We start from the raw sequence: 55,113 nt of genomic DNA, 5'->3' as shown, positions 1-55,113 counted from the left end.
CTGTAGGTGCGCCGACCGTCACCATCACCGGCACCGGCGACACTCAGGCTGGCACTCCCCTGGCTGAGCAGACGCGCATCCAGCCCGGCGATACCTGTGAACGAGCTGTAGCTACCGACAGCGGGTGCTGCCAACTTCCAGAATGCACCGCGATCATAATTTGTGGTCACCCCTCCTGCGCGGTTATAGCCCGTAAGGGCAAGGCTTGGCTGGCGCCCGCTGGCGAAATCCATAGGCTGGCCTTGATAGCTGAAGGCACTGCCACAGCTCGGCGTGATACTGGCACTGCCCACTGCGCCTAAATACGCGGGGATAAACCGCCCCACCAGCGCACTGCTGCCGCCGCTGACCGTCTCGCCATCCAAATAAGCGCCCGCTGGTGGAGTGGCGATGATGTTGAATACGCCCACCTCTGAGATCGAGGTGGTTGCGGCGGTCTGCCCGCCCAGCGCGTGGGCATAATTGCTCGGCGACATCTGACCATTGGCACCACCCGCCGGGGCCTGTACGGCACTGCTAAGCAAAATGCCGGAATGGGCGAAGTTTGGCGTGGTGAGATTGCCTGTGCACAATTGCGCAGCGGTTAAGGCCTCGCCATCGACCTGCCAAGCGACAGCGCGAACGCGCAGCGGGAAGCTGTCACCGGCGCGCACACCGGGAAACAGGGTGCAGTTTTCGTCAGCACTGCTGCACGTGCTATCGGTTTGCAGGCATAACCCATAGGGCTTACTGACAAACAAATCAGCACCACTGAGGGTCAACCCTGGGTCGGCAGTGGCCGTACTGCCCGCGTAACTGGCATTAAGCGTCATCTGCCCGGCATCGTCGTAACGCACCAACAGCGGCGCGGTACCGGTTGCATCGAAGTTGAGCGCCAGACTAACCGCAGTGCCGCGCACATCACTGCCATTGACCACCACCGGCTGAGTGCCGCTGGCAGGGTTGCTGTATGCCGAGGTGAAGTTGACGTTTCGGCTTACGCTGGCGAACGCCGGCACACACTGCAATCCATTGTCTGACTTGCGCACAGCACTGATGGTGGCCCCAGTGGGCTTGGCCGCAAGCATGTTTGGCACTTGCAGCAGCAAGCCACTGTCGGCATAAGTAATCCGGCAGTTACTGCTAGAACAGACGGGCACGCTCAGCGCCTTGGTTGCCGGCGTCGAGGCTTGCACGCCAAGGGTTACCACGCTCGGCGTTGCCACGCTCAGCCGCACCTGGGCAGTGCCACCGCTGAAGTTGATAACATTGCCACCTCCCGTAGCGGGCGCCACGGCTGACCAATAGCTGGTTGGGCTCAAGGTTACGCTAACCGGCTCGGTGAACAGGCTGCTGCAACTGCTGTTGAGGCAAGCCCGAATGGTCACAGGTTGCGGGTTACAGGTCAGCGCCGTGTCGGCATAGGTGAACTCAAAATGGTCAATTTGCTGCGCTGTCGGCTTGATGGTGGTGGCACAGACCTGCAAATCATCCAACTCATGAATATTCGTCGAACCACCGGTGGAGCCCGTCAGGGACAAGTAAAAATCGGCCGGTAATGGCGCTTGGTTGTTGGCGGCCACCAGCACATTCACGGAATCCAGGTTGGGCAATACGACAAAACCACCGCCGGTATCACGCTCAACCGTGACCAGCGCCTGACTGCTAAAACGACCATCAATGGTGATGCGGTAAGTATGCCCGGGACCGGGCGTCGCACCGGCTATATCAACGCCTGGGTTGAGGTTAGCTGGGGTCCCAGCGATATAGCGGTAGCCCGAGGTATAGGGGCTTAGGCCAGAGCCGCGGATTGCCACCGAATCAAGGCGGCGGCCAGGCCCATTCGAGCCGCCTTCGGTGGAAAAGTTACCGTACTCATCAATGCCCACACCCAGCCAGCCACCGGCAAAACCGGGATTGGCCGCATTACCGCGAGTGCCGTACCCCAGAGGCCCGCCAAAGGCGCCAGGTTGTGGCGCCACCGCTGCATCGGAAAGCACCACAGCCATACCGTCGGCACCGCTGCCGCTGTAGGCGAAGTGCTTAAACTGCACTTGGATGTAGTTACCTGCGGCAGGAAACAAACGTTGCAGGGTCGAAGCCGTGGCCACGTTGCCCTGGTTGCTGGTCAGGCGCATCCGCTGATTAGTCACCGTCGGGGTAAAAGCCGTGGCACCCCGACTGGCAACGGCCCAGTTATCGCCCAGGGTTGGATTATTAAAATTGTCACTGAAACACTGCAGGCGCAGCGCGCATGCATGCCGTTCTTCATACTGCTGGGTAATCTGCGCCGGGCTAAGTGCGCTGGTGTAAATACGTAGTTCGTCTAGATCACCATCAAAGTAACGCCCTGCAAAATTCTGGTCAGACCCCAACTGCAACGGATCATTGTTGGCCACAGGGGTGCCATTGAAACTGGCCTGCCCCGCCAACACGCCATTAATGTAAATGCGCTGATCACCAGGAGCATAGCGCACCAGCACATGGCTCCATTGCCCAACGGGCACGGCAGTTGTGCTGTTGAATTGGCGGGTGTTGGAGGGCGCGGTTGTCTGCCACCACCAATTAACCGTGCCATTGGGGTTGAGATGGAACTCGTAGTTCTCATCCTTGGACACTAAGGTCATCAACCCAGAGCTGGGTAACCGGCGTGGCTTGACCCACAAACCGATTGAAAAACTGTCCTGTAGATCCAGCAGGTTGCTATCCGCGCGCTGTACATATTGATTGGACGAGGTTGTGAAGGTGCCGTAACCACAGGTTCCTTGCGCATTAACCTGAGGTCGCGCTGGCTCCGTACTCGCCGTACTGGCACCGTTACTGACAGTGCCATGCAGATCATTTCCAGAAGCATCCAACACTTCGCCGGCAGCGCCTGTCCAGCTAGCCTCGTCAAGCGACCAACTCAAGATCGGGGCAACGGTGTTGGTACATAGTCCAGCAAAGCCAGCTAGATCAATCGCCGCATTGTTATAGGTAAGCGAACTGCTACCACCCGGAGTGTTAGCGCTGCCCACCGAGGTGACTGCGCCGTTGAGGGTCAGGCCATTACCGAAGCTGATACTGCCGGTGACATACACAAAGCCATTAATCGTGACGTTGTTGCCCAGTGATAAGCTGCCGTTAACCACTAGGATCAGATCCTGCGGATTACCACCGGCATTCAGCTGACTATTGTTACCTAGCGACAGGCCACCGTTGACGAACACTCGTGTGGTGGGGCCGCCAGTGGTGGTTAGGCTCCAGCCGTTACTGGAAGTGCCTCCCCCAAAGTAGTGGTCGCCCGCACCCAAGCTGCGGTCACTGGCCCCAATAGCCGGTGAGTTCTGCCATGGCACGCCAGCCAGCGTCAGCTGATTGCTGGAGTTACCGGTGATGCTGCCAGGAAATACAGATGAGCAGGTGGCCGCCATAAGCCCAGGGCTGAGAACCGTGGACACAACTAACAACAGGCACCGAAATACGTTCATCTAACGCTCCACCGTGGCGATTAGCTGCCGATAGGCATAGTCAGAGCGCCCGCCTGGCGAGCCGTTTTGCGCGGTCGCCGTGAGACGGAATATCTGTACTGGACGACCCTCGTTATCGATGTAGCTATTGGCCGTACAGGCGACGCTTACTGAAAACTCGGCCAAAGCACTGCCCGCTTGGCTCGGGGTACCTGTTGCACAGCTGGCGGTTTTATAGGCGCGGCTAATGCCCCACTCCAATCCAGCGCGAGCAGCCTGATAAGCGCGCGCCTGCTGAATAGCCAGGCTGTTACTGCCGTGCTGAGTCGTCGACAAGCGCGACATGGCGATGACCACCATACTCATCACAATCATCACGAACATCGCCGCCACCAGCCCAAAACCCCTGACTTTGGCGGGCACGTTTTTTTCAGGGCGCATTATCGACATGTACCTGTTGCAGTAGTTGCAGGTTTTCCCCTGCCTGGCTGATGCTCAAGCTCAGATTGAGCAAGCCGGCCCGCTGAGTAGAGCCGGGGGCATATTCAAAACCGCTTTGGGCGCAATTTACGCTGCTGGCAACGGGTTGCGCGGCAGACCCTGAAGGCGGAGCCGCCGGGATTGCATTCAATAGTTGATTGTAGCTGTAGCGCACCAGCTGGCTGTTCTGGCAACGATAGCCAACAACCGTTTCCGCCAAATACAAGCGGCGCTGCGGCGAGGCAAACGCAAAGTCGAAGCTGCCTCCCGGCATACTGCCTAAGGCAATCAGACTTTCATTAGCAGGTGCTCCGCTAAGCAGGCTAAACGTGGTGCCCGTGAGCGTGATAACGCCAGGATTAAGCGGTGCCCATACATTGCCCCCGGGCACTGGATTACCCGCCGACTGGGCACCTGTGTTGTAAATCACCAGCCAACGTGCGCCCGCTGGGTTGAACGCAGGGTCCAGCACCTGCACAGTGTTACAACTCCCATCCACGTTACTGCTGCCGCAACTGCCCACGGCAGCGCTGGAAAATCGCAAGCCATCGCCGCCGATCCGGTTAGGTCGGTAACGCGCGGCACTGTGAATAAGCAGAAGCTCCATGGCCTGACCATCGGCCGACACACGCACGGAATTTGGAATGGCCAGCCGCACATCGCGAGTCATACGGCTCAACGCTCCGGCAGCCTGATCAACCAATACGGCACGCCGGCTCTGGTCAATAAAACTATTTAAGGGTCCCGACATCACCGTACTGACGAGCACTGCCACGGTGCCAGCCAAGGCAATCACAATCACCAACTCAACCAAGGTAAATGCATGGCTGCGCTTTAGGGACATTGATCGACTCCCGCCGCGTTCAGCTCGCCATAGCAGGTGCGATAACCGCTCAGCAACAGCGACTGATTACCCGGATCGGTGACCTGGACGTCAACCTGCATGGCCGCCACACCATTCCAGCTGGCCTGCGGTTGAACCGTGACATCAACCCGGTAATTTGCCAGCGCGGCAATCGCCACACCACGAGCATTGCGGGCACCGTTGTCACTTAGGCCACGGTAGTCACAGACATCATTAAACACATCACGGCTAGCCGGCACCGCTTGGCAAGCCGTCAGGGTGGCGGGGTCGAGATAGGGCAGGAGGAGGATTTCCTCCAGATAGGCTTCGGCAATCGTCAGGCTTTGTTGACGTAGCAGCGGATCGGCCGAACGCCCGGTAATAGAGGCCATAGCACTGTAAAGAGCGGCTGCAGCGATGCCAATAATCACAATGGTGAGCACCAGCTCAATCAGGGTCATGCCGCGCTGACGAGTCATTGCACCATTCCGGTTTCGCCCGCCACGTTGATGGTGAAGCTGCCAATAGCGGCACTGGCCGCACCGCCCAGCGGACGACCTTCGGAGTCGAATATTACGGGGAAATTAGTTGGCGAAACCGTTACGCCATTGGGTACTTGCAGGTTGGCGAAAGGGCTGGAGCCGTCGGGGCCAATCACCTCAAGGGTATAGGCACCCGAACTACAGTTAGCGGCCTGACGCAGGCGATAACCACCAGAGCTCAAGCTGACTTGGGTTAGGCAAGCGCTGGCCACGGCCAGCTTTTGCCCATAACGCACGGCGGCCAGACTTTCTTCGTAAAAAAGGCGCTCATCGAACACCTGCCGTTCGAAGAAGCGCGGCCCCACCACTGCCGCGAGGATGCCGGTGATCACAATCACCATAATCAACTCGACCAAGGTGAAGCCGCGCATTTTCATTGCTGCAATCAGCAGCCAGCGGTAGAGGCAGCTGTTGGCGCAACAATGACTGGAACCCCACCTGAAGCTGCAGCCGTGTAGGTAAAGGAGCATGTGGCTGGAGTTGGGGCACTGGCCACTCGAATGACCAGCGGGGCAGTATTGCCGCCACCCGTTGTATTGAACGATGCGGGGTCAAGCTGAGCGGCGGCGACAATGCCAGCAGTGGTCGCTGCGGGATAGAAGAAACGCATAGTTACATCCCCACCCTCTAGAGTAACCGAGGTATTTGCTGCAGTACCTTTAGCCAAGGCTACCGAATGCGCGATCGCAGAGGCGCTTCTAACCGAACCCAAAGCACCGTTAAGCGTGGCTATGCGAGCGTCTTGGCCTAAGTTGGCAAACCGTGGCAAGGCAAACGCCGCCAGGATACCCAGAATCACAATCACCATAATCAGTTCGATCAGGGTAAAACCGCTTTGTTGTTTTTTCATGGCTCTACTTCCTCACGGTATCAGTTGAAGACGTTAGCTACTTCGCCGGTGTTGGCGTTGTAGGTGATGGTGTCATCGGCACCATCCAACTGGTAGGTGTATGTACAAATAGTGGTGGCTGCGGTGGTGACATAGTCGACAGTGCCCGCAGCGGTACCCACGGACGGCGCCGAACCTTGCAGAATATTGGTAAACACCTCATTGCAGGTGGCCGGGCTCATGGCCGTAGTCGCCGCCGGGGTGCCCGCACTGTTGATACCAATCGGCCAGCCATTGGCATTGACGTCGACGTTGTTATTGCCGAAGCCTTGCAGGTCGATCTGGCAGTTACCGCCGGTGCACCCCTGAGTGCCACCATTACGGTTCAGCTCATACTGCGAGCGGACAAGCAGTACAGCAGAGGCGAGTGCCCCGGAGGTGCCACGAAGGGCAGCTTCATGCGCATCCTTGGTAGCATTCATAAAACGCGGCAGCGCCACGGCAGCGAGAACTCCAAGTATCACGATCACCACGATCAACTCGATCAGGGTAAAGCCTTTATTGTTCTTCATGCATTGTCCTCATTCACTTCAATAACCCGCCGCAGCCAACTCGTCGGCAGGAACTTCTGCAAGCTCCAAGGCAAAACCAGCACGCTGATAGTGTGACGCAGCTGGCAGGCTGCCGGGTACATCCACCAGCTGCCAAGCACGCAGCTCACGCTGCTCGTTTGCCCATTCATCGCTAAAGCGCTGGCGGTACAGCACCCAGGCGCGTTCGGGGAGCCAGTACCAACAACCGCGTTGCGGTTCTGCCGATGCGGCCAACTCGCCGCAGTAGTTGTCCTGCTGCCAGCGCAACAGCACAAATGGATTTGTGCTGCGCCACGCTTTATTCAACGCCTGATTCTTCGCCATCTGCTCGGCCACCAGATTGTTCAATCCAGTGACCAGGTGCTCATGGGTCGCATCCAGCGCTCGGCGCTCACTGACTTGGGCAATCTTCCAGCCAAGCGATATCACTAAGATAGACAATAAAAGCCATGTAAAAGCCCAACCTAGGCGCCGCGCTAAACGCACTCGGCCATCGATTTGATATTCACCTCTCACCCGCCCCCCTTAGCCGCTGAGGACAGCTCCCACATCGGCAGGAATACGCCAAGGGCAAGAATCAGTACCAGAATACCCATGGCCACGATCAGAATCGGCTCGATGGCGTCGGCCAATTGCTTGAGATCGTAATCCACTTCCTCTTCGTAAAAGTCCGCCACTTCGACAAACAGATCGTCGAGCGCGCCGGTCTCTTCGCCCACCGCGATCATCTGCAACACCAACGGGGTGAAAAGCCCACTGGCCGAGGCGGTGTTGGTTAACGCCTCACCCCGTTCCACCCCTTCGCGCATGCTCAGAATGGCCTGACCAATATAGCGGTTGCCCACCGTGGCGCTATTGATCGACAGGGTTTGCAGCAGCGGCACGCCAGCGCGGTACATCATCGCGAAGGTGCGGGTGAAACGGGCCAGCGCAATGCGCTCGAATACCCCGCCGACGATGGGCAGGCGCAGTTTGATCTGATCCCACTTGAGCGCACCTGCGTCGGTTTTTTTCCAGCGGAGAAAGCCGAAGATGGCGCCGACAAAGACAATCAGCATCAACCACCAGTAGTCCTGAAAGAACTGCGAGGTGCCAATCAAAATCCGCGTGGGCAATGGCAGTTCGGCGCGGAACTGCTCGAACACCTTGGAGAAGGCCGGGATCACAAACATGTTGATCACCACCAACGCCACCGCCATAGCTGACATCACGAACAATGGGTAACGGGTGGCCTGCTTGATGCGTTTGCGCGTCTCGCGCTCCATTTCTAGGTAGCCGGACAGCTGCTTGAACGCTTGGTCAAGCTGACCAGTGTTTTCGCCGACACTGACCATGCTGATAAACAGGGTGTTGAAGACTTTGGGGTGAGCATTGAGCGACACCGCCATGCTCATGCCGCTCTCCAGATCGGAGCGCACCTCGAACAACACTTCGCGGAAGAACTGATTGCGGTGCGACTCGGCCAAGCCGCCGATAGCACGAATGATCGGTACACCAGCCTTACTTAGGCTGTACATCTGCCGGCAGAAAATGATCAGCTCCTCCAGCTCGACCTTCTTACTGCGCAGCGCTTCTGTAATAAGCGCCATCACATCAACGCTTTCACCCTGAACCGCTTGTTCCTCGATCTGCAGCGGAATGATTTTTTCCGCCAGCAGTTCACTGGCCAGACTGTCGGCCGACGTGCTTTCGCGGCTGCCACTGACCTTGCCGCCTTGGGCGTCACGGCCGGTATAGCGGAACAGGCTCATGGCAATAACGCCCCACCAGCAACGTAGATTCTCGGCGACCTCGCAGGGTGGATCGGAGCGCGTAGCTGACGCTTCACCCATCCTTCAACTGTGATGGTGGATGAACAAGGCGTCATCCACCCTACACAGACTCTGTCGCTCGGATGTAATCCGGGGTGGCGGATTGCATCTGGGCTACGCAAAGGTGTCTGCATCAGACGGCCACCTCATCGGTCAGGGTGGCACAGACTTTCAGCACCTCCTCGATACTGGTCACTCCGGCTAATGCGTAGTCCAGGGCGCAGGCGGCCAAAGGTCGATAGCTGGCGCTGGCCTGGGCTGCTTCGGCAAAGCCTTGCGGGTCATTGCGGCGCAGCGCAGCAATCATGCCTTCATCCAACTCCAGCAGCTCATAGACGCCGAGGCGTCCTGAATAGCCGGTGTTATGGCAACGGTGGCAGCCGCGCCCGTGCTTGAAGGTACGCCCTGCCAGAGATTTACCGTAGAGCTGCTCCAGCCAAGCCAGCTGACGCGGCTCGGGGTGGTGTTCTTCCATGCAGTTCTCGCATACCCGGCGCACCAGCCGCTGGGCCAGCACGGCGTTGAGAGCCGTGGCCACGAGGAAGGGCTCGGCGCCCATGTCGACCAGGCGCATGGCTGAGCTTAGGGAGTCGTTGGTGTGCAGGGTCGACAGCACCAAGTGACCGGTGAGAGCAGCGCGCAAGCCAATCTCTGCGGTTTCCTGATCACGCATCTCACCGATCAGCACAATGTCCGGGTCTTGGCGCAGGGCAGCACGTAGCACGCGGGCGAAGCTCAGGTCGATCTTGGCGTTCACCTGAACCTGGTTGACGCGCGGCAGGCGGTATTCCACCGGGTCTTCCACGGTGATGATTTTCTTTTCTGGGCTGTTCAGCTCGGCTAGCCCGGCATACAGCGTGGTGGTCTTACCCGAACCGGTGGGGCCGGTGACCAGCACCAGGCCATATGGGCGCTGCAGTAAGCGGCGAAAACGCGCCAGCATGTCAGGCGGCATTCCGCTGGCGTCGAGGTTGGCAACGCCGCCGCTTTGATCAAGCAAACGCATCACCACTGACTCGCCAAATTGCACCGGCATGGTCGAGACCCGCACATCGATCGGGCGTCCCTTGACGCGAATATTGAACCGGCCGTCCTGAGGCAGGCGTTTTTCGGAAATATCCAGACCGGACATGATTTTCAAGCGCATCACTAACGCCGACGCGACCCGCGCCTCTTTCATCACCTGCTCGTTAAGCACGCCGTCGATACGCTGGCGAATACGCACCAGGCCTTCGTCGGGTTCAATGTGAATGTCCGAGGCTTTCATCTGCACCGCATCTTCAAACAAGGTTTGCAGCAGGCGCACCACCGGCGCTTCGGTGTTGCTGTCGGCTCCCAGCTTGGACAGGTCGAAGTCGCTGTCCTTAAGGTCGCCTTCAAGCTCACCGGCAATCGAGGCAATTTCGCTGGTGCGTCGATACACGGTTTCTAGGGTTTCCAGCAATTCCGCCTCACGCACCACCGCGGGCTGCACCCGCACTTTGAGAATGCGGTCCATCTCATCCAGCGCGAACAGGTCCAGCGGGTCAGACATACCGACCAACAAGCCGCCGCCTTCACGCGACAACACCAAGGCGCGAAAACGCCGGGCCATGGCTTCCGGGAGCAACTGAATCAGCTCCTGGTTGAATTTGAAGTGTTTGAGGTCGACGAATGGAATTTTCATCTGCTCGGACAACGCAGTCAGCAGGCGGCCTTCGTCGACAAAGCCCATGTCGACCACGGTGCGCCCCAGCTTGGAGCCCGTGCGCTTTTGATCCTGCAGCGCCAATTGCAGCTGGGCATCGCTGAGCAACCCGGCTTGAATCAGCAGATCACCGAGACGAACCTTGCGCTGGCGAACATCTTCCTGACTCATCACTGCCTCCCCAAAATGTTGCCGCGCTCACTGGCGAAACGCCTTGCGCTGTCATCCAGGCCCACCCCCTGCAAAGCCAGGCGGTAGTGCCGCCCGGCTTGAGCGGGCTGATCAAGTTGTTCTAAAGCAATGCCCAAACCCAGCTGCCACGTCGCTTGAGTGGGGCGCAGGGCAATCATTTGCCGGTATAAGTCAGCACTCATTTGCCACTGCTCGGTTTGCTGATAGGCAGCTGCAAGCAGCGCAAAGTAATTCGGTTCCTGCTCAAGACGGGGCGGGGACTGCTCAAGCGTCGCAACAGCGGCACGCGCATCACCGGCTTGGAGTTGCGAGCGCGCCAACAGCAAACGCAGCTCACTGTCATAAGGAAGCTGCACTAACTGCTCTGGCAGCCAACTGAGCAAGCGCTGCTGATCACCGGCGGCGAGATAGGCCCGCGCTAACCAACGCAGTACTTGCGGATCCCGGCTACGGGTTTTCTGTAAGGCTTCCAGCTCAGCAATGGCGCGAGCAGTATCGCCGCGCTGCAAGGCTTGCCGGGCCAGTTCCAAACCATCCGGACGATGCGCTTCGATCTTGACCTGAGGCGGGCCACTGGGCAGCGCCACAGCAGCCAGTTCAGCTGCCGGCTCTATTGGAACAGGGGATGCAACGTCACTCGCCAAGGGCGCACTCACCCAGGCTGGCAATGTCGGCTCAAGCATGCTGGGCGCATTTTCAGCAGCTGGCAGATCCTGCAATGCCTCAACAGGCGCTAAGGTGCTCGATGGCATGGTTAACGGCACCTCAATCCACAGCATCCAACGGTCACCGGCAACTTCCAAGCGGTCGCTTACTTCCAGACTGTCACCCAGCCCCACCAATAGAACCTGAACATCCGCACCTTTGTTCTCGACCCGCCAGGACATACTGCGACCATCACGCTGCACGCGACCCTGCTGCAGCTCGCCAGGTAGCTGCACAGCCTTCAGGCGTAAACTGACCGCACCACTTTCTTCACTGCGCTGATACGACACTGAGCGGTCGAGCAGAAGCTGCAAAACCAGGCCTCGTGAATCGTGCTGCGGTAAAACATCAAGAATTTTCGCATGCGGCACAACAGCAAGCGGTTGTTCGACGGGCTTAGCAACAGTGGCCAAGGTCGGCACGCCCTTGACCACCCAACCGATCATTAAAACGACCAGTAGGGCGATTACAATCACCGCTACAAACCAGATGGAACCACGGCGTAAGCGCTCGAAGCGGTCGCGACGGGCGGCGGCTATTTCATCTACGGAATAAAGGCCGTCAAGTTGCACGCGCTCAGTAGGGGCTGCACGGCGGGCTTCTAGGTCACGCAGCATATCGTTGACCAGGCTCACGGCAGTAACTCCCGCCAGCGTTCCAGCCAGGGCCAGGCACCGATAATCAACATGATGGACACAATACCTGCAGCCACTCCCCAACCCATGCGGTGCGAACGCAGCCGCAAAAAGGGAAACGCGCTTTCGGTGTCCCGCTGTGCACGCTTTACATGTCGACTACGGACTTGTCGCACGCCCTCACCGAACGCCACCATCAGTGCTTTGTTCGCCAAGATATTCAGCAGCCGCGGAATACCCCCACTACCCTGCACCAATTGCCGCACCGCCGCCGGCGCGAATAACGGCTCACCACGGTAGCCGGCGACGGCCAGACGCTCATTGAGGTAGCGAGTGGTATCACTCACATCCAGCGCGCGGAGCTGATAGGAAAAGGTAATTCGCTGCAGCAACTGGCGAAATTCGGGCCGTGTCAGCGTTGCATCCAGTTCCGGCTGACCAAATAAAACCACCTGTAAAAGTTTGCTCTGTTCGGTTTCCAGATTGGTCAGCAAGCGCAGCGACTCAAGCGTCTCAGCGGGCAGCGCCTGGGCCTCATCAATGAGTACCACGGTGCTTTTGCCGGCAGCGCCAAGCTCAATCAGCCGATGATGCAGTTTGTCCAAAACCCCCTGAGCATCCAGCAATTCAATCCCGGTAATGCTTAATTCGCGGGCCAATGCTTGGCGCAGACCCTCCGGACTCATGCACGGGTTAGGCAGGTAGGCCAGCTGGTAAGATGAATCGTCTAGTTGATTAAGCAAGGCGCGGCACAACAGGGTTTTACCGGTGCCGACCTCGCCGGTAACTTTAATGAAGCCTTCGCCCTCACCCAGCGCCACGCGCAGCAGATTAAGGCACGCCTGATACGGTGCCAGCTGCACCAAAAAGCCGGTATTGGGGGTCAGCGAGAAGGGCCTTTCGCGCAGACCGAAAAAAGCTTCATACATCGGCCTATCTCAACTCTTTGAATGTTTGCGCGCTCTTGCGCAGCTCATTCAACCACACCTCATCATTGACCACTTGCGGCCGCATCAGGATCACCAGCTCGCTTTGCTGCAGCGATTTGCGCTGCTGTTGGAACAAACTGCCAATGATCGGCAGACGGCTGGCCCAAGGTATGTTGGCATCGGTATTTTCGTTGTTGTTCTGCAGCAGACCACCAATCACCACCACCTGACCGCTACGCGCTCGCACAATCGAGTCAGACTGGCGCGTGGTAGACAGCGCCAGGGGCAAATTGAAGACATTGTCCTCTCCCAGGGTGATGACCTTGTTCTGGTCGCGCACTCGGCTAACCGTAGGCCTTACGTGAAGGGTGACGGTATCGTTCTGATCGATCTGCGGGGTGACATCCAGGGAAATCCCGGAGAAAAACGGCGTCAGGGTAATATCCTGAGTCGGCTCACTGACACCGCCTACGGCGCTGGTAGTGGAACTGGTAGAAGATACGTCGGTGACAAAGAATTCATCCGTACCGACCTTAATCACCGCTTTCTGATTATTGAGCGTTGATATTCGCGGGCTGGACAACACGCGGACCTCGCCCTGGGTTTCCAGTAGCTCAATCAGACCGGTGAAATCGCCTATGCTCAGAGCCATACCAAACACACCGTTGACACCGGTTGGCCCACTCAATGCCGCGCTGCCGAGTGAAGTACTCACGTCCCCACCCAACTGATCCCAACTGATACCCGCCTGGAAACCATCGGACAGCTGCACCTCCAGAATCTTGGTTTCCAGAATCACCTGACGCTGCAAATTGGCCTGCGCCTGCTCAAGAAACCGAGCAACGTCTTCCTGTGCGGCAGTGTTGGCACGTACCACCAACAAGCTGGCCTGAGGATTGATCATCACGCTGCTGTTGGTGTCACCCCCAACAATCATCTCAACAACCAAACGCACTTCACTCCAGAAGTCGACATTACTGGTGGTGCTGACCTGACTGGCATTTAGGGTCGACACCGAGTTCCCCGAGCTGCCAGCCGTGTTCGAGGCGCCCGAATTACTGTTGTTATTACTTTCCACCTGTCCCGAACTGACCCGCGTATCGGTTTGCCCCATACGCTGCAGGTTGAGGTAGTTAAGGTCATAACTGCGGGTGATTACCTTGTTGGGTAGTATCTGATAGCCATAACTGGTGCGGCGGTAGTCATAGCCATAACTGTCCCGAACCGCAGCCAGTACCTCGTCAAGCGTGACGCGGCGCAAGCTAAAGGTGATGTTGCCCGCAACTTCCGGGTGCACCACTAGGTTCTGCCCAGCGCCCTCCATCAGGCTGAGGAAAAAATCATGAGCGGGCATGTCCTTGGCCGCCACATCAAAACGCGGGCCACTGGCATAACTACTGGTAATAGGTGGCAGCAACGCCGCCTGCACAGCTTTTGGCGGTGCAACCTTACCCTCGACCTGAGCCTGCTTAAGGCTTTCATCAAGCAGCTTGTTGCTTTGCTCGTAGAGCTGCTTATCACCATCGGTAAAGGTCTGGCAGGCGCTCAGCAGGCAGGCCAGGCTCAGCAGGCAGGCGCTGGGCAGAAATCTGATCATGGGCATCATCGGCTCGGTTGCAAAACGGGTTCAGCCAGGCGCAGCAGCTGACGCTGGCCCTGACGCTCAATCAATACGGAATGGGCATGAATGACCAACACGCGAGCATCGGCATAGCGGTCGCCGACACGCAGGCTGCGCCCGGCAATCACCGCCCGACTGCCATTACCGCTGCGCACGATGGCTTGCAGCACTAAGGGTGCGCTGTCGCTTGCGGCAGCTGCGGCTGGCAACAAATTTTGTGGTGGCAGCGTTGGGTCGCGCCCAGGGTTAGCGGCCAACACCGTGCTGGTGCAGAGTAACGTGCCGAGTAAGAGAGCTTTAAACACCGACCCACCCCGCATGACGACTCAAGGTATAAAGTTTGAGCCGGATGGTGGCTTTACTCGGACCGCCCTCACCTACGTGGTAGTCAAGGCTCTCCCAGTTGAGCTGCCAACCGCTCGACTGCACAGCTTGTAAATAGCTGAGCAAGTCAAAGTATCCACCCTCCAGCTGTAGCTGTAGACCATGTCGATAGAGGGTTACCGCCGGCGCTACGGCGGGTTGCTCTGACTCAGGCATACTGGCAGGTTCAACGGTGGCCAGCTCAACCGGCTCGCTAAAGCTGGCCATGCCCACTACGCGTAATTGCGGCTGCTTGCGCAGCAGCTCTTCCAGCACCGTTTGCATTTTCTGCGGGGTGACCAGCTCGGCGGTGCGCTGATCGATCTGGCGCACGAGTTCTTCACGACTGGCCGATGCGGCCAACAAGGCGCTGCGGTATTGCATGTTGGGGTCAGCGGCCAGGCGCGCCTGCAACTCCAAAAGGCTATTTTCAGCGCTCAAGCGCCGCTCTTCAGCCAACTGCACGCTGCTGTTCTGCTTGGCCAACCGCAGGCTAAGCGGGTCTCCGATCAACAACACGTACAACACGGCAACCACACATAAGCCCACCCCATAGGCAAGCCAGCGCTCGCGCGGGGCCATGGCATACCAGCGTTGCCACCACTTATTCATCGATGGCCTCCTGCTCTTTCAGTTGCGAGGAGAGGTCGAAGCGCAGCAATTGGTCGTCACCGCGCTGCACATCGAAGCGCGCGAACTCGCGCCCGCTGAACACGGCACTCTGCCCCAGGCGCTGCAAGTACGCCGGCAACAATTCCTGATCCTGACTAAACCCCTGCAGGCGCATATGCCGACCGCCGTCTTGCAGGTTGATGTTGTTGAGCCACAAGCCACTCTCTGGATGCTGCTCAGTCAATGCCAGTAAGGGCGCCACAAAGCCGCCACTACGCTGACTGCTAAGCAGCTGCAAATATGCAATCAAACGCTGCAGCTCACGGTTATCGCGTTCTTTTACCGACAATTCCAGGGGTAACCGCTCATCCAGTAGCGGCTCGACAAAACTGCCAGTGGCAGCTTCCAAACGTGCTTCCTGCTCCTGCGCCGCCGCTTGTACCTGAGCCAAACGCAGAGCGCCCGCATGCAACTGCCACGCTTGCCAGCTGCCATGCACAACGCAGAGTAACAACACCACGCCCAGCCCTATGAGCATATGGCGAACACGCGGCCCGGAGCGCTGTTTGCGCTCAACCTGATAAAGGTTGAGGTTCTGCATTAAACAGCCTCCTGCCGCAGTGCCGCGCCGACGGCCGCAATGCAGTAAGCCTGTTCTTGCTCAGACACCTCCGCGCCCAACTGATCGGGAAACAGGTCGCGCAGGTCCAGGGCTTGCAACTTGACCGCGAGCCCACTGGACAAGGCCTGCAAGGCCACATCGCCATTGCGTTTCATCGGCAGCAGCAACAGGCGATTGATATAGCCTTTGCCGAGCTGGCTTTCGTAGTAATCCAGCGAGCGCTGGATCTCCAACGTAATGGCAGAGAAGTCTTGCTCGACATGGTCGAGGCCCTGCTCAATACGCCGCGCCATATACAGGTCTGTACCATGTTGCACCGCAATCAAACCTTCACTGGAGCGCAGGCGCAGCAGGGCCAGGCTCATCCCCTCACTACCGGCCAACAGGCCAAGGTTACGAAAGGCCATTTCAGTGACATCGATACTGCGCAACTGCAACCCGGCATGCATGCACATGCTCCGCCAGGCCAACATACGCGCCTTGTTCAGCACCGCGCAGTAGGCCATACGTGAGCGGCCCCGGTAGGCATCACTGGGCAAGGTGAAGGCGTCAACGACCACGTCGTCAAGGGGTTCAGCTATCAGTTCTTTGACACGCCAACGCAGCGCATCACGCAGTTCTTCGGCGGGCACATCAGGGCTGTCGAGCAAGTGCATCTGATAGGTGGCGGGATGCAGCAGCAGATTGACCGGCATACCAGCAAAGCCCAGGTCGTCGACCAAACGTTTGAGCAGGTCAGGCTGCTCATCAGGGCTGGCTTTGTGAAACTGACACTCGAGCAGATTCGCAGGCTGCCCAGCCTCACGCACGACGCGCGCCAAGGCAATACCCTCTGGGCTGGTCTCGATACCCAGTAAACCGTTGGCTGCCTTTATTTTTTTTCTAGCAAACCATGCCAACTCTAAACACCCCCACCCTTTGCTCTACAAACAACCTACGTCTGCCCAAGGCACATGTAAGTAGAATACTGCTATGCCCTAGCCTGAGCATGACCAAGGTTCCATGTCGCTCTATTCTCAACCGGAAATCCCCCGAACACCGGCAGCATTATTCGCCTGAGCACCAATACCGGCTGACATCTGCACCTGATCGAGCCGCTAGGCTTCGGCCGGATGACAAACACCTGCGCCGTGCAGGGCTGGATTACCACGAATTTGCGAGATTAAAACGCTATCAGTCATTGGCTGAATGTATAACACAAACCGCCTGTGACAGGATCTTGGCCTTTACCACCAAAGCCAGCAGCAAATACGCACAGATGTAATTTCGCAAAGGTGACATGCTGCTGTTCGGCCCGGAAATTCGTGGCCGGCCTCAAGACATCCTAGATCAGATTGCGTCTGCGCACGCCCAGGCAATCGCAGTCTGAATCTAGCCAATAAAAAAGCGCCCGTAGGCGCTTTTTTATTGGCTAGATGCGGCTCAGTGAGCCACTTCCGGTGTTGCGGCCTGCTGCATGCGCTGCAACTCTTGCGCGTACAGGGCATCAAAATTCACCGGTGCCAGCATCAGCGCCGGGAACGAGCCACGCACAACCAGGCTGTCGAGGGTTTCACGGGCATAGGGGAAGAGGATGTTCGGGCAGAACGCACCCAGGGTGTGGCTCATGGAAGCCGCATCCAGCCCCTTGATCAGAAAGATACCGGCCTGCTGCACTTCGGCGATAAAAGCGGTTTCTTCGCCGTTCTTCACGGTAACCGAGAGGGTCAGCACCACTTCGTGGAAGTCACCATCGAGGGACTTCTGACGGGTGTTGAGGTCCATGGCTACGCTCGGCGTCCACTCTTGGCGGAAAATTTCCGGGCTCTTCGGCGCTTCGAAGGACAGGTCACGCACGTAGATGCGTTGCAGGGAGAATTGTGGGTTCTGTTCGTCCTGAGCGGCGCCGTTGTTAGCTTGTTCTGTCATAGCAAAGCCTTCTTATCGTTAGGTGCTTAATAAACAGTGGAGTTAAGCCTTGAGCAGCGCATCAAGCTTGCCGGCGCGCTCTAGGGCATACAGATCATCACAGCCGCCCACGTGGGTGCTGCCAATCCAGATTTGTGGCACAGAGGTCTGGCGTGCTTTGCGGGTCATTTCCGCACGTACATCCGGCTTGCCATCGACCTTTATCTCCTCAAAGGCCACGCCTTTGTGAGTTAGGAGTTGCTTAGCGCGGATGCAGTAAGGGCACCAATCGCTGGAATAGATAACGACAGGCTGCATCTCACTTCACCAGCGGCAGGTTGTCGCCACGCCAGCTTGATACGCCACCGGACAGCTTGGCGGCGGTGAAACCGGCCTTTTTCAGGTCACGACAGACCGCACCGGCGTGCTGGCCCATGGCATCAACCACGATCAGGGTCTTGGCCTTGTGCTTCTCCAGCTCAGCCATACGCCCAGTGAGCTTTTCAAACGGAATGTTCAGCGCGCCGACGATATGCCCAGCTGAAAAGTCCTTTTGGCCGCGGATATCCAGCACCACGCCCTGCTCGCTGTTGACCAGCGCGGTCAGCTCACGAGTGCTAAGGCTCTGCCCGCCCTTACGCGCCTCGGTGAAAATCAGCAGCGCCAGCAACGTCGCGAACAATCCGCTCAGTACATAGTGGGTCGTGGCAAATTCAATCAAGTTAGCGAGCATTGTGCGGTTCCGGGGCGGTAAAATGTCGGCCAGTATACACAGCCGCACAGGTCGGCCAAACCCCGCCCGGCGGTGACCTTTGTGCTACTTGGCCGTAAAATGCCGAGCCTTTATTTGCCTTCCATGCAGAGCGAGCCAGCTTTATGAGCGTCACGCCCAAACCTTTGGTACTGATCATCCTCGATGGCTTCGGTCACAGTGACAGCCCTGAATCCAACGCCATCATGGCGGCCAACACGCCCGTGTATGACCATCTGCGGGCCACCCAGCCCCATGGCCTGATTTCGGGTTCGGGCATGGACGTAGGCCTGCCAGACGGCCAGATGGGCAACTCCGAGGTCGGCCATATGAACCTCGGCGCGGGGCGCGTGGTGTATCAGGACTTCACCCGGGTGACCAAAGCCATCCGTGACGGTGACTTTTTCGACAACTCAACCCTCACTGCCGCCGTGGATAAGGCGGTCAGCGCCGGTAAAGCCGTGCATATCCTTGGGCTGCTCTCCGAGGGCGGCGTGCACAGCCACCAGGATCATCTCGTGGCCATGGCCGAACTGGCCGCTCAACGCGGCGCGGAAAAAATCTACCTGCATGCCTTTCTCGATGGCCGCGACACGCCGCCGAAAAGCGCACAACCGTCTATCGAGTTGCTCGACGCCGCCTTCGCCAAAATAGGCAAAGGCCGAATTGCCAGTCTCATCGGCCGCTATTTCGCCATGGACCGCGATAATCGCTGGGACCGCGTTGAGCAGGCCTATCAGCTACTTGTCGAGGGGCAGGGACAGTTCAGCGCCACCACGGCCATGGAAGGCCTGAATGCCGCTTACGAACGTGGTGAAAGCGATGAATTCGTCAAAGCCACCCGCATTGGTGAAGCGGCGAAGATGGAAGACGGCGATGCCGTGGTGTTTATGAACTTCCGTGCCGACCGCGCCCGCGAGCTGACCCGCGCTTTTGTCGAGCCGGGCTTCGATGCCTTCGCGCGCCCCCGAGTGCCGCAGCTGGCCGAGTTCGTCATGCTTACCCAGTACGCCGCCAGCATCCCAACGCCCAGCGCTTACAAGCCAGAAGCGCTGACCAATGTGCTCGGCGAGTACCTGGCGAACAACGGTAAAACCCAGCTGCGTATCGCCGAGACCGAGAAGTACGCCCACGTCACCTTCTTCTTCTCCGGCGGCCGCGAAGAACCCTTTGCCGGCGAAGAACGCATCCTGATTCCGTCGCCGAACGTCGCCACCTATGACCTGCAACCGCAGATGAGCGCCCCGGAAGTCACCGACAAGATCGTCGACGCCATCGAAAACCAGCGGTTTGACGTGATCATCGTCAACTACGCCAACGGCGACATGGTCGGCCACACCGGCGTGTTCGCTGCCGCCGTAGCCGCCGTGGAGTGCCTGGATAGCTGCGTGGGGCGTATCGTCGCGGCACTGGACAAAGTCGGCGGCGAAGCGCTGATCACCGCCGACCATGGCAACGTCGAGCAAATGGCCGATGAAAGCACCGGGCAAGCGCACACCGCACACACCTGCGAGCCGGTGCCATTTATCTATGTAGGCAAGCGCCCGGCGACTATCCGCCCAGGCGGCGTGCTGGCCGACGTGGCCCCAACCCTGCTGACCCTAATGGGCCTGCCGGTACCGGCGGAAATGACCGGCAGCAGCATCGTCGAGCTGAGCTAAGCAACAGCCCGCAAGCCAGGTGCAATGCCTGGCCTGCGGGCCGTAGCAACGTGACGTTAAGCATGGCTCCAAGCCATTTTTTAGGCATACTAGGCAGGTTCTTAATCCAGGTACTGCCAGCCCCATGTTTCGTGCCCTTGCCCTTATTTTGCTGACTGTGTTGCTGACGCCTGCCTTCGCCGACGAGAAGAGTGATGCGCAGAAGCAATTGGACGCGGCACGCGCCGATATCAGTGAGCTGAAACAACTGCTCGATAAGCTGCAGCAGGAGAAATCCGGCGTACAGAAAGACCTGAAAAAAACCGAAAGCGAAATGGGTCAGCTGGAGAAGCAGGTTCAGGGCCTGCAACAGGACCTGAAAAAGAGCGAAGAGGAAATTCAGCGCCTCGATAGCGAGAAAAAAAAACTTGAGGGCGCACGCCTCGAACAACAACGCCTGATCGGTATCCAGGCTCGTGCCGCTTACCAGAGCGGCCGCCAGGAATACGTCAAGCTGCTGCTCAACCAGCAGAACCCGGAAAAATTCTCGCGCACCTTGACCTACTACGACTACCTCAGCGAAGCGCGCATGGAACAACTGGCCACCTTCAATGAAACCCTGCGCCAGTTGACCAACGTCGAGTTGGAAATCGTCAACCAACAAAGCCAACTGCTGGAACAGAAGAGCGCACTGGATGGCCGCCGCGAACAACTCGCCAGCGTGCGCAAAGAGCGCCAGCTGGCCCTGGCCAAGCTGAGCAAGGAATTCTCTGCCCGCGACCAGAAGCTCAAGGCTCGCCAGCAGGAACAAGCCAACCTGGCGCGGGTGCTGAAAACCATCGAAGAAACCCTCGCCCGCCAGGCCCGCGAAGCCGAGGCTGCACGCCAGCAGGCGCTGCTGGCCGAGCGCGAGCAGCAATCTGTGGGTAGCAGCGCCAAGCCTACCAATAACGGCCCCCTGGTCAGCGCCGGAGCCAGCTTCGGCGGTCCATTTGCCAAAGCACGCGGCAAATTGCCTTGGCCGGTTAATGGCCGTTTGGTGGCTCGCTACGGAACACCACGCGGCGGCGACGCTCGAACCAAGTGGGACGGCGTGCTGATTGGCGCCTCCGCTGGCAGCCAAGTGCATGCCGTACATGGTGGTCGTGTGGTGTTTGCCGATTGGTTGCGCGGGGCCGGGCTTCTGGTCATTCTCGATCACGGCAACGGCTACTTGAGCCTGTATGGTCATAACCAAAGCCTGCTTAAAGACGCCGGTGACATCGTCAAAGCCGGTGAAGCCATCTCCACCGTGGGTAACAGCGGCGGCCAAGATACCTCGGCGCTGTATTTCGCAATTCGCCAACAGGGCCGCCCGATCGACCCTGCACAATGGTGCCGCGCACAAGGATAAGTGCCGCGATTACCGTCTTATGAAGGAGTAAGTTCGACATGCCTCACCTGATGCGCCTCACCACCCTCGCCCTGGCTGTTGCTCTGTTGGGCAGCACCTCTCTCCACGCCGCGCAGGCAACGGCCCCGGCTACGGTCAATGACAGTGCACCATTGCCGCTGGACGAGCTGCGTACCTTTGCCGAGGTCATGGACCGCATCAAATCCGCTTATGTCGAGCCGGTCAGCGACAAGACCCTGCTGGAAAATGCGATCAAGGGCATGCTCAGCAACCTTGATCCGCACTCGGCCTACCTAGAGCCGGAAGCCTTCCGTGACTTGCAAGAGAGCACCAGCGGCGAGTTCGGTGGCCTGGGCATTGAGCTCGGCAGCGAAGACGGTTTTCTCAAGGTGGTATCACCGATCGACGACACCCCAGCGTCTGCTGCCGGCATCCAGCCCGGCGACCTGATTGTGAAGATTAACGGCCAGCCGACCAAAGGCCTTTCGCTGATGGAAGCGGTCGAGAAAATGCGCGGTAAAGCCGGCACAGGTATCGAACTCACGCTGGTGCGCGAGGGCAGCAAGCCCTTCGACGTGGAACTCACGCGCGCCGTAATCAAAGTCAAAAGTGTGAAGAGCCAGCTGCTTGATGATGGCTACGGCTATGTGCGCATCACCCAGTTCCAGGTCAACAGCGGTGAAGAGGTCGGTAAAGCGCTGGCTAAGCTGCGTAAAGACAATGGCAAGAAACTGCGCGGCTTGGTTCTCGACCTGCGCAACAACCCGGGCGGCGTACTGCAGGCTGCCGTAGAGGTCACCGATCACTTCCTCAAGAAAGGCCTCATCGTCTACACCGAAGGCCGTATCGCTAACTCCGAATTGCGCTTCAACGCCGACCCGGCGGATGCCAGTGAGGGCGTACCACTGGTGGTGCTGATCAACGGCGGCAGCGCCTCGGCTTCGGAAATCGTTGCCGGCGCCCTGCAGGACCACAAACGTGGCGTACTCATGGGCACTGACAGCTTCGGCAAGGGCTCAGTACAGACCGTGCTGCCGCTGAACAATGACCGCGCCCTGAAACTCACCACCGCACTCTACTTCACCCCTAACGGCCGCTCGATCCAAGCCCAGGGCATCGTGCCGGACATTGAGGTAACGCGCGCCAAACTAACCCGCGAGCGTGATGAAAGCGGCATCAAGGAAGCCGACCTGCAAGGGCACCTGGGCAACGGCAATGGTGGGGCAGACAAACCAAGCAAAGGCAAGACCAGCACCCCGGCACGTCCACAGGACGATGATTACCAGCTGAGCCAGGCACTCAACCTACTCAAAGGCCTAAGCGTCACCCGCGGCGACTGAAGGTCTAAAGAGAAGATGTAACAAGCACCCACAAAAAACCCGACCTTGATCACTCACGGTCGGGTTTTTTAATAACGGCGATGGCTACAGGTAGTTGTTGGTCATCTCGTCGATAAAGCCTTCGGCACGCAGCTCGTCCAAGGCTTTCTGCAAGCGCTGCACCACCTCATCCGGCGTGTCTTTGTTGAGCGCCAGGTACAGCTCGGCTTCGTTGAAGCGCAATGCCGTATTCAAACCACTCACCCCTTCCTGCTTGGCCAGGTAACGCCCGACCGGGTCGGTGGTCGCCCACAGGTCGATCTTACCGCTGAGCAGCTTTTTGATGTTTTCCTGATCGCGCAGCGCATTGACCGGACTCAGCCCCTGGGTTTCCAGATGCTGGCTGACGGCGTCGTTCTTGTAGGCACCAATCTGGTACTGCGCAGCGTCTTTGAGGTTGGCAACAGTGATGTTGTTGCCTGGCGCGGCCAACAATACCCAGCCCGTCTTCGCCAACGGCCCTACCCATTTGAACAGCGGCTGGCGCTCAGCGGTGAAGGTGGTGGAAAACAGGCCGTAGTTGGCCTTGTCCAAGGTCAGGCGATAGAGGCGATCCCAGGGAAAGCGCAAGGTCAGGGTGTAATTGATGCCGGCACGCTTGAACATCGCACGAACGATCTCGGCACTGATACCGTCGATACCGTCATCACGGGCAAAGTTCTTATCATCCACCGCCATATTGAAGGGCGGGAAATTCTCGGTCAGCAATACCACTTTGTAATCGGCTGGCAGCTCTGCACGGGCAGCACAGGCGCTCAGGAAAAGCCCAAACAACAGGCCGGCTTTCAAGGTCTTCAACATAGGTCATTCCGCTCGCATGAATTGTGATTATGGCTAGCGGCATCCCTGCTCGGGCGGGTGCCCGGCGACGTATGGTGCTTGGCGTCAACCATCCATGGTCGCGAGCTGGCGTGTGACCAACTCGCTGGTTTTCGTATTACAGGTAGTTATTCAAGATGTCATCGACAAAGCCTTCACTGCGCATCTTGTCCAACTCGCCTTGCAGCTTCTGGACAACCTCGTCGGGCACTTCTTTGTTAAGCGCTAAAAACAACTCTGCGCTGTCAAATCGCAGAATGGTCTTCAGGCCTGAAATACCTTCTTGCTTGGCCAGGTAACGGCCAGCAGGGTCACCAGTAGCCCACAGGTCAATCTGCCCTGCCATCAGCTTTTTGGCATTTTCCGAATCGCGCAAAGCCGTAAGCGGCTCCAGGCCTTTCTCCACCAAGTGCTGAGCGATTGCATCACCCTTGTAGGCGCCTACCTTGAACTGCTTGGCGTCATCCAGGCTGTTCAGGGTGATCGTGCTATCGGCCTTGCCGAGCAGCACCCAGTCATCCGGGCCAATCGGGCCGACCCACTTGAACAACGTCTCACGCTCCGGCAAACGCGCCGTAACGAACACACCATAACCTGGTTTTTCCAGCGCCAGCTTGTAAATGCGGTCCCAAGGGAAGCGCAGGGTCATGTTGTATTGGATGCCAGCGCGCTTGAACATCTCGCGGATAATATCCACAGCAATGCCATCAATATTGTCTTCTTGGGCGAAGTTCTTGCCGTTGATCGCCATGTTGTAAGGCGGGAAATTTTCAGTCAGAAGGACCATGCGATAACTAGGGTCGACTTCGGCCCTGGCACTGCCTGCAAGCACCATAACAGTGCCGGCAAGGGCGACTAGCAGTTGTTTGAACATGACGTCTCACATCTATAGTTGGGCTGAGCATGCAAGCATACCCAGCACTGCAGCGTTAGCCCAGCCTTGGGTTCAGGCCTAGAGTGGACTCGCCGCTATTACAGATAGCCATCTTTAATAGCGTTTAGCTCACCTTGAGCCCGCATCTGGTCCAAGGCTTTCTGCAACTTCTGCACCACTTCATCAGGGGTTTCTATATTCAGCGCCAGATACAGGTCGGCGCTATTAAAGCGATGCACCACCTTGAGCGCACCTAACGGCGATTGCTTGGCCATATAGCGTCCACCGACCTCATCCGTAGCCCAGAGATCGATCACATCCTTTTCCAGCTTGTTGAGGTTTTCTTTGTCCTGCAGGCTGGTTTGCACCGTAACACCGCGATCGATGAGGAACTGCGAAATGGCATCATTGCGATAACCGCCAATACGATAAGCGCTGGCCTGGTCCAGGCTATTGAGCGTAATCGAGCTATCGGCCTTAGCCATTAAGACCCAATCGCTGACAGCAATTGGCCCAACCCACTTGAACAGCGACTCGCGCTCTGGCGTGCGGATGGTGGAGAACAGCCCGTAGCCCTTGCTTTCAAGCGTCTGCTTGTACAGACGGTCCCAAGGGAAGCGCAAGATCAACTGACACTCAAGCTGCGCCTTGCTGCACAGCTCGCGCATTGTGTCAGTGCTGATGCCCTGCACATCGGCATCCTTGGCAAAGTTGCCTCCATTGGCCGCCATGCTAAACGGCGGCAGGTTCTCAGTAAGTAGAACCAGCGGCTCCGCATGCACGACACCGGCAGCAACCGAAAGCCATAGCGCGACGAATAACCGAATTGCGGACATAAGAACTCCGTTTATGGACAAGACCATATATAAGAATAGAGCAGCCTAAAAACAGGCCAATGGCATTAGCCAGCGGCACCAGGCGCAGACTTTTTGATTTTAGCGGACTGATCGACATACTGCTGTCGACTCGCCCGCAGCAGCGGCCAGCAGGACTGCCGGCCGAGGTACTTTAACGAACGACGATACCGCGACTGGCCATATAGGCCTTGGCTTCCGGCACTGTGTATTCGCCGAAGTGGAAGATACTGGCTGCCAGCACGGCAGACGCCTTGCCTTCGATGATACCTGCCGCCAAATGCTCAAGATTACCGACGCCGCCAGAGGCAATCACCGGAATACCGACCATCTCGCTGATCGCGCGGGTGACGCCCAGGTCATAGCCGCTCTTCACACCATCCTGATCCATGCTGGTCAGCAGGATCTCACCGGCGCCGAGGTCTTCCATCTTCTTCGCCCACAACACTGCATCCAAGCCAGTCGGCTTGCGCCCGCCGTGGGTGAAGATTTCCCAGCGCGGGGTTTCGCCCGGTTTGGACACGCGCTTGGCGTCGATGGCCACCACGATGCACTGCGAGCCAAAGCGCGAGGCGGCTTCGCCAACGAACTCAGGGGTGAACACCGCCGCGGTATTGATCGAGACTTTATCGGCACCGGCATTGAGCAGATTGCGGATGTCTTGCACGCTACGCACGCCGCCACCCACCGTCAGCGGGATAAACACCTGGCTGGCCATGCGCTCCACGGTATGCAGAGTGGTGTCGCGGCCGTCGACGCTGGCGGTGATATCGAGAAAGGTAATCTCGTCGGCGCCCTGTTCATCGTAACGACGGGCGATTTCCACCGGGTCACCGGCGTCGCGGATATTCTCGAACTGCACGCCCTTGACCACGCGACCGTTGTCGACGTCGAGGCAGGGGATGATGCGTTTAGCCAGTGCCATAACAATGCTCTCGTAGGGTGGGTTAGACGCGCAGCGGCGTAACCCACCGCAGCCGTCATACCCGAATAAACAATGGTGGGTTACGCCGACGGCTAACCCACCCTACGCCCGACTCAGCCCTTGAAGGCGTCGCAGAAAGCCTGCGCCTCAGCCACATCCAGGGTGCCTTCGTAAATGGCCCGACCGGTGATGGCGCCGATGATGCCTGGCGAGCGGGCCAGCAGCAGCTTCTCGATATCACTGAGGTTGTGAATACCGCCCGAAGCAATCACCGGAATGCGACTGGCCGCCGCCAACGCCGCTGTAGCTTCGACGTTGCAGCCCTGCATCATGCCGTCTTTAGCGATGTCGGTATAAACGATGGCGCTAACGCCGTCCGCCTCGAAACGCTTGGCCAGATCGGTGGCCTGCACGGTGGACACTTCAGCCCAGCCGTCGGTGGCGACAAAACCGTCTTTGGCGTCCAGACCGACAATCACCTTGCCCGGGAAGGCCTTGCACGCATCGGTGACGAACTGCGGGTCTTTCACCGCCTTGGTGCCGATGATCACGTAGCTAACGCCTGCGCGCACGTAGTGCTCGATGGTCTCCAGGGTGCGGATGCCACCGCCGATTTGAATCGGCAGTTTCGGGTAACGCTTGGCGATAGCAGTCACCACTTCACCATTGACCGGCTGACCTTCGAAAGCACCGTTGAGATCGACCAGGTGCAGACGGCGGCAGCCGCCCTCAACCCACTTGGCGGCCATGCTCACCGGGTCATCGGAAAATACCGTGGAGTCTTCCATGCGGCCCTGGCGCAGACGCACGCAAGCGCCGTCTTTCAGATCGATAGCGGGGATAATCAGCATCGGTTGAACCTGCTCAAGTCTTGTAAATTCGGTAGGTCAGCTCTTTTCGAGCGCCCAAAGGTCACTTTCGATGCTCTCGAACCGTTCTTTCAGGTGAGTCTGCACATCGAAAATCGCCCGGTTGTAATAGTGTGGCGCCACCTCACGAGCAAACAACTCCAGCACTTCGGCGGCCTCAAAACTGCCCAACTCCAACTCAAAACGCTCAGACATAAAGCGCTTGATCGCCAAACAGGCTTCACGCTCCTGCTCGGCACTCAAGGTCATGATCGGCGGCTTGGTTTTGGCCCGGCTCATTTACCAGCGACCATCCCAGGCGGCGAAGTTCTGCAGTAATTGCAGGCCATGGGTATGGCTTTTCTCGGGGTGAAACTGCACGGCAAAGCGCGAACCATCGGCCAGTGCAGCGGCAAAGTCTTTACCGTAATGGCCACGGCCCACCACCTGCTGCGGTTTGCCTGCCTCGATGTAGTAGCTGTGCACGAAGTAGAAGCGCGCTTGGTCTGCGATGTTGTGCCACAGCGGGTGTGCCACGCTCTGCTGCACTTCGTTCCAGCCCATGTGCGGCACCTTCAGCGGCTCGCCGTCTTCGACCATGTCCTTGCCGAAGAAGCGTACTTTGCCCGGGAACAGACCGATGCAATCGACGCCATCGTTCTCTTCGCTGTGCTCCAGCAACGCCTGCATACCGACGCAGATGCCGAGAAACGGCCGATCCGCGCTGACTTCACGCACCAGCGTATCGAAACCCAAGCGCTTGATCTCGGCCATGCAATCGCGAATCGCGCCAACACCGGGGAACACCACACGATCCGCTTCACGGATCACTTGAGCATCGCTGGTCACCAGCACCCGGCCAGCACCCACGTGCTCAAGCGCCTTGGCCACCGAGTGCAGGTTGCCCATGCCGTAATCGATTACTGCAACCGTCTGCATTTACAGACAGCCCTTGGTCGACGGCATTTGCCCAGCCATACGCGGATCCAGCTCAACCGCCATGCGCAGGGCGCGGCCGAAGGCTTTGAACACCGTTTCGATCTGGTGATGGGTGTTGGTGCCGCGCAAGTTGTCGATGTGCAGGCTGATCAGGGCGTGATTGACGAAGCCCTGGAAGAACTCCTGGAACAGATCCACATCGAAGCCGCCAACCACTGCACGGGTGAACGGCACGTGCATCTGTAGGCCAGGACGACCGGAGAAGTCGATCACCACGCGCGACAGCGCTTCGTCCAACGGCACGTAGGAATGGCCATAACGGGTCATGCCCTTCTTGTCACCGATGGCCTTGGTGAAGGCCTGACCGAGGGTGATACCAACGTCTTCCACGGTGTGGTGGTCGTCGATATGCAGGTCGCCCTTGCACTGGATATCCAGGTCGATCAGGCCATGACGGGCAATCTGATCAAGCATGTGCTCAAGGAACGGCACGCCAATATCGAACTTGGCTTTGCCCGTTCCATCCAGGTTGATCGAGACCTTGATCTGGGTCTCCAGGGTATTGCGCTCGACGGATGCCGTACGTTCGGCCATCACCAGCTCCAGAAATTGCCCACGGAAAAAGGCTGGCATTATAGGCGGGCATCCACCTGGGCGGCTACCGGCGCTGATCGGCTACGGACAAATGCCAACGCAGCCGCTGAAAAACACCTCGGCGCGCGGAACCAGGCACTCACCGACCGCTCCAAGCTCTGCCGCAAGCCGTCTAACACAGCTGTAGCACGCGCACGTAAGCGTGCCGAACGGCAAGCAAATGACCATGCCAGCGCTTACCGCCTGTTGACGGCGCTATACTCGCGGGCTTAATTGCAGCTCTTCACTTCAAGTTTTGAAACAAGGATTCGCACATGAAAGCGCTCGGCAAAATCTTCGGCCTGTTTTTTCTCGGGCTCTTGCTGATCATCGTGGCGCTGGGCTTTGCCCTCACCCACCTGTTCGATCCCAATGATTACAAAGACGAAATCCGCCAGTTAGCCCGCGACAAGGCCAACCTTGAACTGACCCTCAAGGGCGATATTGGCTGGAGCCTGTTTCCCTGGCTCGGCCTGGAGCTGACCGACGCCACACTCGCCAGCCTCAGCACCCCAGACCAACCCTTTGCTGACCTGCGCCTGCTCGGCCTGTCAGTGCGCGTGCTGCCACTGCTGCGCAAAGAAGTGCAGATGAGCGACATCCGTATTGACGGCCTTAACCTCAATCTGCAGCGTGACGAGAAGGGCCGCAGCAACTGGGAAGATGTCGGCAAACCCGCCAGTGGCGTAACCGCTGCAAACGACACTCCTGCGGCTACGGGAAGCGCTGCACCCGCCGCCAGCCCAGCCGCTGAGCCAAACGAAAGCAGCCAACCGCTAAAACTGGATATCGACAGCCTGATCGTCAACAGCGCGCGCATCGACTACCACGACGCGCAAAAAGGTCAGCAATTCAGCGCCGAAAGTATCCAACTGACCACCGGCGCTATCCGCGAAGGCGCAGCTATTCCGGTCAAGCTCAGCGCTTTCTTCGGCCTCAACAAACCCGTACTGCGCGCCCGCAGTGAACTGCAGGGCGAGCTGCGCTTCGACCGCGCCCTCAAACGCTATCAGTTGGAAGACGCCAAGTTTTCCGGCGAAGTGTCTGGTGAACCCTTCGATGGCCAGACCCTGACCTATTCGGCCCAGGGCCAACTGCTGGTCGACCTGGCCGCCCAGGTCGCCGAATGGAACGGCCTGAAGCTGTCCGCCAATCAGCTGCGCGCCCTCGGCGAGTTAAAAGTACGCGACCTCGACAGCCAACCCAAACTCAGCGGCGGCCTGTCCATCGCCCCGCTCAATTTGCGTGAGTTCCTCGCCACCATTGGGCAAAAACTGCCGCCGATGAATGACGAGAAGACCCTTAGCCAATTCGAACTGGTCACCCGACTCAGCGGCACCGATAACAGCCTGGTCCTCGAAGACCTCAACCTGACCCTCGATGACAGCCATTTCAGCGGTCAGTTGGCGATTGCCGATTTCGCCAAGCAAGCCCTGCGTGTGCAGCTCAAGGGCGACCAGCTGAACCTCGATCGCTACCTGCCAGCGCCATCCAAGGACGACAAGGATGCCGGCGCCGCACGCAAGGCCGAGGTCAAGGCCAGCGTCGCCAGCGCCGGACAAAGCGGTAGCACGCCGCTGCCCGACGCCCCGACCCAGCAGGCCTGGAGCAGCAGCGAAGTACTGCCCATCGAGACACTGCGCAAGCTAGATGCCCAACTGGCCCTCGACCTCGACCAGCTCACCGTGCAACAACAGGTGATCAGTAAATTCAGCGCCAAAGCCCAAAGCAAAGGCGGCCTGCTGACCTTGCAGGACGCTCGCGGCGCTATCGGCTCAGGCAGCTTCGACGCCAAAGCCAGCATCGATGTGCGCCCAGCCGTACCGTTACTCAGCGTGCAGAAGAACCTGCGCGGCATTCAGATCGAACCCTTCCTGAAAAAGCCCGAGCAACCTTCGCCGGTCAAAGGCCTGATCGACCTCAACGCCAACATGAGCACCCGCGGGAACAGCCAGCGCGCCTGGATCGAAAGCCTGAATGGCGACGCCAGTTTCCTGCTCAATGACGGCGTGCTGGTTGACGCCAACCTGGAACAACAACTGTGCCGCGGCATCGCCACCCTCAACCGCAAAGCCCTGAGCAGCGACCCGCGCAACAAGGACACGCCCTTCGAAACACTGCAAGGCAGCCTGAGCGTGCGTAACGGCGTGGCCCACAACCCCGACCTCATGGCGCGCATCCCAGGCCTGTCGGTCAGCGGCAAGGGCGACGTCGACCTGCGCATCCTCGGCCTCGACTACCGCGCCGGCATCACCATTACCGGTGATCAAGGCGAAATGCCCGACCCCGCTTGCCAGGTCAACGAACGCTATGTCGGCATCGAGTGGCCAGTGCGCTGCCGCGGCCCGCTGGAAATGGGTGGCAAGGCCTGTCGCCTGGATCAGGACGGCCTGAGCAAGGTCGCCGCCAAGCTAGCCGGCAATAAGCTCAGCGACAAAATAGAGGAGAAGCTCGGCGACAAAGTCAGCCCCGAACTGAAAGACGCGCTCAAGGGCCTGTTCAATCGATGAACCCCGAGCAGTTCTCAGGCGCCGTACTGAATTGGTACGACAGCCACGGCCGCAAAGACCTGCCCTGGCAACAGGGCATCACGCCTTATCGGGTGTGGGTCTCGGAAATCATGCTGCAGCAAACCCAGGTCAGCACCGTGCTCGGCTACTTCGACCGCTTTATGGCCGCCCTGCCCACGGTCAATGACCTGGCCGCAGCACCGGAAGACGAAGTGCTGCACCTGTGGACGGGCCTCGGTTACTACACCCGAGCGCGCAACCTGCAAAAAACCGCACAGATCGTTGTGCGCGAACACGCTGGCGAATTTCCCCGCGACGCCGAGCAACTCACCGAACTGCCGGGCATCGGCCGCTCCACCGCTGGCGCCATCGCCAGCCTGAGCATGGGCCTGCGCGCACCAATCCTCGACGGCAACGTCAAACGTGTACTGGCGCGCTACGTGGCCCAGGAGGGTTACCCCGGCGAGCCGAAGGTGGCCAAACAATTGTGGGACGTGGCTGAACGTTTCACCCCGCATGAGCGGGTGAATAACTACACCCAAGCGATGATGGACCTCGGCGCCACCCTCTGTACCCGCAGTAAACCCAGCTGCCTGCTCTGCCCGCTCAAGAATGGCTGCCAAGCACACCTGCTCGGCCTGGAGATCCGCTATCCGATCCCAAAACCGCGCAAGGCACTGCCGCAGAAGCGCACGCTAATGCCGATCCTCGCCAACCACGCGGGTGAGGTGCTGCTCTACCGCCGCCCCTCCAGCGGCCTCTGGGGCGGCCTATGGAGCCTGCCGGAGCTGGACGACCTGCAAGGCCTCGACAACCTCGCCAGCCGCCACGGCTTGCACTTAGGCACGCGTCAGGCGCAAGCCGAACTAACCCATACCTTCAGCCATTTCCAACTGGCAATCGAGCCCTGGTTAATCCAGGTCTCTGCCGCCCCGGCCAGCGTGGCCGAGGCCGACTGGCTCTGGTATAACCTCGCCACCCCGCCGCGCCTGGGCCTTGCCGCCCCAGTAAAGAAACTACTGAAACGCGCGGCCGATGCACTTGCAGCAAATACTGGAGAAACGCCATGACCCGCACCGTACAGTGCCGCAAACACAAGCAGGAACTCCCCGGCCTGGACCGCCCGCCGTATCCGGGCGCCAAAGGTGAGGACATCTACACCAACGTCTCCAAGCAAGCCTGGGACGAATGGCAGAAGCACCAGACACTGCTGATCAACGAACGTCGCCTGAACATGATGAACGCCGAAGACCGTAAATTCCTCCAGGCCGAGATGGACAAATTCCTCTCCGGCGAGGAATACGCCCAAGCCGACGGCTACGTGCCGCCGAGCGAGTAACAGCAGCGTCGCCTTTGTAGGAGCGGGCCATGCCCGCGATAACTTTGCCGGGCACAGCCTATTCGCGGCCATGGGACAGGGCGTTCCCGCCGCTCCTACGAATCGCTCCACGGACTGCATCCAAACCGTAGGGTGGATGACGCCTTACCCATCCACCACACCGCGATGGCGGATAAGCAAAGCGTTATCCACCCTACACGGCTAATCCCTCTCCGGATTGCATCTGGACTACCCAACGCCGCCGGCCTTTTCCCGACACTCGAACCTAACCGCCCGTATTAATTAAATATTTTCAAACTCACGCTTGACACCTACCCCTCAAATCCGTCTAATAGCGCCCCGTTAGCCCGGGTAGCTCAGTCGGTAGAGCAGGGGATTGAAAATCCCCGTGTCGGCGGTTCGATTCCGTCCCCGGGCACCAAATATCAAAGAACCCCAAGCGAAATAAACCTCCTTGGGGTTTTTTGTTGCCTGTGATTTGCCATGCAGCTACTCATGCATTCCCAACCAGCACAGAAATTTGTGCTCGCGCGACAGCCAGCTGCAGCTAGGCGACACCTGCGCGCCCAGCTGCAGCTATGGCTGGCAAACGGCTTGGCGGCTGGCGAAACGCTATGCTAGCTTGACGCCTCGCCAGGAAGGCCACGCAACGCCTGAGCGCAATCGAACAATAAGAGGACCCCCCATGGCCGAGGCCACGCCCGCACTGGAAATTCGCGACCTGCATAAACGCTACGGCGACCTTGAGGTGCTCAAGGGCATCTCCCTCACCGCTCACGATGGCGATGTGATTTCCATTCTCGGCTCTTCCGGCTCCGGCAAGTCGACCTTTCTGCGCTGCATCAACCTGCTGGAAAACCCGCACAAGGGGCAAATCATCCTCTCGGGTGAAGAGCTTAAGCTCAAGGCCGCAAAGAATGGCGACCTGGTCGCCGCCGACAGTCGCCAGATCAATCGCCTGCGCAGCGAGATCGGTTTTGTCTTCCAGAATTTCAATCTGTGGCCGCACATGAGCGTGCTCGACAACATCATCGAGGCGCCGCGCCGCGTATTGGGGCAGAGCAAGGCCGAAGCCATCGAGGTGGCTGAGGCGCTGCTGGCCAAGGTCGGTATCGCCGACAAGCGCCATGTTTATCCGAACCAGTTATCCGGCGGCCAGCAGCAGCGCGCAGCGATTGCCCGCACCCTGGCCATGCAGCCGAAAGTCATCCTGTTCGATGAGCCCACTTCGGCTCTCGACCCGGAAATGGTACAAGAAGTGCTTAATGTGATCCGCGCACTCGCCGAAGAAGGTCGCACTATGCTGCTGGTGACTCATGAAATGGGCTTTGCCCGTCAAGTTTCCAGCGAGGTGGTGTTTCTGCATCAGGGCTTAGTTGAAGAGCAAGGCTCTCCAGAGCAAGTATTCGACAACCCTAACTCGGCGCGCTGCAAACAATTCATGTCCAGCAACCATTAAACACACGGAGCAACTACGCATGCAGAACTACAAGAAAATCCTGCTGGCCGCTGCCGCCACTCTGGCATTCGGCACCAGCGCCGTCGCTGCTGACAAACTGAAACTGGGTACCGAAGGCGCTTACCCGCCGTTCAATCTGATCGACGCCAGCGGCCAGGTCGGCGGATTTGACGTGGAGATTGGCCAGGCCCTGTGCGCCAAGATGAAGGCCGAGTGCGAAGTGGTTACTTCGGACTGGGACGGCATTATCCCGGCCCTGAACGCGAAGAAATTCGACTTCCTGATTGCCTCCATGTCGATCACCGACGAGCGCAAAGTAGCGGTAGATTTCACCGAGCCGTACTACACCAACAAGCTGCAGTTTATCGCCCCTAAAGGCGGCGATTTCAAAACGGATAAAGCCAGCCTGAAAGGCAAGGTCATCGGCGCTCAACGCGCCACCATCGCGGGCACCTGGTTGGAAGATAACCTGGGCGGCGTGGTCGATATCAAGCTGTATGACACCCAGGAAAACGCCTACCTCGACCTGTCCTCGGGCCGCCTCGATGGCGTACTGGCTGACACCTTCGTTAACTGGGAATGGCTGAAGAGCGATGCCGGCAAGAGCTTTGAATTCAAAGGCGACCCGGTATTCGACAACGACAAGATTGGCATTGCCGTACGCAAGGGTGATGCCCTGCGCGACAAGCTGAACACTGCACTGGCCGAGATCGTGGCTGACGGCACCTACAAGAAAATCAACGACAAGTACTTCCCCTTCAGCATCTACTAAGCTGCTGGCTCTGCGTCGCCCGCTCGGGCGGCGCAGGCTTCTGAGCCCTTATGAACTTCGACCTCTACGGATTCGGCCCGGCCCTGGCTGCTGGCACCCTGATGACCATCAAGCTGGCGCTAAGCGCGCTGTGCCTGGGTCTGGTGCTCGGCTTGCTCGGCGCTCTCGCCAAGACTTCCCCGTACAAGCCATTGCAATGGCTTGGCGGTACCTATTCGACCATCGTGCGCGGTATTCCCGAGCTGCTCTGGGTGTTGCTGATCTATTTCGGCACCGTGCAACTGATGCGCAACCTGGCAGACCTGCTCGGCATTGAAAGCCTTGAGCTAACCGCCTTCGCCGCCGGCACTATCGCCCTCGGGATCTGTTTCGGCGCCTACGCCACCGAGGTGTTTCGTGGCGCGATCCTGGCCATCCCCAAAGGCCACCGCGAAGCCGGCCAAGCCCTCGGCATGTCCCGCCCACGGATTTTCTGGCGATTGATCCTGCCGCAGATGTGGCGCATCGCCCTGCCCGGCCTGGGCAACCTGTTTATGATCCTGATGAAGGACACCGCCCTGGTCTCGGTCATCGGCCTGGAAGAAATCATGCGCCGTTCACAAATTGCCGTGACCTCCAGCAAGGAGCCCTTCACCTTCTTCCTGGTAGCGGCCTTTATCTACCTGGGCCTCACAGTCCTGGCGATGATTGGCATGCACTTCCTGGAAAAACGCTCCAGCCGTGGCTTTGTCAGGAGCACCTCATGAGGAAAATCGCTGAAATTGTGGCGTGGTCGATTGTCGTCGCGCTCGCAGCTTACGCACTCTGGGAAGGCCTAACCGCCCTCAACTGGGACGTGATCATCAAATGGCTGCCGCGCCTGACCAAGGGCGCGCTCCTAACCCTGGAGCTGGTCGGTATTGCCGTTGTCGCAGGCCTGATCCTGGCCATTCCGATGGGCATCGCGCGCTCATCCCGGCACTGGTATGTGCGGGCAGTGCCCTATAGCTACATTTTCTTCTTCCGCGGCACACCACTGCTGGTGCAACTGTTTTTGATCTACTACGGCCTGGCGCAGTTCGATGCTGTGCGCAATGGACCACTGTGGCAATACCTGCGCGACCCGTACTGGTGCGCGATCCTGACCATGACCCTGCACACCGCCGCCTATATCGCCGAGATCCTACGCGGCGCCATTCAGGCCGTGCCGCCTGGCGAAGTGGAAGCAGCCCGTGCGCTGGGCATGTCGCGGGCACAAACCATGTTCTACATCATCCTGCCGCGCGCCGCGCGCATCGGCCTCCCCGCCTATAGCAACGAAGTGATTCTGATGCTCAAGGCCAGCGCCCTGGCCAGCACCGTGACCTTGCTGGAACTGACCGGCATGGCCCGCACCATCATTGCCCGCACCTACTTGCCGGTGGAGATTTTCTTTGCTGCCGGGATGTTCTACCTGCTGATCGCTTTCCTGCTGGTTCGCGCCTTCAAGCTGCTGGAACGCTGGCTGCGCGTCGACGCCTGCCAGGGCCGCTGATTGCCTGAGGGCCAAACCCTCAGGCAACAAACTCCATGCCAGCCGCCTTATCCGCACAACCGCTCAGTGGCGCTGATTTGCTGCAACGCTTTACTGCGCTCGATAACTTTCTTATTGAGCATCAGCCGCTGTGGCAACCACGGCCTTTCGTGCATTACCCGAGCCTCCCGTGGGAAGCCGATCACCCCGAGCTGGCTGACTGGCTACGCGCGCAAAGCCTGGAGCACGCTGAACAGGCACACAATCAACCGCATCGGCTTGCTGCCCCCGCGCCCTTTGCGCAACTGGCCGATCAAGCCCAGCTTTTGAGCCAGGTCGGCGCACTGCCACAGCAGCCCGCGGCCGTATTGCCCGCACGCTTCAATGTTGATGTGCCAGGCCGCAAATGGCAGCAGATTGATGCTTTCGCCCGCAGCCTAACCTTTACTCAAACACCCCAGCATTGGCTGGATTGGTGCGCCGGCAAAGGCCACCTCGGCCGCCGACTCGCACACAGCGGCGGCACGCTGACTTGCCTGGAGCACGACCCCAAGTTGGTTAACAGCGGACAACTGCTTAGCCATAAACTCGGCATTGCCGCGCAGCATATTGAACAAGATGTATTGGCGGCCGACGCCACCACCCAGCTGCACGCACAGCACACCCCCGTGGCCCTGCATGCCTGCGGCGATCTACATGTGCGCCTCATGCAGCTCGCCAGCGCGACGGGCTGCCAGCAACTGGCAGTGGCTCCTTGCTGCTACAACCGCATCAGCACGCCGCACTACCAGGCGCTGTCACAAACCGCGCAGGTCTCCGCACTGCAACTGTCCCTCGACGACCTCGGCCTGCCGCTTAGCGAAACCGTCACGGCCGGCGCACGGGTACGACGCCAACGCGATCAGTCGATGGCCAGACGCCTGGCCTTTGACCTGCTGCAACGGCAACTGCGCGGCAGCGACGATTACCTGCCAACCCCTTCGCTACCACCGCGTTGGCTGGATAAATCCTTTGCTGACTATTGCAAAGACCTCGCGGCGCTTAAAAACCTACCGCCACCCACAGAGCAAGACTGGGATCAGTTGGAACAAAACGGCTGGCTGCGACTGGCCCAAGTGCGCAACCTGGAGCTACTACGCAATCTATTCCGCCGCCCATTGGAGCTGTGGCTACTGCTCGACCGTGCTTTATTCCTACAGGAACAAGGCTTTCGGGTGCGCCTCGGCAGCTTCTGCTCCTACCAGCAGAGTCCGCGAAATTTACTGTTACTCGCCGAAAGACCGTAGGTAGTATCCACAATATCTGTGGATAACTCTGTTGACAGAATCTGAGCAGCGCCCGCAAAAGCCCGTCCTAGCAGGCTTCTTGCTCGTCGCATATTTTTTGTACTGGAAATATATTCAGCAAAAACATGCACTTAAGAAATACAGAGAACCAGCGCACAAAGCTTGCGCACGTTCGTGCCAGATGCACTGCGTATGTGCATAAGCATTTCAGTGCTGATAACAAGACCTGCATATATCTATGCTCAGACCACTTTACTCCGGCAAATGAATCGATATAATGCGCCCCACAAATGCCGGTATAGCTCAGCTGGTAGAGCAACTGACTTGTAATCAGTAGGTCCCGAGTTCGACTCTTGGTGCCGGCACCATATAAATCAAAGGCTTGCAGCGATGCAGGCCTTTGTTTTGTCCGCGACACGTAACAACGCACGTAACAAGACCTAAACATGCGCACACGCATGCGCGCCTCACACGCAAGGCAGCAGCCCCAAGGTATAGGGGGGGTCTTAAAAAAGAGTAATTTCAGTAATCTTGACCGCCAGAGTTCCGCAAGCCATTGATGCAGTAGGAGTTTTCCGAAAGGGGCAGGAGTAATCTTTAAGTAATATTGAAGTAACCTGATTACTCTTTTAAAAGGTGATATTTGCAAACCTAAAAAGCCTTATAAATCAACGGTTTACAGAAAAATTACCTTTTCAATTACTCCTTTGTTACTCCCATTTGTAATACCTAGAGCCCCAAGCCACGCGGCCTCCAGCTCACCCCCACGCTTAGATCACTGAAATTACTCTTTCTGCAAAGCCCCCCCTTTACCGCAAGCAGGAACTATCCAGCGCCACCTCGCATACACCTATCCAGTGCAGGGATTCGCAGGGAAAACAGCCCCACAGCCAGTCCGGCGCAGCCCAATTCCTGCAAGGCGCTTGTAGACATGCAGGGGTGAAGAAAAATAGCCCCCTTTAGCCCGCAGGCGTGGAGTGGGGAAGACTGCGCGCGCCGGGTGCTGATGGCCTCCCCCGTGGCTGTTGCGCACCATGCGGGGGCATTACTGCCGTGCAAGGCGAGCGGCCACAAAAAAACCGCCCGAGGGCGGCTTCCTTGTAGGTGCTGTTGACTACCAGTTGAAGTAGATCAGCTCGTTGGCCTGCTTACCGCCCTGCCCTCCAACCGTGTGCCGCAGCGGCACCTCCTTGAGGCGAAGCCCGGCGAACACCTCGCGGATTTGCGGGTGATCGTTGATCGAGATAACCATCCTGCCCTTGATCGAACCGGCTAGCTCAGCCATGGCTTGGTACTGGTCAAAGTTGAACGCACCAGGTGCATAACCGGCTGTCTCCCAATAAGGCGGGTCTAGGTAGAACAGCGTGTGGTCGCGGTCATAGCGCCGGATGCACTCTTTCCAGTCCAGGTGCTCGATGGTTGTACGCGCCAACCGCAGGTGCGCCTCGCTGAGTTTCTCCTCGATCCGCAGCAGGTTCAGCTTGGGCGGTGACGTAGTGGCGGTACCGAAGGTGCGCCCGGTCGGCTTGGCCCCAAAGCAAGACTGCTGCAGGTAGAAGAACCGCGCCGCCCGCTGGATATCAGTCAACGTGACCGGGATCTGCATATTGGCCCAGTCGAACATCACCCGGCTAACCAGTGACCATTTAAAATGGCGCACCAGCTCCTCCAGGTGATGGGCAACCACCCGGTACAGATTCACCACCTCACCATCGAAGTCGTTGATCACCTCAACCCGGCTGGGCTCTTTCATGAAGAAAAGCGCCGCGCCACCACAAAACGGCTCGACGTAGCACTCATGGTCGGGGAACTCAGGAAGGATGTGTTTGGCCATGCGGCGCTTGCCGCCCATCCACGGGAAAATCGGTGTAGACATAAGTGATCCTTGTTTTCGGCTATTGGATTCGCTTAGGCTCCGCACCCCCTGCGCAGTGGGGCGAGGCCTTGGTTGGATCACTCGGCGTGCTCGAGTGTTTCGACGTCGAGCTGGTGTTGACGCACCGGCTCGTCGCCTCGTTTACTGCGCGGGGCTTTCACCCCTTGGCGGGCAGTTCGAAGGGTCGGAACTGCACCACCTCCTCCCCCACCCAGTCATTCAGCTGGGCCAGGCGGGCTTGCATCGGTTCCAGTTCATTCATCGCCCACACCTCTGAGGCCTCGCGCAGGCTGCCGAAGCCGCCCGCGTTTTGCGGGACGATGCCCAGCAGTTGCGGTGGGATGCGCTGCGCGGCCAGCAGATCGTCGCGGCTGATGTTCTTGATCGCGGCAAAGTCGTCTTTGGCTGCCACTTCGCTGATCGGCAGCAGCTGGATGCCGTCCTTTTTCCCACCTGGTGCGTACATGAACAGGTTGCGGAAATTGCCGGGGCCCTTGCTGTTCTTCATCGCCGTGCGCAGGTCGTCGACAAAGTCTTCATTCTGCGCCGCGTCGGTCATGTACATGATGAAACCGGCGTGGCTGCCGTTGTTGTAATACTTACGGCGGAACAGCGTGGCGCTCTCATTGAGCAACGCGCTCTGCAGCGCCGCCAGCCATTCCGGAAGGCCGTACACTTCCTGGTTGATATCGGCCTCGCGCAGGTGGCAGATGCTGCCCTTCTTGAATTCGTGCTCATCCTTCCAGCCGCGCACTTGGTAGAACGTCTCCAGATCCACGCCCCGGCGCATGTACTTGGCCAAACACGGCACCAGGGCCAGCGGCTGGCCCATCACGTTATCGCGCCGCTCAACGTAAGCCTGGCCAAAGGTCACCCAGTCCAGGGCAATTTGGCCGAACGCCGCGCGGCCCAGCAGCTTGTGTGGGATAAAATGCCGCTCCAGCATGTTGCGCTTGAAGGTCAGGCCACTCTGCAAATACACGCTGGCCTTGGTCGCCTTCGCCAAGCCATCCATCGAGATAGGCGGCTCAAACCAGCGGCCGTTGCTCCAGCACTCCAGGTAATCGAGGATCTCGCGGCCATCCAGCACCGGCATCGGGTCGCCGAAGGTAAAGGCCTCAGCCCTGCCAGCGGGTGCGCTAACTACCTCGCCCTCGATGGGCAGCGTTTGGTTGGCCAGTTGTTGGCCGTGATTGCGGCGCTTGCTCATCTAGTAGATCTCCATGATGGCCGTATTCGCAGCCGTTTGGCCTTCGAGTGGCTCGTTGTGCAGTGCATGAAATAAGGCCCAGGCCAGATCGGCGTGGCCCGTGTTGTCGGTGCGTCCGGCGGTGTAGGTGAATTGCCGACCGCTGGCGGTGACGGTTTTGCGGATAGCCATCAGCGACGACGCCAAGTCGGTCCAGCTCGCGTCGAATTCCAAGCGCACGTTGCTGATCACCGACCACGCTTTGAGCACCAGGCGCGTCTTCACCTCGGGCGAATAGCTGAAGGTCTTCAACCCGGGAAAAAACTGCTTAACCAGCTGCGCCACGCCGCTGCCCATGCCGGTCACATCGATGCCGATGTACGTCACCCAATAGCGCATGGTCACCTGGCGGATTGTTTCGGCCTGGGCCTCGTAATCCATGCCCCGGAACTGATGGCGCTCCAGCACGCGGAACTTGCCGCCCGGCACCATGGGCGGTGCCACCACAATCAAGCCCGCAGAATCGCCCGTTTCAGCAGGGTCATAGCCCACCCAAACCGCCCGATCAGCAAACGGCCGCGCCGCAAATGGCTTGTAGTCCTCGGCCCACTCAACCCAGCTATCCACCATGCACGGCTGCAGCATGTTCAGCGGGAAGATGCTCGCCCCATCGTCGACGAACTCGCACATCAGCAGGTTTTGGAAGGCCTCGGCCGCGTACTCCAGCCGCAGCTCCTCGATATCGAACAGGTCACAGCCGCCGGCCTCGGCATCCATGATGGTGACGATTTGCCGCCATAGCCGGTCCTCGCACAACCGCCCCTGTTGCAGCGCGTCGTGGCTCACATCCAGCGTGATGTGCTTGGCGGTCGGCTTGCCCTTGTTGAAGCGCTCACCCGTCCAGAAGGTGTAGGCCTCATGGGCCATCGAACTGGGCGTGCTGAAATACGTGCGCCGGTATTGCTTCTGCATGGCCATGCCGCTGGCCACCTTGTTCAGCTCGTTAAACTTGAACGTCCAGAAGAACTCGTCGAAGTAAAAGTTGCCGTGGTAGCCCTGCGCGGTACGCGCGTTGGTGCCCAGGAAATGCAGCTCAGCACCGTTCGGCAAAATGATCGGGTCGCCCGTTAGATCGATATCGACCACTTCGCGGGCGAATGCCTGGATATAGGCCTTGAAGATATGCGCCTGATTCTTCGACGCACTCAAGAAAATCTGATTACGCCCCGTCGTCAGCGCATCGATCAACGCCTCGCGGGCGAAGTAATACGTGGCACCAATCTGGCGGCTTTTCAGGATGGCCCGCGTGCGCTGATTGCCCGCCCGGTACCAGTCTTTTTGATAATCAAAGCAGCCATCTAGAAACGCCTCGGTCAGCTTCTCGATGTGCTCCTCTGCAATTTCGTTGCGCTTCGGTTTACGCTTCTCCCCAGCGTTGCGCTTGGCCAGCTCCGGGTTAAGGTCGCTTTCGGTACCGCCGTCCTGGTAGCGCGCGATTCGCGCCTGGCGCTCCAACTGGCGGCCCAGCAGATCGATCTCCTTGAAGTCCGTGCCGGTCTTCGGATCTTTCAGCAGCAGCTGCACCAGCCGGGCCTCGGTCGCCGCCTGGATACGCTCCAGCGGCGTGGCCCGGTCCCAATCGTCGCGGGCCTTCCAGCTGTGCAGGGTCTTTTCCTTCTCGCCCACCAGCTCGGCGATCTCGCACACGCGAAAGCCCTGCCAGTACAAATGCTTGGCATGGCGGCGGTGGTCGGTGGGTATCTCAACGATGGCATTCATGGCGCACATGCTGTCGTGCGCGCGCGAACCCTACCCGCCCCCCGCATTGTCAGGCGCGCCCCAACAACACCGCCGCGTTGCCGCACATGCGCGCGGTGCCGACCATGCCCTCAACGCAACGGCAGTACGCCGCCACCGCAACGAGGACAGCACCAATGGCCGCCACCAACCCAGCCAGCAAAAAGTACAAATCCAAGTGGTTCCGCGTAGCCGTAGAAGGCGCGACCACCGACAAACGCAAAATTGAGCGTTCCTGGCTGGAGCAAGCCGCCAAAAACTTCAACCAGAACACCTACGGTGCCCGCGTATGGCTGGAACACTTCCGCAGCATCCTGCCGGATAGCCCATTCAAGGCGTATGGCGACATCACTGCCGTCAAGACGGAAGAAGTAGATATCGCGGGCCAGAAGAAACTGGCCCTGTTCGCCCAAATCGAGCCAACTGACGACCTGATCGCCATGAATAAGGCGAAGCAGAAGATCTACACCTCGATTGAAATCGACGACAGCTTCGCCGACAGCGGCCAGGCCTACATCGTCGGCTTGGCGGTCACCGACTCCCCCGCCAGCCTAGGTACCGACGTGCTCGCTTTCTCGGCACAGAAACCAGACTCAAGCCCATTCAAAGATCGCCACTACTCCGCGACCTCGATGTTTACCGAGGCCCTCGAAGCGGAACTCGAATTCGACGAAGTCATCGAGAGCGATAACAAGGTCATTGGCCTGTTCAATCGCGTGATGGACGCCATCGGCAAGAGCAAGGAAGTACCAGTCAAGGACGACGCCCATTTCTCCGAGCTGACTGACGCTGTCGAGGCCCTCGCCTCGCACGCCAAGGAGCAGGGCGAAGCCTTCACCGCCGGGCAAACCAAGCTCGACGCCCTGAACACAGCCCACGAAAAACTGGCCGGCGAATTTTCCGCCCTGGTCAAGCGTCTGGGTGAAACCGAAGACCACAGCCAGCATCCGCGCCCGCTCGCCACCGGCGGCGATGGTGCCCAGCTGTCCACCTTCTAACCCACCCGCTCAATACCCGGAGAAACACCCATGCGTAACGAAACTCGCGTCGTCTACAACGGCCTGCTGGCGCACGTCGCCAAACTCAACGGTGTGCCAAGTGCCACCGAGAGCTTTAACGTCACCCCGTCCGTACAGCAGAAGCTGGAAACGGCCATCCAAGAATCGGACAGCTTCCTCAAGCGCATCAACATGATCCCGGTCAACGACCAGGAAGGCGAAGCCATCGGCCTGGGCGTCAACGGCCCAACCGCTAGCCGCACCAACACCGCCGGCGGCAACCGTCGCAACCCGGCAAACGTGTTGGCCCTGGCCAAAGACGCCTACAGCTGCAAAAAAACCGACTTCGACACCGCGCTGCCCTACGTTCAGCTCGATGCTTGGGCCAAGTTTCCAGACTTCCAGGTGCGTTTGGCCACTGCCATCGCCGTGCGCCAAGGCCTTGACCGCATCATGATCGGCTTTAACGGCACCAGCGCCGCAGCTGCAACCGACCGCGCCACCAACCAGGTGCTGGAAGACGTCAACATCGGCTGGCTGCAGAAGATCCGCACCAATGCACCAGATCGCGTCATCACCGAGGGCGCAGTAGCGGGCAAAGTCACCGTAGGCGCAACCGGCGACTACAAAACCCTCGACGGCCTGGTCTTCGATGCTGTTCAGCTGATGGACCCATGGCACCGCAAGCGCAACGACCTGGTCGTCATCGTTGACCGTGCCCTGCTGCACGAAAAACAACTGGCCGCCGTAGAAAAAGGCGCTGCATCCAACCAGGAAGAAAACGCCGCCGAAGAGATCCTCACCAAGGGCCGCCTAGGCGGCTTGAAGATCGAAGACGCCCCGTTCTTCATCGATGGCGGCGTGCTCATCACCACCCTGAGCAACCTGTCCATCTACTGGCAGGAAAGCGCCCGTCGCCGCCACATGAAGGACGAACCCGAGTTCGACCGTGTCGCCGACTACCAGTCGTCCAACGACGCCTACGTCATCGAAGACCTCGGCCTCGTTGCCCTGGTTGAAAACATCGAGCGGGTATAAACCATGGCTCTCACCCTTGCCCAACGCACCCAGCTGCGCATCCGCGCAGCCAAGGAGGCCGCCGCCACCGCGCCGGCCGCCAACATGGCCGGCGCCAACAGCTACGAGCTGCAACTGGCGCAGCTGGCACAGCACCGGGCGCGCCTCAAACAGGTGCAGTCCAACCAGGGCAAGGCAGAGCTCAAGGCCCTGCTGCTGCCTGAATACGAACCCTACGTGCAAGGCGTACTGGCTGCCGGCAACGGCGCCCAGGACGAAGTGCTCACCACCCTCATGCTCTGGCGCATCGACGCCGCCGACTACCCCGGCGCGTTGGCCATTGCCGAGTACGTCATCCAGCACAACCTGAAAATGCCCGACCGTTTCGAGCGCACCACCGGCACCCTCATCGCTGAGGAAATCGCCGAGGCCGCCCTCAAAGCGCAAAAGGCTGGCGACAGCTTCCCGCTGGCAATTCTGGAAGAAGCCGCCCGCATCACCGCTGAGCAAGACATGCCCGACCAAGCCCGCGCCAAGCTGCACCTGGCAATCGGCAAAGCCTATGGCCTGCTGGTGGATGCAGAAACATCCCAGGAGCTGGACCCGATCAACCTCAAAGCTGCCCAAGTGCACCTGTCTCGCGCCATCGACCTGCACAGCAACTGCGGCGGCAAAAAGGATCTGGAGCGCGTCGACCGCCTCCTCAAAAAACACGCTGAGCCCGCAACACCACCGGCCAGCTAACCGAGCGTTCCCACGCACCCCGGCGGCTCGGGGCAGATCAAACGGGCAACTCCTTCCCGTCCTGTGACGCCCCGACCACCGCCGACCTAGGGCAAAGCCATGAACGAATTCCATGCGTTATATCAATGCACCTTCCAGCCCAGCGAGCGTGACCAGCAGCTGCGCAGCGTTGCCGAGCGCTATGTGCAGGAATCCGAAGCCTACGACCGCACCGTATGCACTGGCCCAATCCGCCATGGCTGGGTTATGCCCGGAACGTCGCACGAACATGCCCTTATAAGCCGTAACGCCCAGCAACTCATGGACGCCCTGTGCCGTGAGCATTGCGGCACATTCACCCGCGCTGAAATCCGCCTAGCAGTTGCCAAATGCGAGCTGCACCCATGAGCGGATTCATCGCAAGCGGTACCACCAGCGCAGAACACCCCATTACCCAAGGCGGGTTTTGGCCTGATCTGGACGGCGCCCATCTACGCGCCGCCATGCGCCTCACCGCCGCCGTCACCGACGCCCGCCTGGAAGTGGCCACCGTCAACGCCATGATCGAAGCCAACCGCGAGCTTGCCGGCTACCGAACGGCCCGCGAGGCAGAAGGCCACGCCACCTTGGTCGACGTGCCCGCCACCAGCATCAAAGACGAAAGCACCCTGCTGCACCTCTACCGCCGCGTCATCTACTGCACCGCCACCGCCGAACTGATCGAGCGCTACCAGGGCTTCGACGCCACCAACAGTGGCGAGCAAAAGGCCAGCGAAGAAGAAAGCAGCCCCGACCAACTGCGCCGCGACGCCCGCAAAGCCCTGCGCACCATCCTCGGCATCAGCCACGCCACAGTGGAGTCGCTCTGATGGCCAGCGTCCGCGCGCTCCAGGGCGACACAGTCGACGCCATCTGCTGGCGCTACTACGGCCGCACCGCCGGCGTGGTCGAGCAAGTGCTCGATGCCAACCCAGGGCTGGCCGATTTAGGCCCCGTATTGCCCAACGGCACCCTCCTCAACATGCCCCAGGCCGCTGCCCAGGCCGTACAACGCCAAGTGGTGAATTTATGGGACTGATCTACCTCGCCCTCTACAAAGGCAAAGGCAAGCTGTTTAACCGCCTCATCCGCCTGTGGACGCGGTCCAAATACAGCCACTGCGAGCTGGTCATGCCCGATGGCCGTTGGCTGTCCGCCTCAGCCATGGACGGCGGCGTGCGCACCAAGCGCATCGAGTTAAACCTTGAGCACTGGGACTTAATACCGCTGCCATGGGCCAACGCCCGACTGATCGAATCCGTATACGACCGCCACTACGGCAAAGGCTACGACTGGCTCGGCATCTTCCTCAGCCAGCTCCTGCCCATCGGCCTACACAGCCGCCGCCGTATGTTCTGCAGCGAGTTCTGCGCCGCCGGCCTCGCTTTCAATACCAGCGCCCAGCGGTTCAACCCCGTGTTACTCGGCGAAGTGGCGCAACGCATTAACCGCCTGCCCTTTGTCCAGCTAGGCCACTCATTAAAAGAGGGCTAAGGAATGCCGCACATGCCTGACAGACCTGAAACCTGGGCTTGGTTCGCCCTCTGGCTAGAGCAAAACCACCCCGCCGTTTACGCCGGCGGCATGGCCCTGTTCGTAGGCTCTTGGCGAATCATCTACAGCGGCGGCAAGTTGCGCCAGTTGGCACTTGAGGCCCCCTTATGCGGCCTGCTCGGCGTTGGCGTGTCCTACGCCCCCGCGCTGATCGGCGCCCCCGACAGCGCCGGCGTGTTCTTCGCCTGCATGGTCGGCCTGCTGGGTGTTGAAACCAGCCGTGCCGCCGCCAACAAAGTGCTAGACAAAAAGGTAGACACCCTATGACCCAGCCCCAATCCCTCCGCCACGGCTCCAAAGGCCAAGCCGTGCTGCAGCTGCAGCGCGCCCTCAATGCCCAAGGCGCCAGCCTGTTTGCCGATGGCGACTTCGGCGACACCACCGAGGCCGCAGTGCGCGCCTACCAGCTCAAAGTTGGCCTGGTGGCCGATGGCGTGGCCGGCGAGAAAACCCTCGCCGCGATGGCCGGTGCCGACTGCCGCCTGCTGCTCAGCAACGCCACCCTAGTGACCGCTGCCAAGCGCCTAGGCGTCGAGCTGGCCGCCGTGTATGCCGTCAACGCGGTGGAGAGTGCCGGCGCGGGCTTCCTGGTCAACGGCAAGCCCAAAATTCTGTATGAGCGCCACGTGATGCACCGCCTGCTCAGCACCCCGCGCCATGCGGATGACGACGCCGCGGTACTCAAAACCCACGCCGACCACCTCGCCACCCTGCACCCCAACCTGGTCAACCCGCGCCCCGGTGGTTATGCCGGCGGCACTGCCGAACACCAACGCCTGGCCAACGCCAAGCTACTCGACGGCCTCTGCGCACCCGAGGCCTGCAGCTGGGGCGCGTTCCAGATCATGGGCTACCACTGGCAGCACCTCGGCTACGCCAGCCTGGAAGACTTCACCACCCGCATGGCCGCCAGCGAGGCCGAGCAGTTCGAGGCATTCGTGCGCTTTATCGAAGCCGAACCCGCCCTGCACAAAGCCCTCAAGGCCAAAAAGTGGGCCGAGTTCGCCAAGCGCTACAACGGCCCCGCCTACGCCCGCAATCTGTACGACGTGAAGCTAGAACGCGCCTACCAGCGCCACGCCGAGTGCGGCTGCGGGCATAAGGTGGCGGCATGAGCCTGCCCGAGCAGATCCGCAAACTGGAGCTGCGCGACGGTGATGTCGTTTGCCTGCCAGCTGATACCGGCTACGAATGCGCCGCGCAGTTCGCTGAGGCTATGCAAACCCAGCATCAAGGCAAGCGTGTGCTGATCATCATTGGCGACGTTCAAGTCCTGGACGAAGCTGCCATGGCGGCCGCCGGCTGGCACCGCAAATGACCACCCTGCGCCAACTCGGCTACGGCCTGGCCCTGTTTGCAGCCCTCGGTCTGCTGGCCTGGGGCCAATACCAGCAAGGCCAAGCGGTAGACGCCCGCGAAACCCTCGCCGCCGAACGCCAGCTGCAAGCCGAACAACGCATCGAGCGCCAAGCCACCACCATCACCGCCATGGCCGCCACCCTGGAGGCCGAACGCACCGCACAAACCGCCCTGCGCACCACGCAAAACCAACTGCGCCAGGGCATCAGCCAACGTGAACAACAGATCGAGGCGCTTAAACGTGAGAATTCAGATCTTAGGGCTTGGGCAACTCAGCCTTTGCCTAGCGCTGCTCAGCGGCTGCGCAAACGGCCCGCCATCAGCGGAGCAAACGCTTATCGAGACTGGTTGTCCGGCAGTGGTGCCGTGCAGCCTGCAACCCAGCAGCCCGAGCGATAACGGCCAGCTGCTCACCGAACTGGAGCGCACCGAACTGGCCTGGGCCGAATGCGCCGCCCAGGTCGACATGGTCTACAACCACCAACAGCCGCGAGCAGACCCATGAACAAACCCGAATCCCTGCGTGCCCACCTGCTGGCCAGCGTGCCGCAACTCAACGCCAACCCCGACCACCTCATGGTGTTTATCGATGAAGGCAAAATCCGCAGCACCGCAGCGCCGGGCTTGTCGTTTGAATACGCCTACACCCTCAACGTCATCCTCACCGACTTCCCCGGCCACCCGGATGCCGTCGCCATTCCCCTGCTGGCGTGGGTGCTGGTTAACCAGCGCGAACTGATCGAGAACCATGAGCGCAACAAAGACGCCATCACCTTCGAGGCCGATGTGCTCGACCACAGCAAAGTGGACCTGTCCATCAAGCTGGCTCTCACCGAGCGCGTCATCGTCAAAAAACAGGACGACAACACCCTCACCGTCACCCACCCCGACGAGCCCCAGCTAGAGCCCTACCTGCCCGCCGGCAACTGGCAGCTCTACGGCAACGGCGAAATACTCGCCGAGTGGGAAAGCACCGCCCGCGATGGCGTAGACATAGCCAGCCCGCACCCGGTGCACCGTGGCTGATGATCTGCGCGCCCTGGAAGACTGGGCCGGTGCCCTGCTCAGCAAACTGCAGCCCAGCGAACGGCGCACGCTCAACCAGAGCATCGCCCGCACCCTGCGCCGCAACCAGCAGCAGCGTATTGCCGCCCAGCGCAACCCCGACGGCACCCCCTTTGCACCGCGCAAAGCCCGTCAGCCCCTGCGTGCTAAACAAGGCCGCGTCAAACGGCAGATGTTCAACAAGCTGCGCCAGGCCAAGCACCTCAAACTGCAAAGCACCGCCAGCAGCATTGCCATCGGCTTTATGCAGCGCACCGCCCGCTTGGCCCGCGTGCACCAATACGGCCTACGCGACCGCCCAGGGCGCAACGCCCCCGACGTGCAATACGCCAAGCGCGAGCTGCTCGGCTTCACCGATGCCGACCTCGATGTCATCCGCGACCAGCTGCTGCAGCACCTCATCCCCTAGCCACACGTTTTCAGCTGGCTGCTGACAACCCCCCGCGCATGCCCTCCGCACGCGCGAGCGGCAACATGGATGGCATGAACGAACTCGCCGAACTCGCCCGCAAACTGGAAAACCTCATCCGCTTCGGCACTGTTGCCCAGGTGCAGATGCAGCCGCCCCGCGTGCGCGTACAAACCGGCACCCTGCTCACCACCTGGCTGCCCTGGATTAACCCGCGCGCAGGCCTAGACCGCGAATGGAACCCGCCCACCGAGGGCGAGCAAGTGGTGCTATTCAGCCCTTCCGGTACCCTCGCCCAGGGCGTGGCGCTCACCGGCTTGTTCAGTGACCTAATCCCCGCCAACGGCGACCGCGCTGGCCTGCACCGCAGCACCTACCGCGACGGCGCCGTGATCGAATACGACAGCATCGCCAAGCACCTGCGCGCCACCCTGCCCGGTAGCGCAGAACTCAACGCCGTGGGCCCGGTAACCGTCATCACCGATGCATCGTTAAGCGCCACGGCACAGGGTGACATCACCCTCACCAGCGCCGCCAATATCACCATCACCGCCGCCGGCAACGTTGCCATCAGCGGTGCCAAAGTGGACCTCAACTGATGCCTGCCGTAACCCGCAAGGGCGACAGCTGCACCGGCCATGGTGCGTTTCCGCCTCGCGCCTCCACTGCTGGAAGCCCAAACGTGTTCGCCAACGGCATTGCCGTGCACCGCAAGCAAGACAGCTGGGCCAGCCACTGCGACCCCAGCAGCTGCCACGGTTCGCAACTGGCCGATGGCAGCGCCACGGTATTTGCCAACGGCTTGCCATTGGGCCGTATCGGTGACCCCGTCGCCTGTGGTTCCGTCGTTGCCGCTGGCAGCGCCAACGTGTTTGCAGGGGGCTGAGCATGCAAGGTTTAAACGCCACCAACGGCCGCACCATAATCGACAGCCAGCACCTGGCGCAGTCCGTGGCGGACGTCCTCACCACGCCCATCGGTACCCGCGTTATGCGCCGCGAATACGGCAGCCAGCTGGCTGACCTGGTCGACTGGCCACACAACAGCGCCACCCGCCTGCAAGCCTACGCGGCCACCGCCATGGCCCTAATGCGTTGGGAGCCGCGCATCCGTCTCAGCCGCGTGCAACTCAGCCTAGGCGCCATGCCCGGCCAATCTGTGCTTGACCTGGAAGGCACCCTCACCGACAGCAACGAGCCCCTCAGTCTGCGCGTCCCCCTCAGCCTGGGAGCCTCTGCATGACGATTTTGCAGGAAAGCAACAGCGCACAGCCGCAGGCTGCCCGCACGGGTGACGCACATGGAGGTGCGGCATGAACACCTTCACCCCCATTGACTTGTCACAATTGCCCGACCCGCAAGTGGTTGAGGCCATCGACTACGAGCAGATTCTCGCCGAGCGCTCGGCCTATTTCATCAGCCTGCACCCAGCCGAACAGCAAGCCACTATCGCCGCCACCCTGGCGCTAGAATCCGAGCCCATCACCAAGCTGCTGCAGGAAAACGCCTACCGCGAAACCCTGCTGCGCCAGCGCGTCAACGAGGCCGCCCTGGCTACCATGCTGGCCAAGGCCAAAGGCACCGACCTGCAGCAGCAAGCCGCCAACGTCAACGTGCAGCGGTTGCTGGTCATTCCCGGCAACCCCAATGCCGTGCCGCCTGTGGTAGCCGTGTATGAAAGCGACGACAGCCTGCGCGAGCGCGCGCAAATGGCCTGGGAAGGCCTCAGCACCGCCGGCCCGCGCAACAGCTACATATTCCACGCCCGCAGTGCCGACGGCCGTGTGGCCGATGCCACAGCAGAAAGCCCCTCGCCAGCCGTGGTAGTGATCACCGTGCAAGCCCTGCTCGGTGATGGCAGCGCCGATGCTGAGCTGCTCGCAATCGTTAATGCCTACCTCAGCGACGACGACCGCCGCCCAGTGGCCGACCGCCTCACGGTGCAATCTGCCGAGGTGCTGGAATACAGCGTTGAGGCCGTGCTGCACCTGGCCACCACCGGCCCCGAAGTCGAACCCATCCGCGCCGCAGCTGAGGCCGGCTTAAACGCCTACGTCAACCAACGCCGGCGCATCGGGGTGGAGGTCAGCGAGTCCGCCATTCATGCCGCCTTGCACGTCGAGGGTGTGCGCCGTGTTGAGCTGGTCAGTTGGGCCGACATCAACCCCACCGCCTACCAAGCCGCCTACTGCACAGCCGTCAGCGTAAGCGTGGCGGTGGCGGCATGAGCCGCCTGCTACCGCCCAACGCCAGCCAGCTAGAAGTGCTGGCCGCTCAGGCGTTAGCCGAGATCGAGCGCGTGCCGGTACCCATCCGCGAGCTGCTCAATCCCGACCTCTGCCCCGTTGCCCTGCTGCCGTACCTGGCCTGGGCGTTTTCGGTGGATCGTTGGGACCAAGACTGGACAGCCGCCACCAAGCGCAGCGTTATCAAGTCCGCCTATTTCGTCCACGCGCACAAAGGCACTATCGGCGCGCTGCGCCGCGTGGTGGAGCCCCTCGGCTACCTGATTCGCGTGTGGGAATGGTGGCAACAAAGCCCCGAGGGCGTGCCGGGCACCTTCCAGCTCGATATCGGCGTGCTGGACAGCGGCATCACCGAGGAGATGTTCGAATCCCTGGTGCTACTAATCGACGACGCCAAGCCGCGCAGCCGCCATATGGTTGGCCTTGCCATCAGCCTGGAGGTACGTGGCCCCATCTACTTAGGCGCCGCCACCTACCAGGGCGAAACCCTCACCGTTTACCCCTACGCCCCCGGCCCCATCACCGTGGGCGGCGATGCGCTGCTGTTCGGCGCTGGTACCCACATCATCGAAACCACGAGCGTCTACCCATGAGCCAGCCCTATTTCGCACTACTCACCGCCGTAGGCGAGGCCAAGCTCGCCAACGCCGTCGCCCTCAACGTACCGCTGCAAATTAGCCGCATGGGCGTGTGTGATGGTGCTGGCGTGCTGCCCGTGCCGGAGCGCACGCAAACCGCGCTGATCGGCGAGCAGTACCGCGCCGACCTCAACAGCCTGACCCCCGACCCGCTCAACGCCAGCCAGATCATCGCCGAGCTGGTGATTCCAGAAGCAATTGGCGGCTGGTGGATTCGTGGCATGGGCCTGTATGACGCCGCTGGTGATTTGATCGCCGTCAGCAACTGCCCGCCCAGCTACAAGCCCGTGGTGGCCGAAGGCTCCGGCAAAACCCAAGTGATGCGCATGGTGCTCATCGTCAGCAGCACCGCCGCCGTGCAGCTCAAGATCGACCCAAGCGTGGTGTTGGCCACGCGGGCGTATGTGGATGCACTCACGGTACGTGCCAGCCAACCCGAGACTGAGGCCGGTGTAGAAAACAGCAAAATCATGACCGCGCTACGCGTATTTCAGGCCATTCGCTCTCTAGCGGCTAATGCTACCGAGCTTCTACGCGGCGTGTTGCGTGTGGGTACGCAGACCGAGGTCAATGCTGGCCTGCTGGATGATGTAGCGGTAACACCGAAAAAGCTGCGAATGGGTTTTTCGGCCAGCCTCGGCGCTACGGGGTACATCGCGCTGCCCACATGGATGCTTGGTTTTATCTTTCAGTGGGGCATGACAAACCTTAGTGTCACGCAAACCGTGCAAACCGGCAGCCTGTCCCTTCCGATTACATTCCCGAATGCATACCGCTTCGGGTTATGTATGGCGAGCGACGTACAGGCTAACGGCACAGGAGCCAGAATCCATGCCGATGCCGGGACGAATTCGAATTTTGTTTTCAACTACTCCGCGCCAGCTGCGGTTAATACCAGCTTCCGTTACTTTTGTTGGGGTAACTAACAATGTTTTATTCACCATCTACAAACGGTTTTTATTCCCAGGCAATCCACGGCGATCAGATGCCAGCTGACGCTGCTGAAATTACCGCCGATAGATACGCTGTTCTTATGGAAGGTCAGTCGGGAGGAAAGAGCATCGGCTCTGATCAAGCCGGGGTTCCTGTTCTACTAGATCCGCCTCCGGCCAATGCCAATAACCTATGCGCACAAATTGACGCTGCCGCCGACGCCGCCCGCCAAGCCGTCGCCGGTGACCCGCTTCGCGCCGTGGAATACGACCGCGCCCGAATCGAGGCCGAGCAGTTTGCCGCAGCCAACTACCAGGGCGACGTGCCGCCCATGGTCGCCGCCTACGCCATTGGCGGGCGCACCGCGCAACAGGCGGCCGACAGCATCCTGGCCGAGGCAGCGCAGTACAACACCGCCCTGGTGTACCTACGCACCGTGCGCCTGAATGCTAAAGAACTGATTCGCAACGCCATGGTCGCCGGCGAGGTGGAGCAAGCGCAAGACATCGCCGCCGAAACCATCGCCAGCATCGAGGCTGCCGTGGCGGGTGTTGGCAACAACGCCTAACCCATACGCCCGCCCCTTTAAGCCCCGCCCGCCGGGGCTTTTCTTTGCCTGCCTGCTCTGCGTTTTCAGGCCCGCACCAACAACGCCCGCCGCTGGCCCGGCCCTCGCGCGCGCGTCACCCTCAAGGCTCACTGATCCGCCCCACTTGGCACCCAGACCATCACCGCGCAGCTGCAGGAGCCGCACATGCCTACCGACTACCACCACGGCGTCCGCGTCGTTGAAATCAACGAGGGCACGCGCCCTATTCGTACCGTCGCCACCGCCGTGGTGGGCATGGTTTGCACGGGCAGCGATGCCGACGCGGCATTCTTCCCGCTCGACACCCCGGTGCTGATCACCGACGTGCTCACCGCCTCCGGCAAAGCCGGCACCCTGGGCACCCTGGCGCAAGCGCTGGACGCCATCGCCGACCAAGCCAGCCCCATCACCATCGTGGTGCGCGTGGCTGATGGCGACGGCGCAGACGATGCCGCCAAGCAGGCAGACCAAACCAGCAAGATCATCGGCGGCGTTACCGCCCAGGGTAAATACACCGGCATGAAAGCCCTGCTCGCCGCCGAGGCCCAACTCGGCGTTAAGCCGCGCATTCTCGGTGTGCCGGGGCTGGATACGCTGGCCGTCACCACCGAGCTGGTCAGCCTGGCACAGCAGCTGCGCGCCTTTGCCTATGCCAGCTGCTGGGAGTGCGCCACCGTCTCCGAGGCCTTGGCCTACCGCGAGAACTTCGGCGGGCGCGAGCTGATGCTCATTTGGCCGGATTTTGTATCCTGGAACACCACCACCAGCGCCAACGCCCCGGCTGCAGCAGTCGCCCGCGCCCTGGGCCTACGCGCCAAGCTGGACGAGCAAGTGGGCTGGCACAAAACCCTGTCCAACGTGCCCGTCAACGGCGTAACCGGCCTGAGCCGCGACGTGTACTGGGACTTGCAAAACCCCGCCACCGACGCTGGCCTGCTCAACGCCGGCGAGGTCACCACCCTGATCCGCCGTGAGGGTTTCCGCTTCTG

Annotated in this window: 63 protein-coding genes, 2 tRNA genes and 2 pseudogenes (2 of these 67 only partly in view); 36 read left to right on the top strand and 31 right to left on the bottom strand. The window is 59.9% G+C overall.

From position 1 onward, the window contains the following. The 17 genes from D8779_RS09495 to D8779_RS09415 all read right to left on the bottom strand — a co-directional run. Window positions 1-3,449, bottom strand: the 5' portion of a protein-coding gene (locus D8779_RS09495) for a DUF6701 domain-containing protein (protein ID WP_136664163.1). 610 nt of this gene lie to the left of the window's left edge; only the first 3,449 of its 4,059 coding nucleotides appear in the window; it begins with the start codon at window positions 3,447-3,449; its stop codon lies beyond the left edge, outside the window. Continuing rightward, window positions 3,450-3,812, bottom strand: coding sequence for a hypothetical protein (locus D8779_RS09490; protein ID WP_240789703.1), 363 nt, complete (start codon window positions 3,810-3,812; stop codon window positions 3,450-3,452). A gap of 46 nt (window positions 3,813-3,858) precedes the next feature. After that, window positions 3,859-4,752, bottom strand: coding sequence for a PulJ/GspJ family protein (locus D8779_RS09485; protein WP_136664161.1), 894 nt, complete (start codon window positions 4,750-4,752; stop codon window positions 3,859-3,861). Then, window positions 4,743-5,231 (bottom strand): prepilin-type N-terminal cleavage/methylation domain-containing protein, encoded by a 489-nt coding sequence (locus D8779_RS09480; RefSeq protein ID WP_136664160.1) that lies wholly within the window; start codon window positions 5,229-5,231, stop codon window positions 4,743-4,745. The genes D8779_RS09485 and D8779_RS09480 overlap by 10 nt, the downstream gene beginning before the upstream one ends. Continuing rightward, on the bottom strand, window positions 5,228-5,671 hold the full coding sequence (locus D8779_RS09475; protein WP_136664159.1) for a prepilin-type N-terminal cleavage/methylation domain-containing protein: 444 nt from the start codon (window positions 5,669-5,671) through the stop codon (window positions 5,228-5,230). The genes D8779_RS09480 and D8779_RS09475 overlap by 4 nt, the downstream gene beginning before the upstream one ends. Window positions 5,672-5,679: 8 nt before the next feature. Beyond that, window positions 5,680-6,144 (bottom strand): type II secretion system protein, encoded by a 465-nt coding sequence (locus tag D8779_RS20925; protein ID WP_136664158.1) that lies wholly within the window; start codon window positions 6,142-6,144, stop codon window positions 5,680-5,682. Between the two features lie 20 nt (window positions 6,145-6,164). Beyond that, window positions 6,165-6,695, bottom strand: a complete 531-nt coding sequence (locus D8779_RS20920; protein ID WP_136664157.1) for a prepilin-type N-terminal cleavage/methylation domain-containing protein — start codon at window positions 6,693-6,695, stop codon at window positions 6,165-6,167. Window positions 6,696-6,713: 18 nt separating this feature from the next. Continuing rightward, window positions 6,714-7,157 (bottom strand): hypothetical protein, encoded by a 444-nt coding sequence (locus tag D8779_RS09460; RefSeq protein WP_136664156.1) that lies wholly within the window; start codon window positions 7,155-7,157, stop codon window positions 6,714-6,716. A gap of 71 nt (window positions 7,158-7,228) precedes the next feature. After that, window positions 7,229-8,467, bottom strand: a complete 1,239-nt coding sequence (locus tag D8779_RS09455) for a type II secretion system F family protein (protein WP_136664155.1) — start codon at window positions 8,465-8,467, stop codon at window positions 7,229-7,231. A 193-nt stretch (window positions 8,468-8,660) separates the two neighbouring features. Then, entirely contained in the window at window positions 8,661-10,385 is a 1,725-nt protein-coding gene (locus D8779_RS09450) for a GspE/PulE family protein (RefSeq protein WP_136664154.1), read from the bottom strand. Continuing rightward, the gene (locus tag D8779_RS09445; protein WP_136664153.1) at window positions 10,385-11,746 is read right to left on the bottom strand and encodes a tetratricopeptide repeat protein; all 1,362 of its coding nucleotides are present in this window, start codon (window positions 11,744-11,746) and stop codon (window positions 10,385-10,387) included. Before D8779_RS09445 ends, D8779_RS09450 begins: the two co-directional genes overlap by 1 nt. Next, window positions 11,743-12,675 (bottom strand): ExeA family protein, encoded by a 933-nt coding sequence (locus D8779_RS09440; RefSeq protein ID WP_136664152.1) that lies wholly within the window; start codon window positions 12,673-12,675, stop codon window positions 11,743-11,745. Before D8779_RS09440 ends, D8779_RS09445 begins: the two co-directional genes overlap by 4 nt. 4 nt (window positions 12,676-12,679) lie before the next feature. Beyond that, on the bottom strand, window positions 12,680-14,272 hold the full coding sequence (locus tag D8779_RS09435; protein ID WP_240789702.1) for a pilus (MSHA type) biogenesis protein MshL: 1,593 nt from the start codon (window positions 14,270-14,272) through the stop codon (window positions 12,680-12,682). A gap of 5 nt (window positions 14,273-14,277) precedes the next feature. After that, window positions 14,278-14,601: a Type II secretory pathway component gene (locus D8779_RS09430; protein WP_240789701.1), complete on the bottom strand. Its 324-nt coding sequence runs from the start codon at window positions 14,599-14,601 to the stop codon at window positions 14,278-14,280. Beyond that, the gene (locus D8779_RS09425) at window positions 14,594-15,271 is read right to left on the bottom strand and encodes a type II secretion system protein GspM (protein ID WP_136664149.1); all 678 of its coding nucleotides are present in this window, start codon (window positions 15,269-15,271) and stop codon (window positions 14,594-14,596) included. Before D8779_RS09425 ends, D8779_RS09430 begins: the two co-directional genes overlap by 8 nt. After that, window positions 15,264-15,872, bottom strand: a complete 609-nt coding sequence (locus D8779_RS09420; RefSeq protein ID WP_136664148.1) for a PilN domain-containing protein — start codon at window positions 15,870-15,872, stop codon at window positions 15,264-15,266. Before D8779_RS09420 ends, D8779_RS09425 begins: the two co-directional genes overlap by 8 nt. Then, complete coding sequence (locus tag D8779_RS09415) at window positions 15,872-16,792, bottom strand: type IV pilus biogenesis protein PilM (RefSeq protein ID WP_136664147.1); 921 nt, start codon at window positions 16,790-16,792, stop codon at window positions 15,872-15,874. Before D8779_RS09415 ends, D8779_RS09420 begins: the two co-directional genes overlap by 1 nt. A 147-nt stretch (window positions 16,793-16,939) precedes the next feature. Between D8779_RS09415 and D8779_RS20965 the strand changes: the two are divergent. Next, window positions 16,940-17,282: pseudogene (locus D8779_RS20965) on the top strand (tRNA (cytidine(34)-2'-O)-methyltransferase); the annotation flags it as partial. Between the two features lie 33 nt (window positions 17,283-17,315). Here D8779_RS20965 and secB read toward each other — a convergent pair. From secB to D8779_RS09395, 3 genes are read right to left on the bottom strand one after another with little or no spacing between them, the layout of a single operon-like run. After that, window positions 17,316-17,801, bottom strand: a complete 486-nt coding sequence (gene secB, locus D8779_RS09405; RefSeq protein ID WP_136664146.1) for a protein-export chaperone SecB — start codon at window positions 17,799-17,801, stop codon at window positions 17,316-17,318. A gap of 42 nt (window positions 17,802-17,843) precedes the next feature. Then, the gene (grxC, locus tag D8779_RS09400; RefSeq protein ID WP_136664145.1) at window positions 17,844-18,098 is read right to left on the bottom strand and encodes a glutaredoxin 3; all 255 of its coding nucleotides are present in this window, start codon (window positions 18,096-18,098) and stop codon (window positions 17,844-17,846) included. 1 nt (window position 18,099) lies between these two features. Beyond that, window positions 18,100-18,513 (bottom strand): rhodanese-like domain-containing protein, encoded by a 414-nt coding sequence (locus tag D8779_RS09395; RefSeq protein WP_136664144.1) that lies wholly within the window; start codon window positions 18,511-18,513, stop codon window positions 18,100-18,102. A gap of 143 nt (window positions 18,514-18,656) precedes the next feature. Between D8779_RS09395 and gpmI the strand changes: the two genes are divergently transcribed. The 3 genes from gpmI (at window position 18,657) to D8779_RS09380 (ending at window position 22,904) form a co-directional block, all read left to right on the top strand. Then, the gene (gene gpmI / locus D8779_RS09390) at window positions 18,657-20,192 is read left to right on the top strand and encodes a 2,3-bisphosphoglycerate-independent phosphoglycerate mutase (protein ID WP_136664143.1); all 1,536 of its coding nucleotides are present in this window, start codon (window positions 18,657-18,659) and stop codon (window positions 20,190-20,192) included. A 124-nt stretch (window positions 20,193-20,316) separates the two neighbouring features. Beyond that, entirely contained in the window at window positions 20,317-21,564 is a 1,248-nt protein-coding gene (locus D8779_RS09385; RefSeq protein WP_136664142.1) for a murein hydrolase activator EnvC family protein, read from the top strand. A 38-nt stretch (window positions 21,565-21,602) separates the two neighbouring features. Then, window positions 21,603-22,904: a S41 family peptidase gene (locus D8779_RS09380; protein WP_136664141.1), complete on the top strand. Its 1,302-nt coding sequence runs from the start codon at window positions 21,603-21,605 to the stop codon at window positions 22,902-22,904. 84 nt (window positions 22,905-22,988) lie between these two features. On the opposite strand, the gene D8779_RS09375 is transcribed toward D8779_RS09380, so the two are convergent. The 8 genes from D8779_RS09375 to hisB form a co-directional block, all read right to left on the bottom strand. Continuing rightward, window positions 22,989-23,744, bottom strand: coding sequence for a substrate-binding periplasmic protein (locus D8779_RS09375; RefSeq protein ID WP_136664140.1), 756 nt, complete (start codon window positions 23,742-23,744; stop codon window positions 22,989-22,991). A gap of 136 nt (window positions 23,745-23,880) precedes the next feature. Continuing rightward, window positions 23,881-24,636 (bottom strand): substrate-binding periplasmic protein, encoded by a 756-nt coding sequence (locus D8779_RS09370; protein WP_136664139.1) that lies wholly within the window; start codon window positions 24,634-24,636, stop codon window positions 23,881-23,883. Between the two features lie 98 nt (window positions 24,637-24,734). Further along, window positions 24,735-25,472, bottom strand: a complete 738-nt coding sequence (locus D8779_RS09365; RefSeq protein WP_136664138.1) for a substrate-binding periplasmic protein — start codon at window positions 25,470-25,472, stop codon at window positions 24,735-24,737. Window positions 25,473-25,644: 172 nt separating this feature from the next. Then, window positions 25,645-26,415 carry an imidazole glycerol phosphate synthase subunit HisF gene (hisF, locus tag D8779_RS09360; protein WP_136664137.1) on the bottom strand — a complete coding sequence of 257 codons (771 nt, stop codon included), beginning with the start codon at window positions 26,413-26,415 and terminating at the stop codon, window positions 25,645-25,647. 113 nt (window positions 26,416-26,528) lie between these two features. Beyond that, window positions 26,529-27,266: a 1-(5-phosphoribosyl)-5-[(5-phosphoribosylamino)methylideneamino]imidazole-4-carboxamide isomerase gene (hisA, locus tag D8779_RS09355; RefSeq protein WP_136664136.1), complete on the bottom strand. Its 738-nt coding sequence runs from the start codon at window positions 27,264-27,266 to the stop codon at window positions 26,529-26,531. A gap of 36 nt (window positions 27,267-27,302) precedes the next feature. Continuing rightward, window positions 27,303-27,563, bottom strand: a complete 261-nt coding sequence (locus D8779_RS09350) for a DUF2164 domain-containing protein (protein ID WP_136664135.1) — start codon at window positions 27,561-27,563, stop codon at window positions 27,303-27,305. Next, on the bottom strand, window positions 27,564-28,202 hold the full coding sequence (gene hisH / locus D8779_RS09345) for an imidazole glycerol phosphate synthase subunit HisH (RefSeq protein WP_136664134.1): 639 nt from the start codon (window positions 28,200-28,202) through the stop codon (window positions 27,564-27,566). Continuing rightward, window positions 28,203-28,796 (bottom strand): imidazoleglycerol-phosphate dehydratase HisB, encoded by a 594-nt coding sequence (hisB, locus tag D8779_RS09340; RefSeq protein ID WP_136664474.1) that lies wholly within the window; start codon window positions 28,794-28,796, stop codon window positions 28,203-28,205. A gap of 314 nt (window positions 28,797-29,110) precedes the next feature. Between hisB and D8779_RS09335 the strand changes: the two genes are divergently transcribed. The 10 genes from D8779_RS09335 to D8779_RS09290 all read left to right on the top strand — a co-directional run bounded on the left by D8779_RS09335 (window position 29,111) and on the right by D8779_RS09290 (window position 38,061). Then, a complete protein-coding gene (locus D8779_RS09335; RefSeq protein ID WP_136664133.1) occupies window positions 29,111-31,345 on the top strand; it encodes an AsmA family protein in 2,235 nt (744 codons plus the stop codon). Further along, a complete protein-coding gene (mutY, locus tag D8779_RS09330) occupies window positions 31,342-32,415 on the top strand; it encodes an A/G-specific adenine glycosylase (RefSeq protein ID WP_136664132.1) in 1,074 nt (357 codons plus the stop codon). Before D8779_RS09335 ends, mutY begins: the two co-directional genes overlap by 4 nt. After that, on the top strand, window positions 32,412-32,684 hold the full coding sequence (locus tag D8779_RS09325) for an oxidative damage protection protein (RefSeq protein ID WP_136664131.1): 273 nt from the start codon (window positions 32,412-32,414) through the stop codon (window positions 32,682-32,684). Before mutY ends, D8779_RS09325 begins: the two co-directional genes overlap by 4 nt. Before the next feature lie 345 nt (window positions 32,685-33,029). After that, a tRNA-Phe gene (locus tag D8779_RS09320) sits at window positions 33,030-33,105 on the top strand. Between the two features lie 264 nt (window positions 33,106-33,369). After that, the gene (locus D8779_RS09315) at window positions 33,370-34,143 is read left to right on the top strand and encodes an ABC transporter ATP-binding protein (protein WP_136664130.1); all 774 of its coding nucleotides are present in this window, start codon (window positions 33,370-33,372) and stop codon (window positions 34,141-34,143) included. Window positions 34,144-34,162: 19 nt separating this feature from the next. Then, complete coding sequence (locus D8779_RS09310) at window positions 34,163-34,915, top strand: ABC transporter substrate-binding protein (protein WP_136664129.1); 753 nt, start codon at window positions 34,163-34,165, stop codon at window positions 34,913-34,915. A gap of 50 nt (window positions 34,916-34,965) precedes the next feature. After that, complete coding sequence (locus tag D8779_RS09305) at window positions 34,966-35,661, top strand: ABC transporter permease (protein WP_136664128.1); 696 nt, start codon at window positions 34,966-34,968, stop codon at window positions 35,659-35,661. Further along, entirely contained in the window at window positions 35,658-36,428 is a 771-nt protein-coding gene (locus D8779_RS09300; protein ID WP_136664127.1) for an ABC transporter permease, read from the top strand. The genes D8779_RS09305 and D8779_RS09300 overlap by 4 nt, the downstream gene beginning before the upstream one ends. 35 nt (window positions 36,429-36,463) lie before the next feature. Next, entirely contained in the window at window positions 36,464-37,693 is a 1,230-nt protein-coding gene (locus tag D8779_RS09295) for a methyltransferase (RefSeq protein ID WP_136664126.1), read from the top strand. A gap of 292 nt (window positions 37,694-37,985) precedes the next feature. Beyond that, window positions 37,986-38,061 (top strand) — tRNA-Thr (locus tag D8779_RS09290). Window positions 38,062-38,807: 746 nt separating this feature from the next. Here the strand turns inward: D8779_RS09290 and D8779_RS09285 are convergent. The 3 genes from D8779_RS09285 to D8779_RS09275 form a co-directional block, all read right to left on the bottom strand. Next, window positions 38,808-39,569 (bottom strand): DNA adenine methylase, encoded by a 762-nt coding sequence (locus D8779_RS09285; protein WP_136664125.1) that lies wholly within the window; start codon window positions 39,567-39,569, stop codon window positions 38,808-38,810. A gap of 157 nt (window positions 39,570-39,726) precedes the next feature. Further along, complete coding sequence (locus tag D8779_RS09280) at window positions 39,727-40,779, bottom strand: phage portal protein (protein WP_136664124.1); 1,053 nt, start codon at window positions 40,777-40,779, stop codon at window positions 39,727-39,729. Beyond that, window positions 40,780-42,537: a terminase ATPase subunit family protein gene (locus D8779_RS09275; RefSeq protein ID WP_136664123.1), complete on the bottom strand. Its 1,758-nt coding sequence runs from the start codon at window positions 42,535-42,537 to the stop codon at window positions 40,780-40,782. 155 nt (window positions 42,538-42,692) lie between these two features. Between D8779_RS09275 and D8779_RS09270 the strand changes: the two genes are divergently transcribed. The 22 genes and pseudogenes from D8779_RS09270 to D8779_RS09170 all read left to right on the top strand — a co-directional run. After that, a complete protein-coding gene (locus tag D8779_RS09270; protein ID WP_136664122.1) occupies window positions 42,693-43,553 on the top strand; it encodes a GPO family capsid scaffolding protein in 861 nt (286 codons plus the stop codon). 30 nt (window positions 43,554-43,583) lie between these two features. Continuing rightward, window positions 43,584-44,591 carry a phage major capsid protein, P2 family gene (locus tag D8779_RS09265; RefSeq protein WP_136664121.1) on the top strand — a complete coding sequence of 336 codons (1,008 nt, stop codon included), beginning with the start codon at window positions 43,584-43,586 and terminating at the stop codon, window positions 44,589-44,591. Between the two features lie 3 nt (window positions 44,592-44,594). Further along, on the top strand, window positions 44,595-45,314 hold the full coding sequence (gpM, locus tag D8779_RS09260) for a phage terminase small subunit (protein WP_136664120.1): 720 nt from the start codon (window positions 44,595-44,597) through the stop codon (window positions 45,312-45,314). A gap of 99 nt (window positions 45,315-45,413) precedes the next feature. Continuing rightward, window positions 45,414-45,701, top strand: coding sequence for a hypothetical protein (locus D8779_RS20550; RefSeq protein ID WP_167492548.1), 288 nt, complete (start codon window positions 45,414-45,416; stop codon window positions 45,699-45,701). Continuing rightward, window positions 45,698-46,162 (top strand): head completion/stabilization protein, encoded by a 465-nt coding sequence (locus tag D8779_RS09250; protein ID WP_136664118.1) that lies wholly within the window; start codon window positions 45,698-45,700, stop codon window positions 46,160-46,162. Before D8779_RS20550 ends, D8779_RS09250 begins: the two co-directional genes overlap by 4 nt. Further along, complete coding sequence (locus D8779_RS09245; protein ID WP_136664117.1) at window positions 46,162-46,371, top strand: tail protein X; 210 nt, start codon at window positions 46,162-46,164, stop codon at window positions 46,369-46,371. Before D8779_RS09250 ends, D8779_RS09245 begins: the two co-directional genes overlap by 1 nt. Continuing rightward, window positions 46,362-46,826: a hypothetical protein gene (locus D8779_RS09240; RefSeq protein WP_136664116.1), complete on the top strand. Its 465-nt coding sequence runs from the start codon at window positions 46,362-46,364 to the stop codon at window positions 46,824-46,826. Before D8779_RS09245 ends, D8779_RS09240 begins: the two co-directional genes overlap by 10 nt. Window positions 46,827-46,829: 3 nt before the next feature. Then, on the top strand, window positions 46,830-47,153 hold the full coding sequence (locus D8779_RS09235) for a phage holin, lambda family (protein ID WP_205895793.1): 324 nt from the start codon (window positions 46,830-46,832) through the stop codon (window positions 47,151-47,153). Then, complete coding sequence (locus D8779_RS09230) at window positions 47,150-48,001, top strand: N-acetylmuramidase domain-containing protein (protein ID WP_136664114.1); 852 nt, start codon at window positions 47,150-47,152, stop codon at window positions 47,999-48,001. Before D8779_RS09235 ends, D8779_RS09230 begins: the two co-directional genes overlap by 4 nt. Beyond that, on the top strand, window positions 47,998-48,204 hold the full coding sequence (locus tag D8779_RS09225) for a hypothetical protein (RefSeq protein ID WP_136664113.1): 207 nt from the start codon (window positions 47,998-48,000) through the stop codon (window positions 48,202-48,204). Before D8779_RS09230 ends, D8779_RS09225 begins: the two co-directional genes overlap by 4 nt. Continuing rightward, a pseudogene (locus tag D8779_RS09220) lies at window positions 48,201-48,563 on the top strand (Rz-like lysis system protein LysB); the annotation flags it as partial. The gene D8779_RS09225 and the pseudogene D8779_RS09220, both read left to right, overlap by 4 nt. Then, window positions 48,487-48,750 (top strand): Rz1-like lysis system protein LysC, encoded by a 264-nt coding sequence (gene lysC, locus D8779_RS20790; protein WP_338109863.1) that lies wholly within the window; start codon window positions 48,487-48,489, stop codon window positions 48,748-48,750. The pseudogene D8779_RS09220 and the gene lysC, both read left to right, overlap by 77 nt. After that, complete coding sequence (locus D8779_RS09215) at window positions 48,747-49,271, top strand: phage tail protein (RefSeq protein WP_136664111.1); 525 nt, start codon at window positions 48,747-48,749, stop codon at window positions 49,269-49,271. The genes lysC and D8779_RS09215 overlap by 4 nt, the downstream gene beginning before the upstream one ends. Next, on the top strand, window positions 49,264-49,719 hold the full coding sequence (locus D8779_RS09210) for a phage virion morphogenesis protein (protein ID WP_136664110.1): 456 nt from the start codon (window positions 49,264-49,266) through the stop codon (window positions 49,717-49,719). The genes D8779_RS09215 and D8779_RS09210 overlap by 8 nt, the downstream gene beginning before the upstream one ends. A 74-nt stretch (window positions 49,720-49,793) precedes the next feature. After that, window positions 49,794-50,318 (top strand): phage baseplate assembly protein V, encoded by a 525-nt coding sequence (locus tag D8779_RS09205; protein WP_136664473.1) that lies wholly within the window; start codon window positions 49,794-49,796, stop codon window positions 50,316-50,318. Continuing rightward, window positions 50,318-50,605: a PAAR domain-containing protein gene (locus D8779_RS09200; protein WP_136664109.1), complete on the top strand. Its 288-nt coding sequence runs from the start codon at window positions 50,318-50,320 to the stop codon at window positions 50,603-50,605. The genes D8779_RS09205 and D8779_RS09200 overlap by 1 nt, the downstream gene beginning before the upstream one ends. Window positions 50,606-50,607: 2 nt before the next feature. Further along, window positions 50,608-50,961 (top strand): GPW/gp25 family protein, encoded by a 354-nt coding sequence (locus tag D8779_RS09195; RefSeq protein WP_136664108.1) that lies wholly within the window; start codon window positions 50,608-50,610, stop codon window positions 50,959-50,961. Between the two features lie 70 nt (window positions 50,962-51,031). Next, on the top strand, window positions 51,032-51,946 hold the full coding sequence (locus D8779_RS09190; protein WP_136664107.1) for a baseplate J/gp47 family protein: 915 nt from the start codon (window positions 51,032-51,034) through the stop codon (window positions 51,944-51,946). Continuing rightward, window positions 51,943-52,557, top strand: coding sequence for a phage tail protein I (locus D8779_RS09185; RefSeq protein WP_136664106.1), 615 nt, complete (start codon window positions 51,943-51,945; stop codon window positions 52,555-52,557). Before D8779_RS09190 ends, D8779_RS09185 begins: the two co-directional genes overlap by 4 nt. After that, on the top strand, window positions 52,554-53,528 hold the full coding sequence (locus D8779_RS09180) for a phage tail protein (RefSeq protein ID WP_136664105.1): 975 nt from the start codon (window positions 52,554-52,556) through the stop codon (window positions 53,526-53,528). The genes D8779_RS09185 and D8779_RS09180 overlap by 4 nt, the downstream gene beginning before the upstream one ends. 59 nt (window positions 53,529-53,587) lie before the next feature. Next, a complete protein-coding gene (locus tag D8779_RS09175) occupies window positions 53,588-54,103 on the top strand; it encodes a phage tail protein (RefSeq protein WP_136664104.1) in 516 nt (171 codons plus the stop codon). A gap of 186 nt (window positions 54,104-54,289) precedes the next feature. After that, window positions 54,290-55,113 carry the 5' portion of a phage tail sheath protein gene (locus D8779_RS09170; protein ID WP_136664103.1) on the top strand. It continues 367 nt past the right edge of the window, so the window shows 824 of its 1,191 coding nt (coding positions 1-824); its start codon is at window positions 54,290-54,292; its stop codon lies beyond the right edge, outside the window.

Origin of the sequence: Pseudomonas leptonychotis (assembly GCF_004920405.1) — a bacterium.
Lineage (GTDB): Bacteria > Pseudomonadota > Gammaproteobacteria > Pseudomonadales > Pseudomonadaceae > Aquipseudomonas > Aquipseudomonas leptonychotis.
Note: the sequence above shows the minus strand (reverse complement) of the source record. Positions and strands in the feature narration are given on the sequence as shown.

Coding starts and splice junctions, on each gene's coding strand:
- D8779_RS09185 (WP_136664106.1), top strand. CDS start 51,943: ATGAGCCGCCTGCTACCGCCCAACGCCAGCCAGCTAGAAGTGCTGGCC.
- D8779_RS09435 (WP_240789702.1), bottom strand. CDS start 14,272: ATGATCAGATTTCTGCCCAGCGCCTGCCTGCTGAGCCTGGCCTGCCTG.
- hisF (WP_136664137.1), bottom strand. CDS start 26,415: ATGGCACTGGCTAAACGCATCATCCCCTGCCTCGACGTCGACAACGGT.
- D8779_RS09215 (WP_136664111.1), top strand. CDS start 48,747: ATGAACAAACCCGAATCCCTGCGTGCCCACCTGCTGGCCAGCGTGCCG.
- D8779_RS09280 (WP_136664124.1), bottom strand. CDS start 40,779: ATGAGCAAGCGCCGCAATCACGGCCAACAACTGGCCAACCAAACGCTG.
- D8779_RS09225 (WP_136664113.1), top strand. CDS start 47,998: ATGAGCCTGCCCGAGCAGATCCGCAAACTGGAGCTGCGCGACGGTGAT.
- hisB (WP_136664474.1), bottom strand. CDS start 28,796: ATGGCCGAACGTACGGCATCCGTCGAGCGCAATACCCTGGAGACCCAG.
- D8779_RS09235 (WP_205895793.1), top strand. CDS start 46,830: ATGCCGCACATGCCTGACAGACCTGAAACCTGGGCTTGGTTCGCCCTC.
- D8779_RS09385 (WP_136664142.1), top strand. CDS start 20,317: ATGTTTCGTGCCCTTGCCCTTATTTTGCTGACTGTGTTGCTGACGCCT.
- D8779_RS09425 (WP_136664149.1), bottom strand. CDS start 15,271: ATGAATAAGTGGTGGCAACGCTGGTATGCCATGGCCCCGCGCGAGCGC.
- D8779_RS09240 (WP_136664116.1), top strand. CDS start 46,362: ATGGGACTGATCTACCTCGCCCTCTACAAAGGCAAAGGCAAGCTGTTT.
- mutY (WP_136664132.1), top strand. CDS start 31,342: ATGAACCCCGAGCAGTTCTCAGGCGCCGTACTGAATTGGTACGACAGC.
- D8779_RS20925 (WP_136664158.1), bottom strand. CDS start 6,144: ATGAAAAAACAACAAAGCGGTTTTACCCTGATCGAACTGATTATGGTG.
- D8779_RS09285 (WP_136664125.1), bottom strand. CDS start 39,569: ATGTCTACACCGATTTTCCCGTGGATGGGCGGCAAGCGCCGCATGGCC.
- D8779_RS09190 (WP_136664107.1), top strand. CDS start 51,032: ATGAACACCTTCACCCCCATTGACTTGTCACAATTGCCCGACCCGCAA.
- D8779_RS09450 (WP_136664154.1), bottom strand. CDS start 10,385: ATGAGTCAGGAAGATGTTCGCCAGCGCAAGGTTCGTCTCGGTGATCTG.
- D8779_RS09325 (WP_136664131.1), top strand. CDS start 32,412: ATGACCCGCACCGTACAGTGCCGCAAACACAAGCAGGAACTCCCCGGC.
- D8779_RS09180 (WP_136664105.1), top strand. CDS start 52,554: ATGAGCCAGCCCTATTTCGCACTACTCACCGCCGTAGGCGAGGCCAAG.
- D8779_RS09490 (WP_240789703.1), bottom strand. CDS start 3,812: ATGTTCGTGATGATTGTGATGAGTATGGTGGTCATCGCCATGTCGCGC.
- D8779_RS09250 (WP_136664118.1), top strand. CDS start 45,698: ATGAGCGGATTCATCGCAAGCGGTACCACCAGCGCAGAACACCCCATT.
- D8779_RS09365 (WP_136664138.1), bottom strand. CDS start 25,472: ATGTCCGCAATTCGGTTATTCGTCGCGCTATGGCTTTCGGTTGCTGCC.
- grxC (WP_136664145.1), bottom strand. CDS start 18,098: ATGCAGCCTGTCGTTATCTATTCCAGCGATTGGTGCCCTTACTGCATC.
- D8779_RS09265 (WP_136664121.1), top strand. CDS start 43,584: ATGCGTAACGAAACTCGCGTCGTCTACAACGGCCTGCTGGCGCACGTC.
- hisH (WP_136664134.1), bottom strand. CDS start 28,202: ATGCAGACGGTTGCAGTAATCGATTACGGCATGGGCAACCTGCACTCG.
- D8779_RS09310 (WP_136664129.1), top strand. CDS start 34,163: ATGCAGAACTACAAGAAAATCCTGCTGGCCGCTGCCGCCACTCTGGCA.
- D8779_RS09205 (WP_136664473.1), top strand. CDS start 49,794: ATGAACGAACTCGCCGAACTCGCCCGCAAACTGGAAAACCTCATCCGC.
- D8779_RS09380 (WP_136664141.1), top strand. CDS start 21,603: ATGCCTCACCTGATGCGCCTCACCACCCTCGCCCTGGCTGTTGCTCTG.
- D8779_RS09440 (WP_136664152.1), bottom strand. CDS start 12,675: ATGTATGAAGCTTTTTTCGGTCTGCGCGAAAGGCCCTTCTCGCTGACC.
- D8779_RS09375 (WP_136664140.1), bottom strand. CDS start 23,744: ATGTTGAAGACCTTGAAAGCCGGCCTGTTGTTTGGGCTTTTCCTGAGC.
- D8779_RS09300 (WP_136664127.1), top strand. CDS start 35,658: ATGAGGAAAATCGCTGAAATTGTGGCGTGGTCGATTGTCGTCGCGCTC.
- D8779_RS20550 (WP_167492548.1), top strand. CDS start 45,414: ATGAACGAATTCCATGCGTTATATCAATGCACCTTCCAGCCCAGCGAG.
- D8779_RS09175 (WP_136664104.1), top strand. CDS start 53,588: ATGCCAGCTGACGCTGCTGAAATTACCGCCGATAGATACGCTGTTCTT.
- D8779_RS09200 (WP_136664109.1), top strand. CDS start 50,318: ATGCCTGCCGTAACCCGCAAGGGCGACAGCTGCACCGGCCATGGTGCG.
- gpM (WP_136664120.1), top strand. CDS start 44,595: ATGGCTCTCACCCTTGCCCAACGCACCCAGCTGCGCATCCGCGCAGCC.
- D8779_RS09395 (WP_136664144.1), bottom strand. CDS start 18,513: ATGCTCGCTAACTTGATTGAATTTGCCACGACCCACTATGTACTGAGC.
- D8779_RS09295 (WP_136664126.1), top strand. CDS start 36,464: ATGCCAGCCGCCTTATCCGCACAACCGCTCAGTGGCGCTGATTTGCTG.
- D8779_RS09485 (WP_136664161.1), bottom strand. CDS start 4,752: ATGTCCCTAAAGCGCAGCCATGCATTTACCTTGGTTGAGTTGGTGATT.
- D8779_RS09475 (WP_136664159.1), bottom strand. CDS start 5,671: ATGAAAATGCGCGGCTTCACCTTGGTCGAGTTGATTATGGTGATTGTG.
- D8779_RS09305 (WP_136664128.1), top strand. CDS start 34,966: ATGAACTTCGACCTCTACGGATTCGGCCCGGCCCTGGCTGCTGGCACC.
- hisA (WP_136664136.1), bottom strand. CDS start 27,266: ATGCTGATTATCCCCGCTATCGATCTGAAAGACGGCGCTTGCGTGCGT.
- gpmI (WP_136664143.1), top strand. CDS start 18,657: ATGAGCGTCACGCCCAAACCTTTGGTACTGATCATCCTCGATGGCTTC.
- D8779_RS09370 (WP_136664139.1), bottom strand. CDS start 24,636: ATGTTCAAACAACTGCTAGTCGCCCTTGCCGGCACTGTTATGGTGCTT.
- D8779_RS09420 (WP_136664148.1), bottom strand. CDS start 15,872: ATGCAGAACCTCAACCTTTATCAGGTTGAGCGCAAACAGCGCTCCGGG.
- D8779_RS20920 (WP_136664157.1), bottom strand. CDS start 6,695: ATGAAGAACAATAAAGGCTTTACCCTGATCGAGTTGATCGTGGTGATC.
- D8779_RS09455 (WP_136664155.1), bottom strand. CDS start 8,467: ATGAGCCTGTTCCGCTATACCGGCCGTGACGCCCAAGGCGGCAAGGTC.
- D8779_RS09335 (WP_136664133.1), top strand. CDS start 29,111: ATGAAAGCGCTCGGCAAAATCTTCGGCCTGTTTTTTCTCGGGCTCTTG.
- D8779_RS09480 (WP_136664160.1), bottom strand. CDS start 5,231: ATGACTCGTCAGCGCGGCATGACCCTGATTGAGCTGGTGCTCACCATT.
- D8779_RS09245 (WP_136664117.1), top strand. CDS start 46,162: ATGGCCAGCGTCCGCGCGCTCCAGGGCGACACAGTCGACGCCATCTGC.
- D8779_RS09195 (WP_136664108.1), top strand. CDS start 50,608: ATGCAAGGTTTAAACGCCACCAACGGCCGCACCATAATCGACAGCCAG.
- D8779_RS09230 (WP_136664114.1), top strand. CDS start 47,150: ATGACCCAGCCCCAATCCCTCCGCCACGGCTCCAAAGGCCAAGCCGTG.
- secB (WP_136664146.1), bottom strand. CDS start 17,801: ATGACAGAACAAGCTAACAACGGCGCCGCTCAGGACGAACAGAACCCA.
- D8779_RS09315 (WP_136664130.1), top strand. CDS start 33,370: ATGGCCGAGGCCACGCCCGCACTGGAAATTCGCGACCTGCATAAACGC.
- D8779_RS09350 (WP_136664135.1), bottom strand. CDS start 27,563: ATGAGCCGGGCCAAAACCAAGCCGCCGATCATGACCTTGAGTGCCGAG.
- D8779_RS09270 (WP_136664122.1), top strand. CDS start 42,693: ATGGCCGCCACCAACCCAGCCAGCAAAAAGTACAAATCCAAGTGGTTC.
- D8779_RS09275 (WP_136664123.1), bottom strand. CDS start 42,537: ATGAATGCCATCGTTGAGATACCCACCGACCACCGCCGCCATGCCAAG.